This window comes from Pseudomonas sp. CFII68, assembly GCF_000416195.1.
Classification (GTDB): domain Bacteria; phylum Pseudomonadota; class Gammaproteobacteria; order Pseudomonadales; family Pseudomonadaceae; genus Aquipseudomonas; species Aquipseudomonas kilonensis.
Genome location: NZ_ATLN01000042.1, coordinates 1 through 48923, shown reverse-complemented (window position 1 = coordinate 48923; position 48923 = coordinate 1). Strand labels below are relative to the sequence as shown.

At 62.8% G+C, this 48923-nt stretch carries 34 protein-coding genes; 10 read left to right on the top strand and 24 right to left on the bottom strand.

Annotated elements, in window-relative coordinates:
* Positions 1 to 157 precede the first annotated feature (157 nt).
* The 10 genes from mqo to pedF all read right to left on the bottom strand — a co-directional run bounded on the left by mqo (position 158) and on the right by pedF (position 12190).
* Positions 158 to 1801, bottom strand: a complete 1644-nt coding sequence (gene mqo / locus CFII68_RS18890) for a malate dehydrogenase (quinone) (protein WP_018604063.1) — start codon at positions 1799 to 1801, stop codon at positions 158 to 160.
* Between the two features lie 553 nt (positions 1802 to 2354).
* A complete protein-coding gene (locus tag CFII68_RS18895; protein ID WP_018604062.1) occupies positions 2355 to 3725 on the bottom strand; it encodes a hybrid sensor histidine kinase/response regulator in 1371 nt (456 codons plus the stop codon).
* The gene (gene ercA / locus CFII68_RS18900) at positions 3709 to 4866 is read right to left on the bottom strand and encodes an alcohol dehydrogenase-like regulatory protein ErcA (protein ID WP_156886087.1); all 1158 of its coding nucleotides are present in this window, start codon (positions 4864 to 4866) and stop codon (positions 3709 to 3711) included. The genes CFII68_RS18895 and ercA overlap by 17 nt, the downstream gene beginning before the upstream one ends.
* A 132-nt stretch (positions 4867 to 4998) precedes the next feature.
* Entirely contained in the window at positions 4999 to 5070 is a 72-nt protein-coding gene (gene pqqA, locus CFII68_RS26570) for a pyrroloquinoline quinone precursor peptide PqqA (RefSeq protein ID WP_003243383.1), read from the bottom strand.
* Positions 5071 to 5348: 278 nt separating this feature from the next.
* Positions 5349 to 6869, bottom strand: a complete 1521-nt coding sequence (locus tag CFII68_RS18905; protein WP_018604060.1) for an aldehyde dehydrogenase family protein — start codon at positions 6867 to 6869, stop codon at positions 5349 to 5351.
* Positions 6870 to 7154: 285 nt separating this feature from the next.
* Positions 7155 to 8930: a PQQ-dependent methanol/ethanol family dehydrogenase gene (locus tag CFII68_RS18910; protein ID WP_018604059.1), complete on the bottom strand. Its 1776-nt coding sequence runs from the start codon at positions 8928 to 8930 to the stop codon at positions 7155 to 7157.
* A gap of 196 nt (positions 8931 to 9126) precedes the next feature.
* Positions 9127 to 10062 carry a quinoprotein relay system zinc metallohydrolase 1 gene (locus CFII68_RS18915; protein ID WP_018604058.1) on the bottom strand — a complete coding sequence of 312 codons (936 nt, stop codon included), beginning with the start codon at positions 10060 to 10062 and terminating at the stop codon, positions 9127 to 9129.
* A 16-nt stretch (positions 10063 to 10078) separates the two neighbouring features.
* Complete coding sequence (locus CFII68_RS18920; protein WP_018604057.1) at positions 10079 to 10837, bottom strand: quinoprotein dehydrogenase-associated SoxYZ-like carrier; 759 nt, start codon at positions 10835 to 10837, stop codon at positions 10079 to 10081.
* Between the two features lie 10 nt (positions 10838 to 10847).
* Positions 10848 to 11723 (bottom strand): ABC transporter substrate-binding protein, encoded by an 876-nt coding sequence (locus CFII68_RS18925; RefSeq protein WP_018604056.1) that lies wholly within the window; start codon positions 11721 to 11723, stop codon positions 10848 to 10850.
* A 5-nt stretch (positions 11724 to 11728) separates the two neighbouring features.
* Entirely contained in the window at positions 11729 to 12190 is a 462-nt protein-coding gene (gene pedF / locus CFII68_RS18930; RefSeq protein ID WP_018604055.1) for a cytochrome c-550 PedF, read from the bottom strand.
* A 255-nt stretch (positions 12191 to 12445) separates the two neighbouring features.
* Between pedF and exaA the strand changes: the two genes are divergently transcribed.
* Both exaA and CFII68_RS18940 read left to right on the top strand, forming a co-directional pair.
* Positions 12446 to 14311 carry a quinoprotein ethanol dehydrogenase gene (exaA, locus tag CFII68_RS18935; RefSeq protein WP_033062536.1) on the top strand — a complete coding sequence of 622 codons (1866 nt, stop codon included), beginning with the start codon at positions 12446 to 12448 and terminating at the stop codon, positions 14309 to 14311.
* A gap of 136 nt (positions 14312 to 14447) precedes the next feature.
* The gene (locus CFII68_RS18940; protein ID WP_018604053.1) at positions 14448 to 15092 is read left to right on the top strand and encodes a pentapeptide repeat-containing protein; all 645 of its coding nucleotides are present in this window, start codon (positions 14448 to 14450) and stop codon (positions 15090 to 15092) included.
* 175 nt (positions 15093 to 15267) lie between these two features.
* Here the strand turns inward: CFII68_RS18940 and CFII68_RS18945 are convergent, their stop codons facing one another.
* Both CFII68_RS18945 and CFII68_RS18950 read right to left on the bottom strand, forming a co-directional pair.
* Positions 15268 to 15906, bottom strand: a complete 639-nt coding sequence (locus CFII68_RS18945) for a response regulator transcription factor (RefSeq protein WP_018604052.1) — start codon at positions 15904 to 15906, stop codon at positions 15268 to 15270.
* Complete coding sequence (locus CFII68_RS18950; protein WP_018604051.1) at positions 15906 to 17159, bottom strand: ATP-binding protein; 1254 nt, start codon at positions 17157 to 17159, stop codon at positions 15906 to 15908. Before CFII68_RS18950 ends, CFII68_RS18945 begins: the two co-directional genes overlap by 1 nt.
* Before the next feature lie 410 nt (positions 17160 to 17569).
* Here CFII68_RS18950 and CFII68_RS18960 point away from each other — a divergent pair, with 410 nt between their 5' ends.
* The 6 genes from CFII68_RS18960 (at position 17570) to CFII68_RS18985 (ending at position 22802) form a co-directional block, all read left to right on the top strand.
* The gene (locus CFII68_RS18960; RefSeq protein WP_018604049.1) at positions 17570 to 18736 is read left to right on the top strand and encodes an ABC transporter substrate-binding protein; all 1167 of its coding nucleotides are present in this window, start codon (positions 17570 to 17572) and stop codon (positions 18734 to 18736) included.
* 26 nt (positions 18737 to 18762) lie between these two features.
* The gene (locus CFII68_RS18965; protein WP_018604048.1) at positions 18763 to 19770 is read left to right on the top strand and encodes a YVTN family beta-propeller repeat protein; all 1008 of its coding nucleotides are present in this window, start codon (positions 18763 to 18765) and stop codon (positions 19768 to 19770) included.
* On the top strand, positions 19767 to 20498 hold the full coding sequence (locus CFII68_RS18970; RefSeq protein ID WP_018604047.1) for an ABC transporter ATP-binding protein: 732 nt from the start codon (positions 19767 to 19769) through the stop codon (positions 20496 to 20498). The genes CFII68_RS18965 and CFII68_RS18970 overlap by 4 nt, the downstream gene beginning before the upstream one ends.
* A complete protein-coding gene (locus tag CFII68_RS18975) occupies positions 20495 to 21289 on the top strand; it encodes an ABC transporter permease (RefSeq protein ID WP_018604046.1) in 795 nt (264 codons plus the stop codon). The genes CFII68_RS18970 and CFII68_RS18975 overlap by 4 nt, the downstream gene beginning before the upstream one ends.
* 254 nt (positions 21290 to 21543) lie before the next feature.
* Positions 21544 to 22077, top strand: coding sequence for a PQQ-dependent catabolism-associated CXXCW motif protein (locus CFII68_RS18980; protein ID WP_018604045.1), 534 nt, complete (start codon positions 21544 to 21546; stop codon positions 22075 to 22077).
* Positions 22078 to 22136: 59 nt separating this feature from the next.
* Positions 22137 to 22802, top strand: coding sequence for a response regulator transcription factor (locus CFII68_RS18985; RefSeq protein WP_014338437.1), 666 nt, complete (start codon positions 22137 to 22139; stop codon positions 22800 to 22802).
* 151 nt (positions 22803 to 22953) lie between these two features.
* On the opposite strand, the gene nahK is transcribed toward CFII68_RS18985, so the two are convergent.
* The 9 genes from nahK to CFII68_RS19030 all read right to left on the bottom strand — a co-directional run bounded on the left by nahK (position 22954) and on the right by CFII68_RS19030 (position 36472).
* Positions 22954 to 25596, bottom strand: coding sequence for a hybrid sensor histidine kinase/response regulator NahK/ErcS' (nahK, locus tag CFII68_RS18990; RefSeq protein ID WP_256211711.1), 2643 nt, complete (start codon positions 25594 to 25596; stop codon positions 22954 to 22956).
* Complete coding sequence (gene nosP, locus CFII68_RS18995) at positions 25526 to 26689, bottom strand: nitric oxide-sensing protein NosP (protein ID WP_018604043.1); 1164 nt, start codon at positions 26687 to 26689, stop codon at positions 25526 to 25528. Before nosP ends, nahK begins: the two co-directional genes overlap by 71 nt.
* Before the next feature lie 241 nt (positions 26690 to 26930).
* Positions 26931 to 27458, bottom strand: coding sequence for a nitrous oxide reductase accessory protein NosL (locus CFII68_RS19000; RefSeq protein ID WP_018604042.1), 528 nt, complete (start codon positions 27456 to 27458; stop codon positions 26931 to 26933).
* Between the two features lie 30 nt (positions 27459 to 27488).
* Positions 27489 to 28319 carry an ABC transporter permease gene (locus CFII68_RS19005; RefSeq protein ID WP_018604041.1) on the bottom strand — a complete coding sequence of 277 codons (831 nt, stop codon included), beginning with the start codon at positions 28317 to 28319 and terminating at the stop codon, positions 27489 to 27491.
* On the bottom strand, positions 28316 to 29233 hold the full coding sequence (locus CFII68_RS19010; RefSeq protein ID WP_018604040.1) for an ABC transporter ATP-binding protein: 918 nt from the start codon (positions 29231 to 29233) through the stop codon (positions 28316 to 28318). Before CFII68_RS19010 ends, CFII68_RS19005 begins: the two co-directional genes overlap by 4 nt.
* Positions 29230 to 30543 carry a nitrous oxide reductase family maturation protein NosD gene (locus CFII68_RS19015; RefSeq protein WP_018604039.1) on the bottom strand — a complete coding sequence of 438 codons (1314 nt, stop codon included), beginning with the start codon at positions 30541 to 30543 and terminating at the stop codon, positions 29230 to 29232. The genes CFII68_RS19010 and CFII68_RS19015 overlap by 4 nt, the downstream gene beginning before the upstream one ends.
* A gap of 25 nt (positions 30544 to 30568) precedes the next feature.
* A complete protein-coding gene (nosZ, locus tag CFII68_RS19020) occupies positions 30569 to 32488 on the bottom strand; it encodes a TAT-dependent nitrous-oxide reductase (RefSeq protein WP_018604038.1) in 1920 nt (639 codons plus the stop codon).
* A gap of 53 nt (positions 32489 to 32541) precedes the next feature.
* Positions 32542 to 34692: a transcriptional regulator NosR gene (gene nosR, locus CFII68_RS19025; protein ID WP_018604037.1), complete on the bottom strand. Its 2151-nt coding sequence runs from the start codon at positions 34690 to 34692 to the stop codon at positions 32542 to 32544.
* A gap of 301 nt (positions 34693 to 34993) precedes the next feature.
* Positions 34994 to 36472, bottom strand: a complete 1479-nt coding sequence (locus CFII68_RS19030) for a hypothetical protein (protein ID WP_018604036.1) — start codon at positions 36470 to 36472, stop codon at positions 34994 to 34996.
* A 195-nt stretch (positions 36473 to 36667) separates the two neighbouring features.
* Here CFII68_RS19030 and CFII68_RS19035 point away from each other — a divergent pair, with 195 nt between their 5' ends.
* On the top strand, positions 36668 to 39346 hold the full coding sequence (locus CFII68_RS19035) for an excinuclease ABC subunit UvrA (RefSeq protein WP_018604035.1): 2679 nt from the start codon (positions 36668 to 36670) through the stop codon (positions 39344 to 39346).
* Positions 39347 to 39519: 173 nt separating this feature from the next.
* Here CFII68_RS19035 and hemN read toward each other — a convergent pair whose 3' ends face one another.
* The 3 genes from hemN to CFII68_RS19050 form a co-directional block, all read right to left on the bottom strand.
* A complete protein-coding gene (gene hemN, locus CFII68_RS19040; RefSeq protein ID WP_018604034.1) occupies positions 39520 to 40908 on the bottom strand; it encodes an oxygen-independent coproporphyrinogen III oxidase in 1389 nt (462 codons plus the stop codon).
* Positions 40905 to 42278 (bottom strand): coproporphyrinogen III oxidase, encoded by a 1374-nt coding sequence (locus CFII68_RS19045; RefSeq protein WP_018604033.1) that lies wholly within the window; start codon positions 42276 to 42278, stop codon positions 40905 to 40907. Before CFII68_RS19045 ends, hemN begins: the two co-directional genes overlap by 4 nt.
* A 95-nt stretch (positions 42279 to 42373) precedes the next feature.
* Positions 42374 to 42817 carry a CopD family copper resistance protein gene (locus CFII68_RS19050; protein ID WP_018604032.1) on the bottom strand — a complete coding sequence of 148 codons (444 nt, stop codon included), beginning with the start codon at positions 42815 to 42817 and terminating at the stop codon, positions 42374 to 42376.
* Positions 42818 to 43223: 406 nt separating this feature from the next.
* Between CFII68_RS19050 and CFII68_RS19055 the strand changes: the two genes are divergently transcribed.
* On the top strand, positions 43224 to 48836 hold the full coding sequence (locus tag CFII68_RS19055; RefSeq protein WP_018604031.1) for a putative Ig domain-containing protein: 5613 nt from the start codon (positions 43224 to 43226) through the stop codon (positions 48834 to 48836).
* Positions 48837 to 48923 lie beyond the last annotated feature (87 nt).

The following is a 48923-nucleotide window of genomic DNA, read 5'->3' as shown; positions in this document are numbered from 1 at the left end:
CAGCAACGGATATGTACCCAATCCAATCCAACCCACCCCAAACCAACACCAAAGAAAACGGCGCCTTCCCCTCCCTCGGAAAAAGCGCCGTATCCTTAAGTGAACAGCATTACGCTCAATGCGCAGCGTTCTTGTACTTCACCAGACAGTGTCCGGCTTACAGCGCCATGTCAGCCGCTGGGTTGGCCTCAGGGGCTGCGCCCGGCTTGGCCGGTGCCACGTTAGCGGCTGGCTTGCCGATTGCCGGTGGCGGGTCCAGTTGCAGGACCTCGCTGGTGTACGCCCATTCCTGGGCAACGCGCTCAGGGCTATCGTTGAGCTTGGTGCCGTAGCTTGGCACGATCTGGCGCAGCTTTTCCTGCCAGGCCGGGCTGGCGACCTTGTCCTTGAAGACCTTCTCAAGCACGGTCAGCATGATCGGTGCAGCGGTCGAAGCGCCTGGCGAGGCACCCAGCAGGCCGGCGATGCTGCCGTCCTGGGAGGCGACCACTTCGGTGCCGAGTTTCAGCACGCCGCCCTTCTCTTCGTCACGCTTGATGATCTGCACGCGCTGGCCAGCCTGCCACAGGCGCCAGTCTTCTTGCTTGGCCTCCGGGAAGTACTCTTTCAGGGCGTTGAAGCGATCTTCATCCGACAGCATCAGTTGACCGGCCAGGTACTCGACCAGTGGGTACTGTTCGATACCGACCTTGGTCATCGGCCACACGTTGTGGGTGGTGGTGCTGGTCAGCAGGTCGAAGTACGAACCGTTCTTCAGGAACTTGGTGGAGAAGGTTGCGAACGGGCCAAACAGGATCACGCGCTTGCCGTCGAGCACACGGGTGTCCAGGTGCGGAACCGACATCGGCGGTGCGCCCACCGAAGCCTTGCCGTAGGCCTTGGCCAGGTGCAGCTGGGCGACGGTCGGGTTTTCGGTGACCAGGAACGAACCACCCACCGGGAAACCTGCGTACTCACGCGCTTCCGGGATGTCGGACTTCTGCAGCAGGTGCAAGGCACCACCGCCAGCGCCGATGAACACGAACTTGGCGTCGGTCTCGGTTTCGGTACCGTCTTTGAGGTTCTTGTACGAAACGCGCCAGGTGCCGTCTTCGTTGCGGGTGATCTCTTCCACTTCGCTGGACAGCTTGAGGGAGAAGTTCGGCTTGGTTTGCAGGTAAGCCGCGAACTGGCGGGTGATTTCGCCGAAGTTCACGTCGGTACCCAGTGGACTCCAGGTGGCCGCGACTTTCTGGCTCGGGTCACGCCCTTGCATCATCAGCGGAACCCACTTGCTGATCTGCTCGCGATCTTCGGAATACTGCATGCCGGCGAACAACGGACTGGCCTGGAGGGCTTCGTAGCGCTTCTTCAGGAACGCGATGTTGTCATCACCCCATACGAAGCTCATGTGCGGCGTGGAGTTGATGAACGAACGCGGGTTCTTCAGCACACCGTTCTTGACCTGCCAGGACCAGAACTGACGGGAGATCTGGAAAGCTTCGTTGATTTCAACGGCCTTGACGATCTCGACCTTGCCGTTCTTGTCTTCCGGCGTGTAGTTCAGTTCGGCCAGCGCAGAGTGACCCGTACCGGCATTGTTCCAGCCGTTGGAGCTCTCTTCGGCAACACCGTCCAGGCGCTCGACCATTTCCATGGTCCAGCCCGGCTCCAGCTCATTGAGCCAGACGCCGAGTGTCGAGCTCATGATGCCCCCACCAATGAGCAAGACATCCACTTTTTTTGGCTCGGCGGCGTGCGTGGTCGCAAGACCCATCGCCATCGCCAGGCCCAGTAGCGCCGTGTGTGTTTTCTTCAACATGTGTGTATCCCTAGGATGAACGCCATTCCGCCCACCTGTCCTGGTCAAGGATAGACCACATCCGCGAGCGGCAACGCCAGCAGGATGGGTATCGAGACGGACTGGAGGATGGACCTACAGGGCCGAGCAATACGTCGGCCTCTCGTTTATGTCTCTCCGGCGCTGACTTCTTGTAGGTTTTGGCTTCAGCTGGGGTGAGGGCCGCTGCAAACGGTGTTCATCGGGCCTGGCGCGGCCGTGCCCGATTGTCGCAGCGAGGGGAGTTTACATAAGGAAATAAACAGATCGAAGCGTCTTTTTACATTCCGGGCAAAAACGCCGACCAAATGACGGCATTTTGCTGGCTCTCAGGACCTATTCGCGTAGGAGCTGAGTGGGAGCTGTGTGGGAGCTGTGTAGGAGCTGTGTAGGAGCTGTCGAGTGAAACGAGGCTGCGATCTTTTAATTCATTCGCTTAAGACTCAAGCGGCCAGGGCAAGATCGCAGCCTCGCTGCACTCGACAGCTCCTACACAGCTCCTACACAGCTCCTACAGAGTATCTACAGCACCAACCTATCCGAGCATCTGACTCAACACCGCCCGCAACTTGCCAGGCTTGACCGGCTTGTTGAGCAGCGGTGCATCCAGCTTGCGCAAGGCGCGGCGGCACTGGTCGCTGCGGTCGGCGGTGATGATCACGGCCGGGATCGTCTGGTGGAAATGCTCGCGCAGGTGCTTGACCACTTCACACCCCACAACCCCATGATCCAAGTGGAAATCCGCCAGGATCAACTCCGGCGCGCGCCCTTGCAGCACATCAAGGGCGCCCGCTTCGTCGGTGGCGGTCAAGACTTCGCAGCCCCACTGCCCCAACAGCGCCGCCATGCTTTGCAAGATGCTCAGTTCGTTGTCGATCACCAATAGACGGCGCCCCGGCAGCGGGTTGCCGGCGACCGCCTGTACCGGAACCTGGGACGCGGGCAAGGGTTTTTCGCTGGACAGCGGCACCTCGATACTGAACACCGAGCCCCGCCCCGGCCGAGAACGCACCTGGACCCGGTAGCCGAGGATGTGGGCGATGCGTTCGACAATCGCCAACCCCAGGCCCACGCCTTTGCGATCCGCCGCCCGCCCAACGTCGAGCTGGTTGAATTCCAGGAAAATCGACTCCAGGCAATCGGCCGCGATGCCCCGCCCTGTGTCCCAGACCTCGATGCTCAACTGCCCTCCCCGGCGCCGGGCCGCCAGGAGAATACCGCCCTGAGCGGTGTAGCGGCAGGCATTGCTCAGCAGGTTGCGCAGGATACGGCTGATCAATCGCAGGTCGGTCAGCACCGCTTCATCGCCAAAGCGCACCCGCAGCTCCAACCCCGCGGCGCCGGCCACCGATTGAAACTCGGAAACCAGCGGCCCCAACAACTCATCCAGTCGATACGGCGCCAGGTCGGGCTTGACGGCGGCCTGGTCCAGCCGGGAAATGTCCAGCAGGTCGGTGAGCAGGTCTTCTGCGCCTTCGAGCGCCTGATGAGTGCGTTCGACCAGCACATGCTCGGCCGTAGGCAATTGGCGTTCACGCAACGTGGCGATCAGCAGGCGGGCCGCGTTGAGTGGTTGCAGCAGGTCATGGCTGGCGGCGGCCAGGTATTTGTCCTTGCTGCGGTTGGCGGCCTGGGCGACGTCCCGGGCGTCGCGCAATTGCTGTTCGACCAGCTCGCGCTGGGCAATCTGCTGCTGCAGGTTGTGGTTGGCTTCCAACAGCGCATCGGTGCGCTCGGCCACCCGCTGTTCCAGTTGATCATTGAGCTGTTGCAGGTGTTGCCGGGCCTGCTCCAGCTCATCGAGGCGCGCCGCCAGTTCCGGATAGTGACTCTTGCGCGTCGAGTGATTGCCCAGCCCCAGCAGCCCTTCCAGGGCTTTTTTCTGCTCGTCAGAGGGCTTCGCCATAGACGACCTCGACATCCCGCTGGCTCGACTCCCGAGGGTTGGTGAGGATGCACGGGTCGTGCATCGCATGCTGCGACAGGAACGGAATGTCCGAGGTGCTCACGCCATGCAGGCCCAAGGTCTCGTGGAAACCGATGGTGCGCTTGAGGGCAATCAGGTGCTCCACCAGCCGAGTGCGGATCTGCCGGTGGTTGAGCCCCCGGCAGTCGATGCCCAGCGTCTCGGCAATCACCTTGAAACGCTCCGGCGCCGAGTTGTAGTTGAACGCCACCACGTGCTCCACCAGTACCGCGTTGCACAAGCCATGGGGCAAATCGAGGAAACCGCCCAGGCTGTGGGACATCGCGTGCACGGCCCCAAGGATTGCGTTGGAGAACGCCAGCCCGGCCTGCATGCTGCCCAGCATGATTTTCTCCCGCAGGGCGATGTCCGCCGGGTTGGCGATCATCTGCACCAGGTTGCCGTTGATCAGGCGCATCGCTTCCAGCGCATGGGGGTCGGTCAACGGGCCGTGGCCGGTGGACACGAACGCCTCGATGGCATGCACCAGGGCGTCGATGCCGGTACAGGCCGACAGGAACGGGTCCATGCTCAGGGTGGTTTCCGGGTCGATCAACGATACGTCCGGCACTGCCGCCTTGCTGACGATGGAAAACTTCATCCGCTCTTGCTGGTTGGAAATGATCACGAACTGCGACACGTCCGCCGACGTCCCCGCCGTGGTGGGAATCAGGATCAGCGGCGGGCTGGGTACGTGCAGGGTGTCGACGCCTTCGAACTCGAGGATATTGCGGCCGTGGGCAACGACAATGCCGATGCCTTTGCCGCAATCCATGGGGCTGCCACCGCCCACCGCGACGATGACATCGCAATGGTTTTCCCGGTAAAGGTCGGCGCCGAGCATCACTTCCTCGACCCGCGGATTGGGCGTGACCGCGCTGTAGACGCAATAGTCGATGCCTTGGGCCTGGAGACTGGCTTCGACGTCAGCCACCCAACCGGCGGCGATGACCCCGGGATCGGTGACGATCAGCACCTTGCGTGCACCGAAAGTCTTGGCGTAGTTGCCGACATTGTGCCGACAACCGGCACCGAACATGATTTCAGGGGAAACGAACTTGCGCAGCGGGCTGAGGCTCATCTTTTCAGGTACGTGGCTCATCGGTAAGCCTGTTGTTATTGTCTTGGGATACCTTGAGCCTAAAGCATCCCACCGTGATTGCAATCAGACCAATGGGTAGCCCGGCCTGAACGCGTCAGGCCGGGCCGGCACTCATCGGTTGGCGAAGTACATCGTCACTTCAAAGCCAATACGCAGGTCGGTGTACGCGGGTTTAGTCCACATGGGTCTTTCCTCTTCTTGTACCGGGCGATTCCGGCAAGGTCATTAATGCACGCCACGCCTGGGGCTCGAATGCTACTTTCGAAGCGGTGGGTGGGGTGCGTTGGTAGCAATTCAGGAGAGCGACAACCCCCATTGTGAGAGCAAGGCTTACTGTGGGAGCAAAGCTTGCTCGCGATGAGTCGCCTCGGCCTGGCCGGAGACCGAGTTGCCTGTATCGCGGGCAAGCCTTGCTCCCACAGCAAGCTCGCTCCCACAGGGTGTCGTGCTGTGTTATCGGGTTAGAAGAACCCCAGCGGATTGATGTCGTAGCTCACCAGCAGGTTCTTGGTCTGCTGATAGTGGTCGAGCATCATCTTGTGGGTTTCACGACCCACGCCAGACTTCTTGTAGCCACCAAACGCGGCGTGGGCCGGGTACAGGTGGTAGCAGTTGGTCCAGACGCGACCGGCCTTGATCGCCCGGCCCATGCGGTAGGCGCGGTTGATGTCGCGGGTCCAGAGGCCGGCGCCGAGGCCGAACTCGGTGTCGTTGGCGATCGCCAGGGCTTCGGCTTCGTCCTTGAAGGTGGTCACGCCCACTACCGGGCCGAAGATCTCTTCCTGGAACACGCGCATTTTGTTGTGGCCCTTGAGCAGGGTCGGCTGGATGTAATAACCACTCGACAAATCCCCCTCGAGTCGCTCGGCAGCACCGCCGGTGAGCAGCTCGGCGCCCTCTTGCTGGGCAATTTCAAGGTACGAGAGGATCTTGTCGAATTGCTGCTCGGACGCCTGGGCGCCGACCATGGTTTCGGTGTCCAGCGGGTTGCCACGCTTGATCTTGGCGATCTTCTTCATCACCTCGGCCATGAATGGCACGTAGATCGACTCTTGCACCAGGGCGCGAGATGGGCAGGTGCAGACCTCACCCTGGTTGAAGAACGCCAGCACCAGGCCTTCGGCGGCTTTTTCGATGAAGGCCGGCTCAGCCTGCATGATGTCTTCGAAGAAGATGTTCGGCGACTTGCCGCCCAGTTCCACGGTGGACGGGATGATGTTCTCGGCGGCGCATTTCATGATGTGCGAGCCCACCGGGGTGGAACCGGTGAAGGCGATCTTGGCGATGCGCTTGCTGGTGGCCAGGGCTTCACCGGCTTCGCGACCGAAACCATGGACGATATTCAGCACGCCGGGCGGCAGCAGGTCGGCGACCAGCTCGATGAAGACCATGATCGACAGCGGCGTCTGTTCAGCCGGCTTGAGCACGATGCAGTTACCCGCAGCCAGGGCCGGGGCGAGTTTCCAGGCGGCCATCAGCAGCGGGAAGTTCCACGGGATGATCTGCCCGACCACGCCCAGCGGCTCGTGGAAATGATAGGCCGTGGTCAGTTCGTTGATCTCGGCCGCCCCACCCTCTTGGGCGCGGATGCAGCCGGCGAAATAACGGAAATGGTCGGCAGCCAGCGGCACGTCGGCATTGAGGGTTTCGCGCACGGCCTTGCCGTTGTCCCAGGTTTCGCTGACCGCGAGGATTTCCAGGTTCTGCTCGATACGGTCGGCGATTTTCAACAGCACCAGGGAACGGTCCTGCACCGAAGTCTTGCCCCAGGCATCGGCTGCGGCATGGGCGGCATCCAGGGCCTTGTCGATGTCGGCGGCGCTGGAGCGTGGGAACTCGGCAATGACTTCGCCATTGACCGGGGAGGTGTTGGTGAAGTATTCGCCGTTGACTGGCGCGACGAATTCGCCGCCGATGAAGTTGCCATAACGCGGTTTGAAGGAAACGACGGCGCCTGGGGTTCCGGGTTGTGCGTAGATCATGATGGGGCCTCTGCCTGGTCGATGCCTGTCACGGGACAGGCGATAGGCCGATGGTAGAGAGCCCCGGCTGCCGGACGAATGCGTCGTTGGCAGGGGGGACTCTCGTTATTTGGTCGTAGATTTCAAGCATTGGGACGAGGATATTTGGCGAAACGTCTGTGGGAGCAAGGCTTGCCCGCGATGAAGGCGATGCGGTCTCCCTGGGAACCGAGGCGACTGCATCGCGAGCAAGCTTTGCTCCCACAGAGTCGTCGCCACAAGGGCGACGCCCGGCTCAATAGTTACTTAGCGTTTTGCCACCAGCTCTTTCGGCAACTTGAAGGTCCAGAGCATGCCACCCTGGTTGAAGTCCTTCACGCGCTTGGCCACCTCGCCACCCCACAGCGGCACCGCGCCGCCCCAGCCGGAAACCACGGAGACGTATTGCTCGCCGTCCATTTCCCAGGTGATGGGCGAGCCGAGCACGCCGGAGCCGGTCTGGAATTCCCAGACCTTTTCCCCGGTCTTGGCGTTGAATGCCTGCAGGAACCCTTCAGGCGTGCCGGTGAACACCAGGTTGCCCTTGGTGGTCAGGACCCCACCCCACAGCGGCGCGTAGTTCTTGTGGCGCCAGACTTCCTTGCCGGTCTTGGGGTCGATGGCCCGCAGCACGCCGATGTAGTCCTCGTTCAGCGGCTTGATGGTGAAGCCGGCCCCGAGGAACGCCGCGCCTTTCTTGTAGGCGATGCCTTCGTTCCAGATGTCCATGCCCCATTCGTTGGACGGCACGTAGAACAGGCCAGTGTCCTGGTTGTAGGCCATCGGCATCCAGTTTTTTGCACCGAGGAACGCCGGTGCAACGAACACCGAACTGCCCTTGGCTTCGCTGCCCGGCGCACCCGGACGGCTGGCCTCGTTGTAGATCGGCCGCCCATCCTTGTCCAGGCCAGTGGCCCAGGTGATCTTGTCGACAAACGGGAAGCCGCGGATGAACTTGCCGTTGGTGCGGTCGAGCACATAGAAGAAGCCGTTACGGTCAGCAGTCGCTGCCGCCTTGATGTCCTTGCCGCCTTCCTTGTAGTTGAACGAGATCAGTTCATTGACGCCGTCATAGTCCCAGCCGTCGTGAGGCGTGCTCTGGAAGTGCCACTTGATAGTCCCGTCGTCCGGGTTCAGGGCCAGGCGCGACGACGAATAGAGGTTGTCGCCAGGACGCAGGTGAGAGTTCCACGGGGCCGGGTTGCCGGTGCCGAACAGCAGCAGGTTGGTTTCCGGGTCGTAGTAGCCGCCCAGCCAAGGTGCGGCGCCGCCGGTTTTCCAGAGGTCGCCCGGCCAGGTCTTGCCGGCTTCGCCGCCGGAGATGCCATTCTCGACCGCCTTGCCGTCCTTGTAGACGTAGCCCATGTGGCCTTCCACGGTCGGGCGGGTCCACAGCAGTTCGCCATTTTTCGGGTCGTAGGCGCTGATCTGGCCCACCACGCCGAACTCGCCCCCGGCCACGCCGGTAATCAGCTTGCCGTTCACCACCATGGGCGCGGCGCTGATGGAATAACCTTCCTTGTGGTCGGCCACCTTCTTGCTCCACACCACCTTGCCGGTGTCCTTGTTCAAGGCCACCAGCTTGGCGTCGAGAGTGCCGAAGAACACCAGGTCGCCATACAAGGCCACGCCGCGGTTGATCACGTCGCAGCAAGGGCGGATGTCATCGGGCAGACGCGCATCGTATTGCCACAGCTTCTTGCCGGTGCGTGCATCCACTGCGAATACCCGCGAATAGGAACCGGTGAGGTACATCACCCCGTCCTTGATCATCGGCTGGGCTTGCTGGCCGCGCTGTTTTTCACCGCCAAAGGAGAACGCCCAGACCGGGCGCAGATCCTTGACGTTATTGACATTGAGGGTATCAAGCGGGCTGTAGCGCTGGCCCTGGACACCCAGGCCGTTGGTCACGATCTGTTGCGGGTTTTTCGGGTCCTGGAGAATTTCCTGATCGGTCACGGCTGCAAGGGCCGAACCGGACAGCAGCATGGCACTGAGCAGCAGGCTCACGGCGAAGGGTTGGCGACGTGCGGGATGACTCATGACGACTACCTCTGCGGTTATTGTTATACCCGGGAATTTTTCCCGGTCTGCCACAGATTCTTGGGCTCGGGGCCGTTGCCAACAATTGCCCGCTGTGTTGAGTTTTCTAGTTCCTTGGTACACATAGAGGTAAGCGGACACCTCCTGTGGCGAGGGAGCAAGCTCCCTCGCCACAGGAGATTGTGATACCCCGGGATTACTGTGGCTTGGCGTCCACCCGCTTCATCCCTGCCCGCTCGTAGCGCGGATAGAGATGACTGACGCTACGAATCAACTCATACCGACTCAAACTGATCCCGGCAAAGCGCTCGGGAATGGGGCTGCGGATCATCTCGGCCATGTCGTCGCCCCGCGCCGCGCCGTCGCGCAGCAGTTGGTCGAGCCAGCCCAGGTAGTCGCGCATCTGCGCAAAAGGCCGGGCGTCGGTCGCGACCGGGCCGTGGCCGGGCACGATCTGCTTCCAGGCCAAGGCCTGCAAGGTGTCCAAGTCCTGGAGCCAGACTTCCAGACCGGGGCTGTTCGGGGTGGTCAGGGCCCGTTCGTAAAACACCAGGTCGCCGGCGAACAGCACGCCAGTGGTCTCGTCGAGGACCGCCAGGTCGGCCCCGGTGTGCCCGGCCAGTGGCAGCAAGTGCAACGAATGATTGCCCACCGTCAGCGTCCCGGCCGCCAGCTCCCGGGTCGGCAACACCACCTCGGTGCCGCGCATCCAGTCGCCCACCAGCCGGTACATGTTTTCCGCCAGCGCATCACCCTGTTGCCGCAACAGGTCGGTGGTGCCCGCCAAGGCGCCGATGGGCACGTCGCTGAAGGCCTGGTTGCCCAAGACGTGGTCGGGGTGATGATGGGTCAACAAGACCTGGATGACCGGTTTATCGGTGGTCGCGGCAATGGCCTGGCGCAGCGCCTCGCCGTAGCGCTTCGACGGCCCAGTGTCGATCACCACCACGCCGGCATCGGTGACGATGAACGCCGTGTTGACGATGTTACCGCCGTTGGCCTTGGCAAAGTTCTCGGTGCTGCCTTCCAGCAGCCAGGTGCCTTCGGCGATCTGCCGGGGCTTGAGTGCATAGTCCGTCCCGGCCCACGTCGGCCAGCCCAGGCTCAGGAACATCAGCAACAACCAGCGCATGGCGCGCTCCTTGTGGTCAGGGAATCGCCGCCTCGAACGTATTGCCGCTGTTATCGCGCAGCAACAGGCGAGTCTGGCCGGGGCCTCGGATGTCGAAACCCAGGTTGGGGTTTTCGCTGACCGCCGGGAACAGTTCCAGGCGCGCCAGCACCTGGCCATCGGCGTCCAGCAGTTGCGCCTGGTTGAGGAAAAACTCCGGGATGCCGCTCACCAGGCCGTTATCCATCGGATGGGCCACCTGCAGGCGCAGGCGGCTCGAATCGCCCCGGGGATAGCGGGCGCCCAGCACCTCGCCCAAGTGTTCCTCCCAACCCGGCTGGGTGCGCACCACGCTGGGGGCGGTGCAGCCGCCACCCGCCGCGTCGATCAGGGTCGAACCGACGTGCCACAGGCCATCGCGGGTCTGCACGGCGGCGCGCAACGGCGTGGCTTGCTCGATGCGAATGCGGATCGACAGCCAGGGCAGCACTCGCTCCCCCGGTTGGAAGTCGACGATTTTCGGCAACGGGTTCAGTTCGGCCCAGGCCAGCACCCGCACGACGTCGCCGGTGAAGGCCCGGGCATCGATTTCCAGTGGCACCTGGCGTGCGTCTTCGGCAAAGGGTGGTGCCAGCAGCCGCACCCGGTCGTCAAACACGAACGGCGCATCCGCGAGCAATTGCTTGTGATAAAAGGCCCACATCACCGACGGCACCGGATCTTTTCCTGGCTCGACCGCCGCCCACGTGGTCATCGGCAGGCCACACCACAGCAGGCACCACATCGCCCATTTCATCCCGGCGCTCCTATTGATACATCTCCGGCACTTCGTAACGCAGGCCGTAATGGGCATAGACGGTCTTGACGCTGCCGTCGCGGATCAAGCCTTCCAGCGCCTCTTCCACCGCATAGGCCAGCTGACGATTGCTTTCATGCACCGCCATGCCGATTTCCCAACGTTGCTTGCCCATGTTCGGGTAGGCGTTTTCCGCCAGCGCCAGTTGCGGATCGGCCGCCTCGTGCACTTGCCAATCGACCTCACCGCGCATGGCCATGACGGCGTCCACCTCCCCGGCCTGCATGGCCTTGAAGGCCTGGCTGACACCGGGGTAATGGTGGGTCCTGGTCCGGAGCATGCCGTTGAACACCGACGTCAGGTAGAACGACGGCACGCTGTCGACTTCAACGCCAATGGGGTGCTGCTGGAACACCGCGACACTGCCCACCGAATCCAACCGGCGCCGGTCGTACGCCACCTGCCAGCACTCCTGCTGATAAGGTCCGAACATCACCACCTGGGCGTTTGCCAGTTCGCCGATGTCGTTGCGCTTTTGCGCATAGTCGTGGTCGTAAGGCACGCGCATCATCAGGTCGGCCAATTGCCGCTCGTGCAACGGACTGCTACGCCAGATGTAATCGCGCAGGTCGTCATCGAGTTTTTCGCCCGGCGGTGCCCACATCAATCGCAGGCGCACGCCAAGCGCTTTGGCCAGGGCCTGGGCCAATTCCACGTCCACGCCCCTGGGTTGGCCGTGGTCCTCGAAACTGTAGGGCGCGAAGTCCTTGTAGACCGCGACCTTCAACTCCCCGGCGGCGATCATCTGGTCGTAACTGCGCACCTGCGCCTGCACCGCCTGCCCCCACAGGAGCAGGCTGCACATTACCCACGCGAACAGGCGCATGGCCGTCACTCCTCGACGTGCACGCTGTCGAGATAGGTGCGCACCGCCCATAAGGCTTCCTGGCTCAGGTAGTCGGCCATTTTCGGCATGTAGACCCGACCGTCGCGCACCGCACCGTGACGTACGCGCTCGACAAACCACTCATCACCGACTTCGGCGGCGTCGAGCATGCGCAGGTCCGGGGCGATCCCGCCGGACTTGGCTTCCAGGCCATGGCAGGCCGCACAGTTCTGGTTGTAGGCCGAGGCACCGATTTCCACGGCTTTTTCACGCTCGGGGGAGTTGCGATACGGGTTCTGGGCAGCCCACCCATCAGCGTCCAACGGCAAGTTGGCGTCCTTGATCGGGGTCAGTCCCTTGGTTTCCACTGCCTGGGGCACTACGTTGCCATGGGCCCATGCGGAGCCTGCGCCGGTCAGCCCCATCAGCAGTGCGGTAGCGATGATGGCGTTGCGTTTTGTTGTCATTGTTATGCCCTCTCAGATTGCACGCAAGACCTCTTTGCGGAGGCCGTGCCGTCATCTTAGGAACCCTGCGGCACCAGCCGAATGCTGCTTTGGTGGCCGGGGTCTAGTTCCTTGGTAGCAGGCCATCCGACGCAGGTCGTAAAGACAGGCGGTTCGGGAAGTCTTCCCGGCAAGGGCGGGACTTTTTCCGTATCGGCCAGGCCTTGGCGCAACTCACCCTAGTCAGGCCAAAACCTTTCACTGGGAACTGCCACCATGAGAATAAAAACGCTACCCGCCCTCTCCTCCTTGACCGTTGCCTTGCTGCTCGCCAGCAGTCTGTCGCTGAGCCCCTTGGCCCGCGCCGCAGCACCAGGCGTCAGTTGGGAAGACATCGCCAACGACCACCTGACCACCCAGGACGTGCTGCAATACGGCATGGGCACCAACGCCCAGCGCTGGAGCCCGCTGGCCCAGGTCAACGACAAGAACGTGTTCAAGCTGACCCCGGCCTGGTCCTACTCATTCGGCGACGAGAAGCAGCGCGGCCAGGAGTCCCAGGCCATCGTCAGCGACGGTGTGGTGTACGTCACCGGCTCGTACTCGCGGGTCTTCGCCCTCGACGCCAAGACCGGCAAGCGCCTGTGGACCTACAACCACCGGCTGCCGGACAACATTCGCCCGTGCTGCGACGTGGTCAACCGCGGCGCGGCCATCTACGGCGACAAGATTTACTTCGGCACCCTGGACGCGCGAGTCGTCGCCCTGGATAAAAACACCGGCAAGGTGGTGTGGAACAAGAAGTTCGGCGACCACGCCGGCGGCTACACCATGACCGGCGCCCCGGTGCTGATCAAGGACAAGACCAGCGGCAAGGTCCTGTTGATCCATGGCAGTTCCGGCGACGAGTTCGGTGTGGTCGGGCAACTGTTCGCCCGCGACCCGGACACCGGCGAAGAAGTCTGGATGCGCCCGTTTGTCGAAGGCCACATGGGCCGCCTCAACGGCAAGGACAGCACCCCGACCGGCGATGTCAAGGCACCCTCCTGGCCTGACGACAAGACCACTGAAACCGGCAAGGTCGAAGCCTGGAGCCACGGCGGCGGCGCACCTTGGCAGAGCGCCAGTTTCGATCCCGAGACCAACACCATCATCGTCGGCGCGGGCAACCCCGGCCCGTGGAACACCTGGGCGCGCACGTCCAAGGACGGCAACCCTCACGATTACGACAGCCTCTACACCTCCGGCCAGGTCGGCGTCGACCCAAGCACTGGCGAAGTGAAATGGTTCTACCAACACACGCCCAACGACGCCTGGGACTTCTCCGGCAACAACGAGCTGGTGCTGTTCGACTACAAGGACAAGGACGGCAAGGTGGTCAAAGCCACCGCCCACGCCGACCGCAACGGTTTCTTCTACGTGGTGGACCGCAACAACGGCAAGCTGCAGAACGCCTTCCCCTTCGTCGACAACATCACCTGGGCCAGCCACATCGACCTCAAGACCGGTCGCCCGGTGGAAAACCCCGGCCAGCGGCCGGCCAAGCCATTGCCCGGTGAAACCAAGGGCAAACCGGTGGAAGTCTCGCCACCCTTCCTCGGCGGCAAGAACTGGAACCCCATGGCCTACAGCCAGGACACCGGCCTGTTCTACGTCCCCGGCAACCAGTGGAAAGAGGAATACTGGACCGAGGAAGTGAACTACAAGAAAGGCTCGGCCTACCTGGGCATGGGCTTTCGCATCAAGCGCATGTACGACGATCACGTCGGCAGCCTGCGGGCGATGAACCCCACCACCGGCAAGGTGGTCTGGGAGCACAAGGAGCCGCTGCCACTGTGGGCCGGTGTGCTGGCGACCAAGGGCAACCTGGTGTTCACCGGCACCGGCGACGGCTTCTTCAAGGCCTTCGACGCCAAGACCGGCAAGGAGCTGTGGAAATTCCAGACCGGCAGCGGCATCGTCTCCCCGCCCATCACGTGGGAGCAGGACGGCGAGCAATTCATCGGCGTGACCGTCGGCTACGGCGGCGCCGTGCCGTTGTGGGGCGGCGACATGGCCGAACTGACCAAGCCCGTGGCCCAGGGTGGTTCGTTCTGGGTGTTCAAGATTCCGAGTTGGGATAAGGCGACGGCGCAGAAATAGCCTGAACCTGACCCACCCCACAATCCCCTGTGGGAGCGGGCTTGCTCGCGAAAGCGGTGGTTCAGTTGATATTGATTTTGACTGTGCCAACGTCTTCGCGAGCAAGCGCGCTCCCACAATTGCCCGAGTTCATGCCATGAAACTATTGCCATTGCTGCTTCTGTTCATCGGCGCCGTTGCCCATGCCGACAACGCTGACACCCCTCTGACGATCAACGGCTGCCTCATCGCCGAATCCAGCCAATGCCCCGGCGCCAACCTGCGCGGTGCGAAACTGGCCAACCAGGACCTGCGCAAAATGAACCTCAGCGGGGCCGATCTGCGCGATGCTGATCTGCGGCACGCGCGGCTGGACCTGGCCAACCTTGAGAAAGCCCAGCTACAGGGCGCCAACCTGACCCGTGCCAGCCTGCAACAAAGCAACCTGCGCCTGGCAGACTTCAGCGGCGCCACGCTCAAGGCGATCCAGGGTTGGGGCCTGTTCGCCCAGGGCGCGCAATTCCAGCGTGCCGACCTGACGGCGGCCTACCTGCAATTTGCCCGCTTGTCCGGCGCCCGCTTGCACGAGGCCAACCTGCAGGCGGCAGACCTGGAAATGGCCTGGCTGAGCAAGGCCGACCTCAAGGGTGCCGACCTGCGCGACGCCAACCTGCAGGAAGCCAAGCTCGGCGAAAGCAACCTGGAACAGGCCAACCTGAGCGGTTCTCGCCAGCATTACGGGAATTTCCAGGATGCGAATATGCAAGGCTGTACCGGGTGCCCAACGTCCTGGGATCAGTGAAGGCCCTGGATCACACAAACCCCTGTGGCGAGGGGATTTATCCCCGCTGGGCTGCGAAGCGGCCCTAAAACCAGACAACTCGGTATGCGAAATAGATCTAGGGGGCCGCTTCGCGCCCCAGCGGGGATAAATCCCCTCGCCACAGTGGATCGTCATCGCCTGGGAATGAGAATTTTCACCCCGCCACCCGCACCACCCCCATATCGATCCCCAGGTGCACCAGCTCGGCATGGGAACTGACCTGCAACTTGCTCTTGAGCAGCGTCAGGTGGTTGGACACGGTCTTGGCGCTGATGCACAGCTGTTCGGCAATGGTACGGGCGGGTGTGCCCTTGGCGAGCATGACGAAGATCTCCAGCTCCCGTTGGGTCATGCATTGCAGGCGCGGGTCGACATCCTGGCGCGAGCTGGTGCAGGCCAGTTGCGTGGCCAGGGATTGCTCGATGTAGACATGCCCGGCCAGCACTCGCCGCACCGCGTCCACCAGCACCTGGGGTGCCGAATTCTTGGTCAGGTAGCCCGCAGCGCCAGCGTCCAAGGCCTGGCGCACCAAGGGCAATTCATCGTGCATGCTGAAGAACAACACCCGCAGTTGCGGCAGGCGCTGGCGTAGGCGGCGGGTGGTTTCCAAGCCACTGATACCGGGCAGGCCGAAGTCCATGATCACCAGATGCGGCACCTGCTCCTGCACCTGGCTCAACGCCTCCTCACCGGTGGCTGCTTCGCGGACCTGCAAGTCCGGCATCAACACCCGCAAAAGGCTGGCATAGCCCTGCCGAACCACCGCATGGTCGTCCACCAATAAAATGTTCATCACGCCTCCAGGGCAATATTCAAGGCCAGCGCCCAACCGGCGCCAGGCTGGCTGATGATGCGCAGCTCACCGCCCAGGCTGCGCGCCCGCTCAGACATCGAGTGCAAGCCAACACCGGCGCGCGATGGTTGCGTCGCTCCGCAACCGTTGTCGCGCACCAGCAACCGCAGGCGCCCGGCGCGATGTTGCAGGCGAATCCGCACCTGCGTGGCGCCGGCATGCCGGGCGACGTTGGTCAACGCTTCCTGCAACAAACGATACAAGTGACTCTTGTCCGGACCGGACAAGGGCGGCAGCGTTTTGTCGATCCACACCTGACAGGTGATGCCCTGGCTGGCCTGCCATTGCCCGGCCAACAGCCTGATGGCCTCGCACAACGGCAGGTGCTGCAACACCACTGGGTACAAGTCATGCACCAGTGCCCGGAAACCCAATTGCAAATGCTCGCAATGCTCTTCGAGCTGGCTGACGGTCTGCTCCAGCGCCGGCGGTTGATCCATCACCAACCGCAGCAGGCAGGCGCGGGCACGAATGCCGGCCACGTATTGGCCCAGATCGTCGTGCAGGGCCTGGGCCAGTTGGGTGCGCTCCTGTTCCTGCACGGCCAACAAGGCCTGGGTAAGCCGGGCGTTATCGGCCTGGGCCTCGACCAGGGCGGCGGTCATGCGATTGAAATGCCCCGCCAGATACTGCGCCTCCGGGACACCCTCAGTGCCCAGGCGCACCTGCAGGTTCCCGGCTGACACCTGACGCAATGCATCCAGCAACTCATCGAGCAAACGCATGCCCTGGCGTACCCCCCAGCGAATCACCAACAGGCTGAGCGACAGCGCCAAGGCGCAGACGTACAACAGTTGCACCAAGGAATCGAGAATCTCATCGATTTCATCGCGAGGGTCGACGGCAATCCAGGCCCGCCGACCGTCCGGCAAACCCACCACCTGAGCCGCAGGGCCGTCATCGAGTAACCGGCGGCCGAGCCAGGCCTTCATCCCGGCTTCATCCGCCGGGAACAGTTGTCCAGGGGCCAGCCAACGGACCCGCACATGCCGTAGGCTGCCGGTCAATCGCGGCTGGAGACTGGCCGGATCACGCTCGGCGGTTTCGCGCAGGTAACGCACCACCGACTCGGCCGATTGCAGCTCGCGTTTCACATCGGCCGTGGCCTGGTGCAATAACAGGACTGCACAGGCCAGGGTGACCAGGGCGAAAAAAGCACAAACCCAGAGGTTGATGCGCCAGAGGGCTGACATGTTTAGTGACCCATTTCCGGAACGAGCTCGCAGTTTGTATGCACGCCACAGATCCCTTGTGGGAGCGGGCTTGCTCGCGAAAGCGGTGGGTCAGCTTGCATAGGTATCGACAGTACTGCCGCCTTCGCGAGCAAGCCCGCTCCCACATGGGGTTGTGGGTGTTTGCTGGTTTTGTGCTTGCCAGGGAACCGATCAACGCCAACTAAACTCAGGATCAGCAGAAACGGCAGCAGCAGCGCTTTGAGAATCCGCATGGTCTGTCCCCTCCTGGTCAATGACGATGCCTTGCATGCTAAAACCCCAGCCGCCAAGGTGAGTTACTACCTTGGTACTGCACCGGCGGTACTTTCTGCATATTTCCCCATGCCCCTGGGCTTTCTATGCTGGCGCTACCTGCAATGGAGGATGTCATGCGCCGGCTCGTCAGTTACGCCCTGGTTTCTCTGCTGGCAGCGGCAACCGCTCACGCGGGCGATGCCACGCCGCTGCAAGTGCGCATCGGCTACCTGGGTTACCGTCCCGATCCGGGCCCGTTGCTGTCCAACGTCATTGCCGAACCGGCCGATGCCGGGTTGCGCGGCGCTGAACTGGCGATCGTCGACAGCAACAGCACCGGGCGTTTCCTCAAGCATGACTACCGCCTGGAAAGCGCCAGCGTCGACACGCCCGAGGCGCTGCTCCAGGCCGCCCGGGCCCAACACGACCAGGGCCTGCGGTTGTTCGTGGTCAACGCACCGGCCGCCAGCCTGCGCCAACTCAGCGCCGCCCTGCCCGACAGCCTGCTGTTCAACGCCGGCAGCCCCGACGACAGCCTGCGCACCACCGATTGCCTGGGCAACGTGCTGCACAGCCTGCCCGACCGCGCCATGCTCGCCGATGCCCTGGTGCAGTTCAGCGTCGTGCGCAAATGGCAGCGGGCGTTGCTGATCGTCGGCCAGACGCCCGAGGACCAGGCCTACGCCGCCGCATTACGCCGGGCCATGAAACGCTTCGGCATGAAGATCGTCGCCGAGAAGACCTGGCAGTTCGACAACGACCAGCGCCGCAGCGCCCAGGCCGACATGCCGCTGTTCACCCAGACCGCCGAGTACGACGTGGTGCTGGTGGCCGACGAGCGCGGTGATTTCGGTGAATACCTGCCCTACCAGACCTGGTACCCACGCCCGGTAGCCGGCACCCAAGGGCTGACCCCCACCGGCTGGCACAAGACCGTGGAAACCTACGGCGCAGCGCAACTGCAAAAACGCTTTGAAGCCCTGGCCGGACGCTGGATGAACGACCGCGATTTCGCCGCCTGGATCGCCGTGCGCAGCATCGCCAGCGCCGTGAGCAAATTGCGTCAGGACGACCCACTCGCCATTCGCCAACTGGCCCTCAGCGACCAGTTGCCCCTGGACGGTTTCAAGGGTCGCAAGCTCAGCTACCGGCTCTGGAACGGCCAGTTGCGCCAACCCATTGCGCTGGTCCAGCCACGGGCACTGGTCAGCACCTCGCCCCAGGACGGTTTTCTGCACCCTTCCAATGAAATGGACAGCCTGGGTTACGACCAGCCCGAAGTGAGCTGCCGTTACCCCTGATCGATAACAACAATAAGGAAACCGCCATGCGCCGCTCCCTGATTCACCCAGCCCGGCTCTGCCCGACCCGGTTATGCAAAGCCCTCGCCCTGGGCGCGGCATTGCTCGCCGCTGGCCCCTGCGCCGCCGCCAGCATCGCCTGGGTCTCCAACGAGAAGGACAACAGCCTGAGCCTGATCGACATGCAGCGCCTGGAAGTCATCGAGACCCTGCCGGTCGGCCAGCGCCCCCGGGGCCTGCTGCTGTCCCACGACAATCGCCTGCTGTACATCTGCGCCAGCGACTCGGACCGGGTCCAGGTGATGGACGTCGCCACCCGCAAGATCATCAAGGAACTGCCCTCCGGCAAGGACCCCGAGCAGTTCGCCCTGCACCCCAACGACCGCTGGCTGTATGTCTCCAACGAAGACGATGCCCTGGTCACGGTGATCGACACCCAAACGTCCGAAGTGCTGGGCCAGATCGGCGTCGGTGTCGAGCCCGAAGGCATGGCCGTCAGCCCTGACGGCAAGTGGGCGGTCAACACCAGTGAAACCACGAACATGCTGCACTGGATCGACACCAGCACCCAGACCCTGGCCGACAACACCCTGGTGGACCAACGGCCACGTTTCGTCGAGTTCAATCGCGACGGTACGCAGCTCTGGGCCTCGGCGGAGATCGGCGGCACGTTGACCGTGCTCGACGTGGCGACGCGCAAGATCCTCAAGACCCTGACGTTCCAGATCAAGGGCGTGCACCCGGACAAGGTCCAACCGGTGGGCATCAAGCTCAGCGCCGACGGCAAGCTGGCGTTCGTCGCCCTGGGCCCGGCCAACCATGTGGCGGTGATCGACGCCAAGACCTTCGAAGTACTGGATTACCTGCTGGTGGGCCGGCGGGTCTGGCAACTGGCGTTCACCCCGGACCAGAAACAGCTGCTGGCGACCAACGGCGTCAGCGGCGATGTCTCGGTGATTGACGTAGAGAGCCGCAAAGTCCTGAAGTCGGTGAAAGTCGGGCGCTACCCTTGGGGCGTGGTGGTCACGCCATGAACGCCCTGGAGGTCAGCGACCTGAGCTTTGCCTATGGCGCGCGCGAAGCCCTCAAGCAGATGAGTTTCAGCTTGCCGGCCGGACGTTTCGCCGCGCTGCTGGGACCCAACGGCGCTGGCAAGTCGACGCTGATCGCCCTGCTCACACGCCTCTACGACCTGCAACGCGGCGAGATCCGCATCGGTGGTCATTCCCTGCAGAAATCACCAAGACCGGCCTTGCGCCAGTTGGGCGTGGTGTTCCAACAGAGCACCCTGGACCTGGACCTGAGCATTGAACAGAACCTGCGCTATCACCTGGCGCTGCACGGATTTTCGCGGCGCCAGGGCAGCGCCCGCATCGACGCCGAACTGACCCGCCAGCACCTGACCGAGCGCCGCCATGAGCGAGTGCGCGACCTCAACGGTGGCCATCGCCGCCGGGTGGAAATCGCCCGCGCCCTGCTCCACGAACCGCGCCTGTTGCTGCTCGACGAACCCAGCGTCGGCCTTGATCCGGCCAGCCGACTCGCCCTGGGCCTGCACATCCGGCAACTGTGCAGCGAGCAAGGCATCAGCGTGCTCTGGACCACTCACCTGCTGGACGAAGTACAGCCCAGCGACGACCTGTTGATCGTGCACCAGGGCCGCCTGGTCGCCAGCGGCCAGGCCGACGCGGTGAGCCTGGAACACGGCGGCAGCCTCGGCTCGGCCTTCACCCACTTGACCGCCTCGGGAGCCCGGCCATGAACGCGTACTGGCATTGTTTCAGCGGCATCGTCATGCGCGAATGGCTGCGCTTCGTGTTGCAACGCACACGACTGCTCAGCGCTCTGGTACGCCCTCTGCTTTGGCTGCTGGTGTTCGCCGCCGGCTTTCGCGCGGCATTGGGCATCGCGATCATCGCGCCCTACGACACCTACATTCCCTACGAGGTGTACATCGTGCCGGGGCTGGCCTGCATGATCCTGTTGTTCAACGGCATGCAGGGCTCGCTGTCGATGGTCTACGACCGGGAAATGGGCAGCATGCGCGTGTTGCTCACCAGCCCCCTGCCCCGGGCGTTCCTGCTGGCGAGCAAGTTGTTGGCGACCTCGCTGATCTCGCTGTTGCAGGTCTATGCCTTTCTCGCCATCGCCTGGCTGTACGGCATCCAGCCACCGGCCATGGGCCTGCTGCTGGCCCTGCCGGCCCTGTTGCTGGTGGCCCTGATGCTCAGCGCCCTGGGCTTGCTGCTGTCCAATGCCATCCGGCAACTGGAGAACTTCGCCGGGGTGATGAATTTCGTGATTTTCCCGATGTTCTTTCTGTCTTCAGCGCTGTACCCACTGTGGAAAATGCAGGAAGCCAGCCCTTGGCTGTACTGGCTCTGCGCGGTCAGCCCGTTCACCCATGGCGTGGAGTTGGTGCGTTTTGCGCTGTACGAGCAGTTCAACCTGCTGGCGATGACGGTGTGCGTGGGGTTGACCCTGGTGTTTGCGCTGCTGGCGGTGTGGACGTTCAATCCGCAGCATGCGGCGTTGCGCAAGGCCGGCAGCTAACGCCTCATTGCACAGACAATCTGTGGGAGCAAAGCTTGCTCGCGATGGCGGCGGCTCATCCAGAATTGATGCCGACTGGCACACCATTATCGCGAGCAAGCTTTGCTCCCACAGGGTTCGGTGCATGTTCTCCATTTCGCGCGGGTCTTTAGCACTCAAATTACTACTTTAGTACCGGTTTTCCTGTCTATGGTCGCATTCACAAGACCTCGACCCTGGCATGTAATGGGCGCATAACAAAAAGGATAAATCCTATGCCCCGTTTACTGGCGATCCTCTTGCTGGGCCTGGCGCTGAATGTCGCGCAGGCCGATACCACGCTGTTTTCAGCGCAGGGTTATCGCATCGCCCAATACCGCAGCCCGACGCCCGCCACCGTCGACGGCGCCCAGACCCTCGACACCCAGGCCCTGCAACGTCTGCTTGGTCAAGCCCAGCCTCCGGTGCTGATCGACGTTTATCGTCGGCCGTGGCTCCAGGGACGTTTCATCGACAACGAACCCCATGCCAACCTCCCCGGCAGCCTATGGCTGGCCAATACCGGTGACGGCAATCTCGACCCGACCTGGCAGGACTACTTCAGCCGTCACCTGCACGCTGCCACCGGCGGCCGGCTGGATCTACCGCTGGTCTTTTATTGCCGCGCCGATTGCTGGCTGAGTTGGAACGCGGTAAAACGCGCCGCCGCCATGGGCTATAACCATGTGTACTGGTATCGCGATGGCCTCGATGCCTGGGAGGCGGCCAACCTGCCCCTGCAAGCGGCCCGGCCCGAACCCTTTCCCTGATCTTGCAAGAAGTGCGTGCAACTGCCCTGCCCCACACGACAATAACGAGGTGAATGGCCATGTATAAAATCCTGATAGCCGACGATCACCCACTGTTTCGCGAAGCCATCCACAACGTCATCAGCGACGGTTTTCCTGGCAGCGAGGTCATGGAGACCGCCGACCTGGACAGTGCCCTGGCCTTGACTGCCGAGCACGACGACCTGGACCTGATCCTGCTGGACCTGAACATGCCCGGCATGCACGGGCTCAATGGCCTGATCAACCTGCGCAACGAGGCACCGACCATCCCCGTGGTGATTGTCTCCGCCGAGCAGGACAAGCAGGTGGTGCTGCAAGCCATCACCTATGGTGCGGTGGGTTTCATCACCAAATCCTCGCCACGCTCGCAGATGACCGACGCCATCGAACAAATCCTCAACGGCAACGTGTACCTGCCGCCCGACATCATTCGCACGCAAAAAAGCCCGATGGGCCGGCGCCTGAACGAAAACCCGAGTTTCCCACCGGAACTGCTCCAGGCCTTGACCCGCAAGCAACTGCTGGTACTCGAACGCATGACCAAGGGCGAGTCGAACAAACAGATCGCCTACACCCTGGACATCGCCGAAACCACGGTCAAGGCCCACGTCTCGGCGATCCTGCGCAAACTCAACGTGCACAACCGGGTACAGGCGATCCTCAGTGCCGGGGATATTGATTTCGGGGCTTATTTGCGGCGTTGATCAACCGGCACAAATCCCTGTGGCGAGGGGATTTATCCCCGCTGGGCTGCGAAGCAGCCCCCTGGATCTATCTGGCATACCGAGTTGTCTGGTCTTAGGACCGCTTCGCGCCCCAGCGGGGATAAATCCCCTCGCCACAACAGCGTTCGACTTAATGGCTCTGGGATTGGCCTAGCAGATGACTCATCGCAATCTTCAGCTTCATCGGCCGCACCGGCTTGTGCATCAGGGTGTGCCCGCGTTCGCGGATCTGCTGCTTGAGCTCGTTGCTGTAGTTGGCGGTGATCATCATGGCCGGGATCGGTGAGGCCCGGCGGGCGTTGATCCGGGCCACCGCATCGACGCCGTTCTGATCGTTGTCCAGGTGATAATCGGCGATCAACAAGTCGGCCTCGGCATGGTAGTTGTCCACCTGGCGGGCCAGGTCCTGCTCCGACAACGCGGTCACTACCTGGCAACCCCAGCCCTCCAGCAACGTACGCATGCCAGCGCAGATCGCCGCATCGTTATCCAGCACCCAGACCCGCGCCCCACGCAGGCGTTCGAGCATCGGCTCGCTCATGTCCAGGCACGGCAACGGCTTGGGCGCGGTGGCGCTCAGCGGCACGTCGATAGAGAACATCGAGCCCTTGCCCGGCCAGGAGCGCACCTGGATCCGGTGCCCGAGGATCCCGGCGATTTTCTCGACAATCGCCAGGCCCAGGCCCAACCCACGGTCCTGGTTCGGCCGCTGCACGTCGCCGCGCTTGAACTCCTGGAATATTTCCTCCAGGCGGTTCTCGGCAATGCCGATGCCGCTGTCCCAGACCTGGATCGACACGCGCTGGCGGTGTCGCCGGCAGCCCAGCACCACCCGGCCGCTGGGGGTGTAGCGAATGGCGTTGCTCAGCAGGTTGCGCAGGATTCGCGCGAGCAATTGCATGTCGCTGCGCACCAGCACCGAACAGCCGACAAAGTGCAGCGCCAGCCCCTCGCTGCCGGCGATCTGGGCGTATTCGGCGGCCAGGTTGTCGAGCAGCTCACTGAGGGCGAACGGCGCGACATCGGCCTTGATCACCCCGGCGTCCAGCTTGGAGATGTCCACCAGGGTGCCCAGCAGGTTTTCCACGTCCTGCAGCGAATGGCTGACGTTGCGCACCAGTTGCGCGTTGGCAACCGGCTCGCGGCGCTCGAGCAAGGCACTGGTGAACAGCCGGGCGGCGTTGAGCGGTTGCAGCAGGTCATGGCTGACCGCTGCGAGAAACTTGGTCTTCGACAGGTTGGCCTGCTCGGCCTCGCGCTTGGCCTCCCGCAGGCGCAACTCCACCCGGCTGCGCTCGTCGATCTCGCGCAGCAACTGGTCGTTGAGAGTGGTCAGCTCGGCCGTGCGTTCCTGGACTCGCTGCTCCAGGTTCTGGTAGGCCTGGTGCAGCGCTTCGGCGGTGCGCCGGCGTTCGGTGATGTCGCGGATCAGCACGAAGATCCCAACCACTTCGCCGTTGGCCAAGCGGTTCGGCACATAGGAGCGCAGCATGTAGCGTTCCTGGTTGTTGATGTTGGTCTCGGCGAATTCGAAGGTGACGCTCTCACCCGCCAACGCCCGCGCCACGTAGGCTTCCAGGCGCTGGTAATGCTGCTCGCTATGGGCTTCGCGCAGGCTCTGGCCAAGCATCACGCCACGGGGCCAGCAGTACCACTGCTCGTAGACCTTGTTGGTGAATTCATAGACCAGGTCGGCGTTAAGGTAGGCGATCAGCGCTGGCACATGGTCGGTGATCAGGCGAATCCAGCGTTCGCTTTCGCTCAGCGCCTCGGCGTGCTGGTAGCGTTCGGTGATGTCGGTGAAGGTGTTGACGTAGCCACCCGTGGGCAATGGATGTGTACGGATCTCCAGGACCCGGCCATCCGACAGGCGCTGCTCGGATTCGTGAATCAGCCGGCCGTTGCTGTCGCGACTGGCTGGGGTCAGCAGTTGCAGTTCACTGTCGCCGATCACTTCATTGAACGGCCGGTGGGCCGCTACCGGTGCCAGGCCACTGAGTTCGAGGAAGCGTCGGTTCCACAGCTCCAGCACGCCTTGGGCGTTGACCATCGCCACGCCCTGGGACAGGTTGTCCACCGCCCGCTGCAACAGGTGGGATTTCTGCGCGATGGCCTGCTCGCGGCGCACGGTTTCGCTGAGTTTGACGTCGGTGATGTCGGTAAACAGGATGACCCGGCCGCCCTCCTGGGTCGGCCGCTCGCTGACTTGCAACCAGCGTCCGTTCTGCAAGCGATACAGCACGTGCTCATCGGCCTGGCCCCGGGGTTCTTCGCTGAACAGCCCGTTGGCGGTCATCAAGCGCTTGACCTCGGAAAGGCGCATGCCGGCGATAATGCGCACCCGGCTGTTGGCCCAGAAAGCCTTGAAGCGGCTGTTGAACAGGACAATGCGTTGCTGCTCGTCGAACAGCACAAACGCATCGGAGATGCTTTCGATGGCGTCAATCAGGTGCCGGTGGGCGGTTTCCGCCCGCAGCCGCGCCTCGCCCAGCAAGTGATTGCCGGCCTTGAGTTCAGCCATGGCCTGGTTCAGCGCATCGGTGCGCTCGCGCACCTGCTCGGCCAGCACCACCGAGTGCTGGAACGCCGCATATGGGTCGTTGCCCCGGGTGACGCCGGACTCCACCCGCTCGATCAGCGCCTCATTGATGCGCCGCAACTTGCGGTTTTCATGCTGCTGGGCAGCGAGCTGGGCCTGCAGCTCAGCGATGGCCGGGGACGCGATGTCGGGCAATGGCAACTCCGGTGAACGTCTGGTTGATGTGCATGCCATTGAACTGTTCTCCATAGGTGTTGAACCCCATCACCCGTTTTTCGCGCAGGAACTGGCCGATCTGCTCCAGGCCGCCGCGATCTTCCAGCTCCAGGCGCCTGAGGAAGCAATCGCAGCCGATGGTCAGCAACAGGTCACCGAGGCGTGCCTGCAAACCGTCAAACAGCGTTTGCAGGTTGTGCAGCAAGGGCCCGGGGGTCATGGCCGTGAGAACGATGCCGTTCTCCACCGCACAGTAGAAACTCAGGCTCAGGTCCGAATGCACCTGCTGAATGGCCCGCACGTAGTACTGGTCGTTGATGCGCACCGCCAGTGGATGGGCGGCGAAGACCCGGTAGTCGAGGGCGCTCACCGGCACGCCGATGTGCCGGGCGTACTCCTCGGCGGCGGGTTCGGCGTTGAGCTCGTAGACCCGTCGCGAGGCGCTGTCGGCGCCGGTCACCACCAGTTTCTCCTCCCGGGGCAGGATGTGATGGGTGGTGAAGACTTCGAATTCCAGCCAGGTGTTGATCAACACCACCACCGCCGCGCCACTGTGGAACTGGCCTTCGAAATACACGTGGGTGTGGGTCAGGTAGTTGTCATCGCCGGCCGACCCGCCGAAATGCGGGATATCCCCCAGCGCAGCGCTCAAGGCCGCCAGGACCATTTCCTCGCGGCTGGACAGGCCATCGAGCAGGGTCAAGGCGAAACTGTGGCCCTTGATCGGCGCCAAGGCGTTGCTGCGACAGCCGCTCGCCAGACGCTCGACCATTTGCTGGGCGTCGATCAGGCTGAAGTGCTCCATTTCGCCGATCAGTTCGGCGGCGATGGAAAAGTGCCGATGATCGAACCCCACCGCCGTCACACAGTTGCGACCATAACCTTGCGCGGTGATTTCACCGGCGCTGGTACAGCCCACCAGGCGAATCCCGCCGAAACTCTGGGACAGCGCCTGGCCCAGGGCCGGCAGGTCGTATTCGGCGGAACAGAAAAACAGCACGAAGCCCAGGTGCGGGTGCAACAACTGCCGCGCCAACGCCTGGGCCACCTGCTGGACGTCCGTCGCCTGGGACATGGCGCTCACCACACCTTCGCTCTGGGCCTGCTGCATCTTCGCCTCCGACGGGTGCGTGATAGGAGCCCTGAGTGTACGAAGCTGCGCCGGCTCCACGAATGCTACTTGGGTAGCGGGTGGCCGCTTCCATGGGATGAGATTGCTCCCTCTATGTGGGAGCAAGGCTTGCCCGCGATAGAGGCGATGCGGTCTGGCAGAATCGAGGCGCCTGTTTCGCGAGCAAGCTTTGCTCCCACAAGCGCCCCTGCCACAAGCGTGGTTTGCCGAACAGGCAATATCAGTGACTCATCGGCGCCATGGCACTCGCCTGCCCCAGCAGTTTCTGGTCGATGTCTTCCAGGCGCAGCACTCGGCCGCCGGTGTCGCTGGCGAGTTTTTGTGCCGCCTGGGGGTCGGAGAACGAGGCCAGGACAACGCCCATGGCGCCTTTAAGCCCGCTGCCAATGACGAAGTAGGCGGTCCGGGCGTCGATCAGGTGGGCGTCATCCGGTGTGTCCCAATGGCTGCGGCCCATGTCGTGGACATACAGCTTGACGTCGGCCCGATGGTTTTCCGGCTGCAACCACCAGCCCAGCATCTCCGCCGGCGAGCAGAACTTCTTCACGCCCCCTGCCCCGACCGCCGCGCCCTTGGGCCCGGGGAAGTCAGTGATGACCATCCCGCACACATGACACTCGTCACTGGGATGGAACGCCAGCGCCGCCTCGCTGGCCGCCGGTGGTTCGGCCTTGCCGCAGGCCGCCAGTGCCAGGCACATCAACACCCCGACCCAAAGGCGACCGGCCTTGAAATACACCCTGTTCATCGTTGCATGCTCCCTTATCAAGATTGAAATTCACGGGCACCGGCGATTGAACAGCCGATAGGCCAACCACAACGGAACCGCCATCCACAGGCCCAGGCACAGCCAGAGCAAAGGCGCCGACACCGGCAGGTCGCTGCCCAAGGTCAGCACCGCGGCGCCGCTGGACGCCGCATCGAACCCGGACAGGTTGATCAGCCGATACACGTCGGTAGGGTTGAACAGCAGCAGCCAGGGCAACAGTTCCGGGCTGAAGCGCCCTTCGCTCAGCACCAGCAACGCCAGCAAGGCCAGGTCGAACACCAGCACGAAGAAAAACCACACCCCCAGCGCCAATCCGGCCGCGGTGGATTTCTCTGCCGACAAGCTGCTCAGCACATACGCCAAGCCGAGGAACACCCAGCCCAGCAGCGTGCTGGACGCCATGAACCGACCGAAGGCCCAGAGCAGCAGGCTCAACTGGACATCGTCCACCCACAGGGCGATGGCCAGCATCGCGCAGCCAAAACCGATGAAGGTGGCCAGGGCCAGGATCAAGCCGTGCCCGACAAACTTGCCCAGCAACAATTGGCCGCGGCCCAACGGGTAGGTCAGCAACAGCAGCAAGGTGCCGCTCTCGTCCTCGCCGACAATCGCGTCATAGGCCAGCAGCAAGGCAATCAGCGGCATCAGGAAGGTCGCCAGGCTGGACAGGCTCGCCACCGTGGCCGGCACCGAGGTGAACCCCAGTTGACCGGACGCCGCCGCGCCGAGCCAGGCGATGCCGATCGCCAGCACCGCGAACAACAGGCTGATCGCCAACAACCAGCGATTGCGCAGGCCATCGCTGAATTCCTTGCGGGCCATGTTCCAGACCGGATTCATAGGCGGGTCTCCTCGGCCGCGGCACGGACCATGTAATGACGGTACAAATCCTCCAGCGACGGCGGCTTGATCTCGACATCCGAGGGGTCATCCTGGGCCAGTAACTGGCGCAGCAATTTAAGCTTGCTGCCATCCGGCGCGGACACCTGCACCCCTTCGGCGCCCCAGCCCTGGGTGGCGTGCCCTTCACTGCGCCAATGCTGGCGAAGCCAGTCGGCCCGCGACAGGCCCGAGGCGCGGATCAGCGTCGGCAGCCCGGCGTCCTCGCGCAGCCGGGCCAGGCTGCCCAGGGCCAACAGGCGCCCCCGGGTGAGAATCGCGGCGCGGTTGATGTGCGCCTCCACGCCAGGCAAGACGTGAGAACAGAGAATGATGCTGGTGCCCTGCCAACGCAGGCGGTCGAGCAACTGATAGAGGTCCTGGGTAGCGATAGGGTCGAGGCCCACGGTCGGCTCATCCAGCAATAACAGGCGCGGTTGGCCGAGCAGCGCCTGGGCCAGACCGAGACGCTGGCGCATGCCCTTGGAATACGTTTTCACGCGCCGTGTCGCGGCAGCCGCCAGCCCAACCTCTTCCAGCAAACGCTGCACCTGCTCCGGTGCAGCGCCTTTGAGCCGGGCAAAATGGCGCAAGGTCTCCAGCCCACTCAACTGCGGATAGAACATCACGTTCTCGGGCAGATAACCGAGCATCTGCCGCACCCTCGGGTCGCTGGGCGCGCGACCGAAGACACGCACCTCGCCCTCGCTGGCTTGCAGCAAACCGAGGATCAGCTTCATGGTGGTGGTCTTGCCCGCGCCGTTGTGCCCGAACAGCCCGAGCACCTCGCCCTGGGCCAGGTTCAAGTCCAACCCGCGCAGTACGGTGACATCGCCATAGCGCTGGCTGACCCCTTCGATCTCGACGACGTTCAAGACGCGTCCTCCTGGGCACTGTTGCGTGACGGGGGCTGGACAGGCGTTTCCATCAGCGGATGACTGTCCATCACCCCGGGGGATTTCATCACCGGGAAGGCTCGCTGCACCCAACGCAGCAGTTCGATTCCCGGGCTGTTCATCAACAAGCGCACCTGGGGATACAGCCACAGCAGGCGATCGACGTTGTCGTTGGGTTCATAGGCGACATCGCCCAGGCCGTCGCCGTTGCGATCCCAGCCCAGGTAGTCGCTCCAGTAATTGCCGCGGCCATCCACCGACCACTCCTGCAACCGCGTGGCAACGTATTTGACCTGGCGCTGGTTGTGGACGAAGGCATTGCCGGCGATGCGGTTATCCTCCGAGCCGGCCGTCAGGTGGATGCCCACGGCGCTGCGCTCGAAATGATTGCCTTCGATACGGTTGAACAGCGAGTTGTAGATGAACAGGGCCTTGCCCTCGGCGCCGCTGATCATGGTGTCGCCGGTAGACCCGTCGCGCACGTCGGTGACGAAGTTGTCGCGCAGGGTCGAATAGGTGATGTAGTTCATCAGGATCCCGTAGTTCTGATCCTGTTCGGAGCGATTGCCGATGACCGTCAGTTGGCGGCTTTGCATCAAGGCATAACCGGTGCGGGTACGCCGGGTGACGTTATCCAGCAGGCGATTATCGTTGGCGAACATGTAATGCACGCCGTAGCGCAGGTCCTCCAGGACATTGCCCTGGAGCAGGTTGCCGCTGGAGGTGTCGATGTAGATGCCGTCGCGGGTTTCGCGCACCTGGTTACCGATAACCCGGGCGCCGTGTACGGCATACAAATGGATGCCATTGCCACGGTCCTGGGAACGCAGACTGGGGTCGCCCTGGATGCGGTTGTCGATCAGGCTGACGTCCCGCGTGCCATCGACCCAGATACCGAAGCCCTGGCCCTGCATCCGGTTGCCACGCACCACCGCTCCTTGGGCGACCGGCTGGATGAACACGGCCGCGTTCATGGCCGTCAGGTCGTGGCCCCAGTCCAGGAAGGTACAGCCCTGGACCTGGACGTTCGGGGCGCGAATGATCACGCCATTGCCCTCGCCTTGACCTTGGAATACCGCATCCGGCGCACACGTGAGGGTCATGGGCTGGTCGATGCTGAACGAGCCCCGGTACTGGCCCGCAGGCAGGCGCCATTGCTGGTCGCCCTCGGCCTGCAAAGGCAAATCGGTGATCGGCTGCGGCGCACCGAGCGCGCCGCCCGACAGCAGGCAGAACACCAGGGCAATGACCGCTCGACGAACGTTTGGATGCTGCATATTCCCGGTCATTGCGCCTGTCTCCCTCGTGAATGACTCAGGCCTTTTCAACCAGCATGCGCCCGACCATTTCCATGTGCAGGGCGTGGCAGAACCAGCTGCAGTAGTACCAGTGCAAGCCGGCCTTGTCGGCGGTGAAGGTGATCGATGAGGTCTGTTGCGGGCTGATCTCCATGCTCGCGCCGTGGTTGGTCATGACAAAGCCGTGGGACACGTCTTCGATCTGGTCGATGTTGGTGATGGTCACCGTCACCTCGTTGCCTTGCTTGACAGTGAACTCCGTCAGGCCGTAGGCCGGCGCCATCGAGGTCATGTACACCCGCACCTTGTTGCCGTCGCGGATGACCTTGTTGTCGGTTTCCAGGTTGATGCCGTCCTTCTTCGCCAGCTCCACGGTGCCGGCGAAGAACGGATCGTTGCGGCTCCAGATTTTCTGGGTCTTGATCTGGTCACGCCGGGCGAGAATGCAGTCGTGCGGTTCGGCGAACGCCGGGCCGTCGTGCACCAGCTTCATTTCTTCACCGGAAATGTCGATCAACTGATCGTTCTCCGGGTGCAATGGGCCGGTGGGCAGGAAGCGGTCCTTGGAGAATTTGCACAACACCACAAGCCACTTGCCGTCCGCCTCGCTGGTTTCGGTGAGGGACGCATGGTTGTGGCCGGGCTGGTACTGGACGTCGAGCTTCTGCTTGATGTAGTTGACCTTCTCGCCCTTGTAGGCACGGATGGCCTCGTCCATGTTCCACTTCACCACCTGGCTGTCGATGAACAGGGTCGTATAGGCATTGCCGCGCCCGTCGAACGTGGTGTGCAGCGGCCCGAGCCCCAGTTCCGGCTCGGCGACGATCACTTCGCGGGGGTCCTTGAAGCGGTCCGCGAACAAATCGTCCAGGCGGTCGATGGCGATCATCGAGACCGTGGGCGACAGCTTGCCGTTGGCGATGAAGTATTTGCCGTCCGACGAGGTATTGAGCCCGTGGGGGTTCTTCGGCACGGGAATGTAGCGGGTGAATTCGGAGTCCTTGCCATCGGTCTTGCGGCCATCGACCACCGGCACCTTGGAGCCGTCCAGGTTGATGAACTTGCCGGCCTTGATCGCCGCCTCGATCCGCGGGATGTTGAACACCACCACCCAGTCGCGCTCGTTGCGCATCATGCCGCCCAGGTCGTAGGCTTTCTCGGAGTTGTAGCAGGTGCTGGCAGCGTATTTGCCGGTGTAGTCAGCGTCGGAGTTGTCCAGGTTGCCGTCGACGATCACCTGGAACGCCATTTCCATTTTCTCGGCATCGATGGCGTTGAACATCGTGAAGCTGTTTTTGTCCTGCAGGTCGAAGGTATGGCCGTCGTTGGGGTGCGGGATCACAAACTCAGCGTTGGCAAACACGTACTTGGTGTACGGCACCTTTTGCAGGCGCAGGCCGTGGATGGCTTGCACGTTGGGCACGGTGAGGATCTTGTCGCACTTCATGATGTCCAGGCGAATGCGCGCGACCCGAGAGTTGGCCTTGTCGTTGATGAACAGGTATTTGCCGTCGTACTTGCCGTCGGTCATGGAGATGTGCGGGTGGTGGCAATCGCCGTTCTGGTACTTGGCGCTGTCGCCCAGGATGCGCTTGCTTTCGTTGGTCAGGCCCCAACCGGTGGCCGAGTCGACGTTGAACACCGGGATGCGCATCAGCTCACGCATCGATGGCACACCCAGCACCCGCACCTCGCCCTGGTGACCGCCGCTCCAGAAACCGTAGTATTCGTCCAGCTCCCCAGGCCCGACGTGCACCTTGGACTTGGCCTCCTTGGCCGCCGCCGCCCAGGACTCACGGGTGAACGTCCCGGCCCCCAGCGCCGTCGCGCCGGCCAGTACCGCACCGGTTACCGCACCAGTGCCGAGAAAACTGCGCCGGCTGACACCCCTGGGTTCTTCCACCGCACCGGGGGTTTGGTCTTTTTTGTCGCTCATGCTGTGTGCTCCATGAAGAATGAAACGGTCAAGGGACAGGCCATTGAGGTGCCTCAAGGCGCCGGGCTCACCTGCACCACGGGAATCAGTTGCGGATCGGTCGCGGTCGCCTTGCCGCGCTTCTTGCGCTTGTTGATCAGCGGCGGGCATTTGTTTTCGTTGTGCCAGGTCATCTGGCAGTCGAGGCAGTAATGGCATTCGTTGGCATTGATCCGGCCATCGGGATGAATCGCCTGGATCTCGCATTCCTTGGCGCACAGTTGGCAGGGGTTGCCACACTCCTTGCGGCGCTTGAGCCAGTCGAACAGCCGCAGCCGGGTCGGCATCGCCAGGGCCGCGCCCAGCGGGCAGACGTAGCGGCAATAGACTTTGCGGGTAAAGATATTGATCACCAGCAGGCCCACGGCGTACGCCACGAACCACCACTGGCGGTCGAACCTGAGGGTGATGGCGGTCTTGAAGGGTTCGACTTCGGCCAGCCGTTCGCCGGTGGCCATCGACTCCAGCGAGACGCCGAACAGCACCAGCAAAATGATGTACTTGATCGCCCACAGCCGCTCATGCACGGCGAACGGCAACTCGTATTGGGGCACCTTGAGCTTGCGCGCCAGTTCGTTGATCAACTCCTGCAACGCGCCGAACGGACACAGCCAGCCGCAGAACACCCCGCGCCCCCACAGCAGGATGCTGGCGGCGGTGAACACCCAGAGAATGAAGATCAGCGGATCGGTGAGGAACAACTCCCAGCGAAAGCCTTCGAACAAGGCGTGGACGAAGGTCAGCACGTTGACCACCGACAACTGGGCCAAGGCGTAGCCGCCGAGAAAAACCACGGTGAAGACCAGGTAACCGCGGCGCAGCCAATGCAACAGCGTCGGCCGCCGGGCCAGTGAATCCTGGAAAAACAGGATCGCCGTCAGCACCAGCAACGCGGCCCCAAGCACACTGATTTCGACACTTTTCTGATACCAGAGCGTCAGCCACATCGGCCGGCTGGCTTCTTCGGCGGCCGCCAGTTGCTCGGCGGTGGGCAATGGCCGCTCCAGGTAGGGCTCCGGCAGCTGATAGGCCAGCTCGAAGCTGCTGAAGGTGCCGCTGACCGGTCCGGTCTGACGGCGCACCAGCAGCTCCAGGTTCCAGGGTGAGCCAGGGTCGAAACGGTGGGAGGCGCGGATGATGAAAATCGCCATTTCATCGAAGTCCGGCATGTCATCGAGGGCCACGTCATTCAGGCGCTGAAAATCCAAGTCGCGAAAGCTGATGGTGTCGCCGGACTGACGCAGCTGCACCCGGTCGAAGATGCCGCCACGCACGTATCCCGAGCCCTTGAAGGAATAACGACCGCTGCCCATCACCGCGATGGCCTGCTCGCCCGGCTTGAGCTCGGCCATCAGTGTGCGGTATTGCGCCTCGCCCAGCAGGTTGCGGCCGATGGTGGGTGGATTGAGGTGGGTGGCATAGAGGTCGATGAAGGTGTCATTCACCTGCTCGCCGCTGGCGGTCTCGACCTGTTCGGCTTCGGTGCCCTTGAAGGACGCATCGACCTGGCCGCGGGTCAGGAGCAGGCGCCGTACAGCGCCGTTGCCAGTCAGGGTCTTCCAGTCGGCGCGCTCGTAGATGTCCTCACGCACACGCGCCGGCGCCACGGCCAACCCCGCATCGCCCTTGACCAGGCCCAGGGACACCGCGACATCGTGGGCGGCACGCATGATGACCTCGTTGACCACCATCGCCGTCACGGTAGCCCCGGCGATGGCATCCACGGTCACGGCATTCGGGTCGCTGGAATGCCCCACCACCACCCGCTGATTGACCTTGATGCCGCTGTAGCGCGCACTGAACGCGTGGAGTTTTTCTTCGGCGATGCCGATCAGCAGAATCGGCTCGTGGTGTTCGAGCACGTAGGCATCGAGGATCACCCCCGCCGGATCGAGAATGACCTGGACGTTGATCGGCTTGCCGGAATAGGCGGGAATGTCCACCACATCCAGGCTCTGGAACACATAGCCCAGGACCTTGCCGGCAGCGGACAATTTGCGAACCTTGAAGGGCCCATCGGGCTCGGAGATCGCGTCGGTCTGGTTCAGGACGTGGTGGATGCGCTGTTGTTGGATGTCACCGTAGTCCTTGGCCTGGACAATTCCGGCGAAGATCAGCAGTAGAACGAACAGCCCGGGGAGCCAGGAGCGGGATGGGTACAACATCGCAGAGGAACGGGTCATGGACGCCAGGGCTTAAAGACAGGATCTTGGCGATCATGGTAGGGGCCGGCCCCTTCTTCGGCCCTTGATTGAAATCAACTTGGAAAAAACTTAAACCCGCCCCCCAAAAACTGTGGCGAGGGGATTTATCCCCGCTGGGGTGCGAAGCAGCCCCAAAGCCTGTCCCTGTGGTGTGTCAGGTTGATTCTGATCAGCTTCATTGGGGGTGCTTCGCACCCCAGCGGGGATAAATCCCCTCGCCACAAGTTGGTGTCAATTCAAATAACAGCGCGCGGTCCAATCCTCAGCGCAACCCATAGGCATAGATACGGCCGTCATTATTGTCGTACCAATTGCCGTTGGCCCAGAACACCCGGTCCTGCGTCGGTTGAAAGCCGAGAATGCCCAGGTAACCGTCGATGGCGAGGCGCTGCCAGGAGCGCCCCCAATCCTTGGAATAGAACACCCCATCGGCGGAGATGTTCGCGTCCGACCACCAGTAGAGCCAGCGCGGTGGATGGTGGTCGCTGGTCGTGTTGATCAGCAGGGTGTTCTGGCCCAGCCAGAGATTGTCGCCACGTACCTGGGTCTGCGATGCCAGGGGGGCGAACACACTGGGCAGCTCACCCATGGTCGTCCAGGTCAGGGCGGCGGTGTCCAGTTCGGCGACAACATCTTGCTCGCGGTCACCCTGGTCAATCAGCCCAATCACCCGCCCGGCGTCGTTCTGTACCAGCTTGCTCACAAACAGGTTGTCGTCACGCTGTACGTCGACCACCTGCCACCGCCCGGCCTTGGCTTGCAACCGGGCCCGTGTCGTGACGTTGATCGCGATATTGTCGCTGACGCCATCCGGATGGACGCCCCAGAAGCGTTGGGACACCCAGATAAAGGCCGTCTGTGCATCCAGTTGCAGGACATTGGTCTGGATTTCCCCATGTTCATCTGTATTCGTGCCCCAGTCAGTGATGTCAGGGCGTTTGCCGTGGGCGTATTTGGCGGGCACCAGCAGCGACTCGGGCGCCATTATCGGCGCGCTGTTCGCCCCCCGATCAGCCGAGTAGAAGACGCCGGTGGAAACGGCTGTCGGCTTCTCTTCTTCGCTGTCTTCATCCACCGCGTCCGGCGTGCCCACGGCCCAGACTTCATTCGAGCCGTGGAAATAAGGAGCCAGGCTCCAGGCCAACGATTCGGCCTGGGGAAACCAACCCTTGGTCAACCAGGTCCAGCGCTGGCCTTGATCATCACTGCGAAAGACCACGGTCTGATCGGGGTCCTGGGTATTCGCCGTTTCAGGCCGACGAAGGCCCGTGAGCAGGAACACACGGGTGCCGTCGGGGCTGGCTACCATACAGGCGCTGCCACTGACATGTGCCACGAGCTGAAATTGCCCTTGGGCGTCCAGGCGGGAAATGAACGTGGTTTCCTTGTCAGCGCGAGAAAACAAACCGGCAAAGGTTCCAGACTCTTCCGCTTCATTGGGCTGCTTCGGCTGGCCATAGACCAGCGCATCCAGGTCCAACACGTCAGCGGACGGTTCGAGCTCTCGGGCCTCCCTCTCCAGGCGTGCCACCAGCCAGGTTCCCTGTGGCGTCACCGTCACGCCCGTGCAATACGAGGACATCGCTCGCAACTCGGTGTCCTTCACTTCACCGACTTGTCGCTGGTCAGGACTGTCGCCGCCCAACTCCAGTTTGGCGCTGGCAATCATCCAGATGTACCAGAGCGCGGCACCGGCCAGCAGCGCGACAAACAGTGTGGAGAACAACTTCGATCGAGGCATGAGGCGTCCGTATCCATGGGAAAAATCTGCAGAGCTTTTCTCATCTCTTGCGCCCGGAGTAAATTTTTATCGCACGCGAACGGTTGAACCCGGTCGCATAATTGTCAGCGCTGTGATCCAGTCCACTCTGCCATCGCCATAATGCAGCGCCATAACGCCCTGAAGCGTTGCACCAACGTCCACAAGGAATGCCCGATGCCCCCACGCTCCGCCCCTGCTTCAACCGCCGACCTGCCGCAAGGCACCGGCTTCGTGCGGGTGCGTGGTGCCCGCGAACACAACCTCAAGAACGTCGACGTGGACATCCCTCGCGATGCCCTGGTGGTGTTTACCGGCGTGTCGGGGTCCGGCAAATCGTCGCTGGCCTTCTCCACGCTTTACGCCGAAGCCCAGCGTCGCTACTTCGAGTCCGTCGCACCCTATGCGCGGCGCCTGATCGACCAGGTCGGCGTGCCGGACGTGGACAGCATCGAGGGACTGCCGCCGGCAGTCGCCTTGCAGCAACAGCGCGGCACCCCCAGTGCACGCTCATCGGTGGGCAGCGTCACCACCCTGTCGAGCCTGATTCGCATGCTCTACTCCCGCGCCGGCAGCTACCCGGCCGACCAACCGATGCTCTACGCCGAAGACTTCTCGCCCAACACGCCACAGGGTGCCTGCCAGGAATGCCATGGCCTGGGCCGGGTCTATGAGGTGACCGAAGCGTCCATGGTGCCGGACCCGTCGCTGACCATCCGCGAGCGCGCCGTGGCCGCCTGGCCCATGGCTTGGCAGGGCCAGAACCTGCGGGACATCCTGGTGACCCTGGGCTATGACGTCGACATCCCCTGGCGCGACCTGCCGAAGAAGCAGCGGGACTGGATTCTCTTCACCGAACAAACCCCTACCGTTCCCGTATACGCCGGGCTCACCCCGGCCCAGACCCGCGCCGCCCTCAAACGCAAGCTCGAACCGAGTTACCAGGGCACGTTCAGCGGCGCCCGACGCTACCTGCTGCACACGTTCATGCACTCCCAAAGCGCGCAGATGCGCAAACGCGTGGCGCAATACATGCGCGCCAGCCCCTGCCCCGTGTGCGAAGGCAAGCGCCTCAAACGCCAGGCGTTGACCGTGACCTTTGCCGGCCTGGACATCGCCGAACTGTCGCACCTGCCGTTGCTTGAACTGGCCGAAGTGCTCAAGCGCGTCCTGGCACCCGACTACCTGGAACAGGCCGAAGAAACCGGGGACGTCCTCAGCCACCAGCAAACCCGAAAAGCCCGCGAGCAACGCGCCGCCAGGGGCGACAACCCGCACGCGGGTGGGCCCGACGCGCGCCACACCCCCAACCTCTCCCTGGAGAAACGCCTGGCCGCCCAACGCATCGCCGCCGAGCTGCTGGAGCGGATCGTCACCCTGATCGACCTGGGCCTCGGCTACCTTGCGCTGGAACGCAGCACGCCGACGCTTTCGTCCGGCGAACTGCAACGCCTGCGCCTGGCGACCCAGCTCAACTCCCAGTTGTTCGGCGTGATCTACGTGCTGGACGAACCCTCCGCCGGCCTGCACCCGGCCGACAGCGAAGCGCTGTTTGGCGCCCTGCAACGCCTCAAGGCAGCGGGCAACTCGGTGTTTGTGGTCGAACACGACCTCGATACCATGCGCCGCGCCGACTGGCTCATCGACGTCGGCCCGGACGCCGGCGAACAAGGCGGGAAAGTCCTCTACAGCGGGCCGCCGGCCGGCCTTGGCCAAGTGCCGGAATCACGTACCCGTGGCTACCTCTTTGGTGAAGAACACGTTGCGGCACGCAGCCCTCGGACACCCAGGGATTGGCTGCGCCTGGAAGGCATCACCCGCAACAACCTCGACAACCTGAGCGCGGCCTTCCCCTTGGGTTGCTTCACCGCCGTGACCGGCATCTCCGGCTCAGGCAAATCCAGCCTCGTCAGCCAGGCCCTGCTGGATCTGGTCGGCGCCCACCTGGGCCAGGCCAGCCCCAACGCCGAACCCGATGAGCAAGGCCTGGAAGACGAACCCGTGCAAACCAGCGGCGGGCGCGTTACCGCCGGGCTCGACGCGGTCAAGCGGCTGGTGCAGGTGGACCAGAAGCCCATCGGCCGCACCCCGCGCTCCAACCTCGCCACCTACACCGGGCTGTTCGACCATGTGCGCAAACTGTTCGCCGCGACGGCGCAGGCGCAAGCACTGGGATTCGATGCCGGACGGTTTTCCTTCAACGTCGCCAAGGGCCGTTGCGAGACCTGCGAAGGTGAAGGCTTTGTCAGCGTGGAATTGTTGTTCATGCCCAGCGTGTACGCGCCCTGCCCCACCTGCCACGGCGCGCGCTACAACCCGCAGACCCTGGCGGTGAGCTGGCAAGGCCTGGACATTTCCCAGGTGCTGCAACTGACCGTAAACCAGGCTCTTGAGGTGTTTGCCGAGCAAGCGGCGGCCAGGCGCTCATTGCAGGTGCTGCAGGATATCGGGTTGGGCTACTTGCGCCTGGGCCAACCGGCCACGGAACTGTCCGGCGGCGAAGCCCAGCGGATCAAGCTGGCGACAGAACTGCAGCGCAAAGCCCGGGGGGCGACGTTGTATGTGTTGGATGAGCCCACCAACGGGCTGCACCCCCAGGACGTGGATCGCTTGCTGGTACAGCTGAATCGCCTGGTGGAGGAAGGTCACACGGTGGTTGTGGTGGAACATGACATGCGCGTCGTGGCGCAGAGTGACTGGGTCATCGACATCGGCCCGGGCGCAGGCTCCCAAGGTGGTAACGTCGTGGCCTGCGGGGCTCCAGAGGAAGTCGCGGCCTGCCGGGAAAGCCGGACGGCGGAGTTTTTGAAAAGGGCTTTGCAGCCTGGGGAGTCGAAACGAAACCGCTCTCGATAGGGGAAACAAATCACTTGTGGCGAGGGGATTTATCCCCGCTGGGCTGCGAAGCAGCCCACAAAAAAAGCTGATTACATGAACCTGACACACCGCGACGTCAGGTTTCGGGGCCGCTGCGCAGCCCAGCGGGGATAAATCCCCTCGCCACAGGTATATCAGCTGATCGCCCCACCTCAGACCGTACGCGAATACTGAACCGTCTGGTCCGCCCCCAGGTATGCGTCGAAAGCCATGGCCACGTTGCGCATCATCAATTGCCCCTGGGGCAACAACACCAGCTCGTCGTCGCGAAGGTCCAGCAACCCGTCGCGCACCAGTTCCTGGAGCCGCTCCAGGGCATCGGCGAAGTACTCGGTAAATCGAATGCCGTGGGCCCTCTCGATCCAGCCGAAATCGATTCGCCCATGACACATCAGTTCGCTGATGACCTCGCGCCGCAGGCGATCGTCGTCGCTCAGCCGATAACCACGCTGCACCGCCAGCAAGCCTTGGTCCAGCCGGGCGTAATACTGGGAAAGCTCCTTGACGTTCTGGTTGTAGCTATCACCGACCTTGCCGATCGAGGATACCCCCAGGCCAATCAGGTCGCAGTCGGCGTGGGTGGAATAACCCTGGAAATTGCGCTGCAGACTGCCCTGGGCGCGGGCGCGTACCAGTTCGTCATCCGGCAAGGCGAAGTGGTCCATGCCAATGTAGACGTAGCCGGCTTCAGTCAGGCGATTGATGGTCAGCTCGAGCAACTCCAACTTGCGCTCTGGCGGCGGCATGTCTTCTGGCCGGATCATCCGTTGCGCCCGCACCCGTTGCGGCAGGTGGGCGTAGCTGTAGGCCGCGATCCGGTCCGGACGCAGGGCGATGATCTTGCTCAAGGTGACATCGAAACTGGCGATGGTCTGCAAAGGCAGGCCATAGATCAGATCGACGCTGACCGATTTGAAGCGCGCCAGGCGCGCGGCCTCCACCAGCTCGACGACCTGGGCTTCGCTTTGCACTCGATTGACGGCGATCTGCACCTGGGCATCGAAATCCTGGACGCCAAAGCTCAGGCGGTTGAACCCCAGCTGGCGCAAGCCTTGGATCTGTTGCGCATCGATGGTCCGCGGATCGACCTCGATGGAAAACTCATGGGCGTCGCTGTCGTCCATGTCGAACGACTGGTGCAGGCAGTCCATCAAGTCGGCCAGTTGCTCATGGGTCAGGTAAGTCGGCGTGCCCCCGCCCAGGTGCAGTTGAGTCAGTTTGCGCGAGCGGTCGAACAAGGCCGCCTGCAGGGCAATTTCGCGCTTGAGGTAGGTCAGGTATTCGACGGCACGATGGGTCTTGCGCGTGATGATCTTGTTGCACGCGCAGTAATAGCAGAGGCTCTGGCAGAACGGGATATGGATGTACACCGATAACGACTTGGGCAGCGGCGCCTGGTTACTGCGCTGGGCAGCCTGCTGGTATTCGTCCATGGCAAAGGCCTGGTGGAACTGCGGCGCCGTCGGATAGGAGGTGTAGCGCGGCCCCGGGCGGTCGTACTTCTCCACCAGGGCACGATTGAAACCGGATGCAGCATTCATGATGGGTTCAACTTTTCAAAAGGGTGTGGGCCTGCGTCATCCAGTCCTGGGTCGAACAGATTGCAGATCGCATCGACGTTCAAACGCCCGGCGGGCAGGATGCCGATAAACCGGCTCGACAGTTCGATCAATCCCTGGTCATGCAACACTTCCAGCGACGGCCAGACGGACGCGAAATGCTCGCGAAACACCAGGCCGAAGCGTGCCTCGATGGCCACGATATCCAGCTCCAGGTCACAGGACAGTTGCTCGGTCACGCTCGCCTTGACCTGATCCTGCGCTTCACAGCGCCAGCCGCGACACACCGGCAATTGCCCGGCGTCCAACTGCTGGTAATAGTGAAGCAGGTCGTCGGTGTTCTGTACGTACAGGTGCTCGATCTGCGTGATGGCTGACAAACCGAAGCCCACGTGATCACAGCAACCGTGACGGGTAAAACCCTGGCAATTGCGATGCAGGCGTCCGTGCTCCTGGGCCACCGCCAGGTCATCGTCGGCCCTGACGAACTGACCCAGGCCGATGTAGTGATAGCCGGCGCCAATCAGCTGTTCACAGCAGATTTGCCGCATGGCGTCCTTGTCGGCCGGGCTGCAAAACTCGCCGGCCATCCCGGCGTTTTTCGAGCGGTAACGATACGGCGCGCGGGCATAGTCGAAAACGTGCAACCGGTCCGGTTCCAGTTCGATCAGCGTCGCCAGTTTCAGGGCGAAACTGCTCGGTGTTTGCCAAGCGTGGCCGTAGCCCAGGTCAATGTTGATGGAGCGAAAACCAAACGTGCGCGACGCATCGATCAACGAATGGATCGGTGCCGGGTTCTGATAGCAATCGACCGACAGATCGCTGTCGACGCCAATGTCGGGCACACCGATGCTGACATGGGAGAAACCCTGGTCACGGATCAGGCCCATGGTCGACCAATCCGTGTGGTGCAGGTCCACCTCGATGCTGTGGTCGCCGCCGTCGTATTCACTGAAGTCGAAGCGCTTGCGCAGCTCACTCATCAACTTCTGCAGATGAGCGATCACCGGTGTGCCACCGGTCAGGCAAAACTGCTCGACGCGCCGCCCTGCGCCCAGGTGACAACCGACCAAGCCCATCTCATACGTCAGGCGTTGCAGGTAGCCCTCGATCTCGCCGCAGCGGCAGTCACTGGCCAGGGGCGAACACGACGCCAGCCGCAAACGCGAAGGCAAGTGCACCGCCACGGATAGGGGTCGGCGTTTCTGACGGCTGCTGCGCAACCCTCGAAGCAGGTCGAGCGAACCGACACCTGCGTGGAATCTGCGCGTACCGACCGGACAATCGAAATCAGCCACCACAGGGGCACGTCCCGAGGGGCGCTCACCGAGGGTATGGAACGGGTCGAACATGACAATCTCCGAGTGGCTGTGCGCGAGCAGTTTGCGGGGTAACCCGCCGGGCCACCTTGACCTGTATCAAGCGCCTTGGAACCACGCGCCAGCGCTTACCAGGTGACGTAGAACATGGCCTTGGCCAGCAGCACGATCGCGACCATGTGCAGGAACACGCTGGTATGGATGATGTGCACGTAGCGGGCGTTCATGCGCCCGCTCCTGAACAGCCACATGGCCCAGAGGAAATGCCCCAGCACACTGCCCGCCAACAGGATCTTGAGCCCCAGCAGCAAACCGAAGGATGACTGCAACGGTGACAAGAGCACCGGCCAATAGCGCAGCCAGACCATGCCAATGCCTGCGCCGAACAGCACCAGCAGTACCCACGGCATCAACTGCCGGGCGCGTTGGCTGATGCCTTGCTCCAGCAGCACCATGACCTTGGCGGGCAGTTGCTTGCGAATGCTCTCCAGGAACAGGACTTCGAAGAAAACCGTGCCGATGAACACCAGCGCGGCAAACAGGTGCAAGGTCAGAAACAGCGGATAACTCATGAGCTTCCTCGGTCGCCCTCTTCAACGGGGCGATGGTTTATTCGAGGTTATCGCGCCATCCCAAAAGTGGGGTTGATGCCAATCAAGGAAAGCGCCATCAGTCGCCATAGAACCTGTGGGAGCGGGCTTGCTCGCGAAAGCGGTGTGTCAGTCACGGCAATGGTGGCTGATTCGCCGCCTTCGCGAGCAAGCCCGCTCCCACAAGGGGCATCGCTCGGCCTTAAAAGCGTCAACAGAACGTTACTCCTGCGCAATCCCCACACAACCGCTGATCAGTTAGTCCAGCTTTTTGACACTTTCCCCGATATGCGGTCACAACTTTTGCGCTGCGTTGGGTCATAACACCGAGGTCGTCGATGGAATGTTGGCGTCTACCGAGGTTTAAGCCTGATACGGAGATAAGCTCATGATTTTCAACGTACAAAATTTTGGCGCCAAAGGAGATGGCATCACCGACGACACGGCAGCCATCCAGAGTGCGATTGATGCGGCGGCCGCGGCCGGCGGTGGGCAGGTGTACATGCCGACCGGTACGTACATCGTTTCGGGGGGAGAGGAACCTTCCGATGGCTGCCTGATGCTCAAGAGCAACGTCTACCTGTACGGCGACGGCATGGGCGACACCACGGTCAAGCTGGCCGACGGCTCCGACACCAAGATCACCGGGATCATCCGCTCGGCCTACGGCGAAGAAACCCACGACTTCGGCGTCAGCAACCTCACCATCGACGGCAACCGCGACAGCACCACCGGCAAGGTCGACGGCTGGTTCAACGGCTACATTCCCGGCGAAGAAGGCTACGACTCCAACGTCACCCTCGACAGCGTCGAGATCAAGGATTGCTCCGGGTACGGTTTCGACCCTCACGAGCAAACCGTCAACATGGTCATCAAGAACAGCGTGTCCCACGGCAACGGCCTGGACGGCTTCGTCGCCGACTTCCTCAGCGACAGCACCTTCGAAAACAACATCGCCTACAACAACGACCGCCACGGTTTCAACGTCGTCACCAGCACCCACGATTTCACCATGACCAATAACGTTGCCTACGACAACGGCGGCAATGGCATCGTGATCCAGCGCGGCAGCGAGGACATCCCCTCCCCCAGCAACATCACCATCACCGGTGGCGAGGTGTATGGCAACGGCGCCGAAGGCGTGCTGGTCAAGCTCTCCAGCGAAGTGACCGTCACCGGCGTCGACATCCACGACAACGCCAGCGCCGGGATCCGCATCTACGGCAGCAACCACGTCGAGGTCATCGACAACACCCTCAACAACAATTCCCTGGGCAGTGCCGTACCGGAAATCATCATCCAGTCCTACGACGACACCCTGGGCGTGTCCGGCAAGTACTTCAACGGCAGCGACAACCTCATCCAGGGCAACATCATCAGCGGGAGCGACCTGTCGACCTACGGTGTCGCAGAGCGCAACGAAGACGGCACCGACCGCAACGCCATCATCGCCAACACCATCAGCCACACGAGCAAGGGCGCCACACTGGTGTATGGCGACGGCAGCTACGTCAGCGCCACGGTGCCGATGACCACCGTGCAAGGTACGGCGGGCAACGACACCCTGCTCGGCAGCGCCGCCGCCGAGATTTTCTACGGTGGCGCCGGCAACGACACCATCAACGGTGCGGCCGGTGGCGACATCCTGGTGGGTGGCGCAGGCCTCGACAAACTCACCGGCGGCACTGGCGCCGATACGTTCCGGTTCGTCGCCCAGTCGGACAGTTACCGCAACGCGACCACCAGTTTCGATGACACCATCACCGACTTCGACGTCACCCAGGACAAGATCGACCTCGCCGGTCTCGGTTTCACCGGCCTGGGCAATGGCCGTGGCGGCACCCTGCAAGTCAGCTACAACGCCACCAGCGACCGCACCTACATCAAGGACTTCGACGCCGATGCCAGCGGCAATCGCTTCGAGCTGATCCTCTCGGGCAACCTGGCCAGTACCTTGACCGCCAGTAACTTCATCTTCAATCGCGTGATCACCGGCACCAGTGGCAGCGACTCACTGCTGGGCAGCGATGCGGCCGACACCCTGCTCGGCCTGGAAGGCAATGACAGCCTCAGTGGCGGCGCCGGCGACGACAAGCTCGACGGCGGAGCTGGGATGGACACCCTCACCGGTGGCACCGGGGCGGACACCTTCGTGTTTTCCAGCCGCCTGGACAGCTACCGCAACTACAACACTGGCGGCGCCAACCTGGGCGACCTGATCACCGACTTCGACATCAGCGCCGACAAGATCGACCTGTCGGCCATGGGCTTCACCGGCCTGGGGGACGGCAAGAACAACACCGTGTACCTGGTGCTCAACAGTGCCGGTACCAAGACCTACATCAAATCCCTGGAGGCCGACGCCAATGGCAACCGCTTCGAAGTGGCGCTGGACGGTAATTACCTCAACACCCTGACCAGCGCCAACTTCGTCTTCGCCACCACCTCGCCGACCAACCAGGCACCGGTACTGGCGACGCCGCTAGTGGATCAGAACGCCACCGAAAACACCCCGTTCAGCTACGTGGTGCCGGCCACCAGCTTCACCGACCCGGATAACGACAGCCTGAGCTACACCGCCAGGCTCGCCAATGGTAGCGCCCTGCCCAGCTGGCTGGTCTTCGATGCCGCCACCCGCACCTTCAGCGGAACGCCACCCGACACCGCGTCGGGCACCTACGCCATCCAGGTCACCGCGAGCGACGGCAGTAACGCCACCGTCAGCGACAGCTTTACCCTCGCCGTGCAGGACGTCCCCACCGCCATTGTGATCAATGGCACGCCGAACAACGACACGCTGACCGGCACCGCGGCCAATGAGCAACTGTTCGGTGGCGCGGGCAACGACACCCTCAACGGCGGCGCCGGCAACGACGTCCTGGTCGGCGGCACCGGGGTGGACAAGCTCACCGGCGGTACGGGGGCCGATGTGTTCCGCTACACCTCGAAACTCGACAGCTACCGCACCAGCTCCACCAGCGCCAGTGACCAGATCCTCGACTTCGACGTGGCCGCCGACAAGATCGATGTCTCGGCGCTTGGCTATACCGGCTTGGGCAACGGACTCAACGGTACCCTGCAGGTCACTTACAGCTCGTCGACCAACCGCACCTACCTCAAGGACTTGACGGTCGATGCCAACGGCAATCGGTTTGAAGTCTCGATGGCAGGCAACTTCGTCAGCAGCCTGACGGCCAGTCACTTTGTCTTCGCCGACCAAGGCACCCCCACCAATGTGGCGCCGGTCGTGGCCACTCCGCTGCTGGACCAGAACGCCAGTGAAAGCACGCCGTTCAGCTACACCGTGGCGAGCAACAGCTTCACCGACGCCAACCAGGATGTGCTGACCTACACCGCGACCCTCGCCAACGGCAACGCCCTGCCCGCGTGGCTGAGTTTCAATGCCACCAGCCTGACCTTCAGCGGCACGCCAACCAGCACTGCGGCGGGTAACTACGACGTACTCGTCAAGGCCACCGATCCTTCTGGCGCCTCAGTCAGTGACAACTTCGCCCTGGTGGTGGCCGATGCGCCCGCCAATACCATCACCGGCACCAACAACGCCGAAACCCTCAACGGCACGACCGGCGCGGACCTGATCCTTGGCCTGGGCGGCAACGACACGATCAAGGCCGGCACCGGTGCGGACATCGTCGTCGGCGGTGCCGGACGCGATTCGCTGTACGGCGGCGACGGTGCCGACACCTTCCGCTACAGCAACCTCTCCGACAGCTACCGCGACTACGACACCGGGGGCGTCACGGCCACCGACACGATTTATGACTTTACCGTCGGCGTCGACAAAATCGATGTCTCCGGGTTGGGTTTTCTCGGTCTCGGCGACGGCACCAACAGCACCTTGTACATGACCCTCAACGCGGCCGGCGACAAGACCTACGTCAAGTCCGCCGAAGCCGACGCCGATGGCAATCGCTTCGAGATCGCCCTCAACGGCAACTACCTCAACACCCTCACCGCCAGCGACTTCGTCTTCGGCGAGCGCGCCCAGCAGGACATTCTCTACCTGCCGACCCTAGGCCAATCCAACGCACGCCTGTTGCGCATGTCCGAGGACGACGACCAATCCGGCACCTCGATGCTGGTCAACGACCTCAACCGCTACACCACCTACGACGTGCGCAGCCAGTTCAACGATGCCGATGGCAACGGCATCGACATCGCGGTGGGCGGCAGCACGGTCAACGGCCTCTCCACACTCAGCGCCGAGGAGCTCCAGCTGTGCTGGTGGCTGACCGACACCAACCAACCCGGGCAGGCGCTGTTGCGGGCGGTGACATTGCTGCGCGACCAGCGCACCGAACTGCAGTCGATCGATAACGTCACCATGGGCATCATCTGGGGCCAGGGCGAGGAAGCCGCCCAGGAAATCGCCCGGGCCACAGACAAGGCCGCGGCTGCGGCGGCGTACAAGGCCGCGACCTTGAAAGTGTTCGATTACCTGCATGCCCAATTTGGCAATTTCAACGTGTACCTGATGGAAACCGGTCATTACTCGGAGGACGCGGCCCGGGCCCGGGGTTATTCGGAAGAGAAGATCGCGTCCATTGTCGAGGGCGTCGGTTATGTCCGCGCCGCCCAGGAAGCCATGGCCGCCGAGCGCGCCGACGTCAAGCTGGCGGTGGACTACACCGACCTGCCGTTGCGCTACGAAGTCGATCCACTGGTGTATCCCGATGACGTCTGGCACCTGCACGAGGAGTCGGCGGAGATCGTCGGCCAACGCCTGGCGGACTACATTGCCGATGACCTGGGCTTCCAGGGCAACCCCGACGACAACAACAGCGTGCAGGACATCTTCAACAAAGGCCAGAACCAGGGCGGGATGATCGCCGGCACCGACCAGGACGACACCCTGGTGGGCAGCTCGGGCAATGACACGCTGGATGGCGATCTGGGCGCCGACACCCTCACCGGTGGCGATGGCAACGACATCTACGTGGTCGACAATGCTTTCGACAGCGTGGTGGAAACCAACACCTCGACCGCGCAGATCGACACGGTGCAAGCCTCTGTCAGTTGGACGCTGGGGGCCAATCTGGAAAACCTGGTGCTCACCGGTGTGTCGGACATCGACGGCACCGGCAACGAACGGCGCAACTTCATCACCGGCAATACCGCCAACAACGTACTCAACGGCGCCGCCGGGGCAGACAGCATGAGCGGTGCCGACGGGGACGACACTTACTTTGTCGACAATGCCGACGACAGCGTGATCGAGACCAGCACCAACGCGGTGACGGGCGGGATCGACAGCGTGCACAGCAGTCTGGCGGCCTACACCTTGGGCAATAACGTCGAGAACTTGTATGTCGACAGCACCGGCGCTGCCAATGGCACCGGCAATGCGTTGAACAACACGCTGTTCGCCGGTGCCGGCGACAATGTCCTGGATGGACGCGATGGCATGGATACGGCGAGCTATGAACGGGCACTGTCCGGCGTGACCGTCAACCTCTCGACGTCTGCGCAGCAGAACACCGTGGGGTCCGGGCTCGACACCTTGAAGTTCATCGAGAACCTGGAAGGAAGCGCCTCCGCCGACACGCTGTCGGGGAACAGCGCGGCGAACGTCCTCGACGGAGGGGCCGGCAACGATACGCTGGTGGGTGGTTCGGGCGATGACCGGCTGATCGGCGGCGCGGGCACCGACAACCTCAGCGGTGGCACGGGTGCGGACACCTACGCATTTGGTGCGCTGTCGGACATGGGCGTCGGGGCTTTGCGCGATGTGATCAGCGGCTTCAAGAGCGCGGAGTTCGACAAGTTGGACCTCACCGGCCTGGACGCCAACCCGCTGACCGCCACAATCGATGCCTTCACGTTCATCGGCAACAGCGCCTTCGACCCCAACAACGCCACCGGCCAACTGCGCTTCGTCGATGGCATCCTCTCCGGCAGTACCAACGCCGACGCCACCCCCGAGTTCGAATTCGAACTGGTCGGCGTCAAGGAGCTGCACGCCAGCGACTTCACAGCCTGATTGCCCCCCTGAGCAGGCTTGCCCGCAATAGCGGCGGCACATTCAGCATGGATGCTGACTGACCCACCGCTATCGCGAGCAAGCTTT

Bases quoted from the DNA above. Each gene is read 5' to 3' on its own strand.
- CFII68_RS18960 (WP_018604049.1), top strand. From the start codon at position 17,570: ATGCGCCGGCTCGTCAGTTACGCCCTGGTTTCTCTGCTGGCAGCGGCA.
- nahK (WP_256211711.1), bottom strand. From the start codon at position 25,596: ATGGCATGCACATCAACCAGACGTTCACCGGAGTTGCCATTGCCCGAC.
- CFII68_RS18940 (WP_018604053.1), top strand. From the start codon at position 14,448: ATGAAACTATTGCCATTGCTGCTTCTGTTCATCGGCGCCGTTGCCCAT.
- ercA (WP_156886087.1), bottom strand. From the start codon at position 4,866: ATGAGCCTCAGCCCGCTGCGCAAGTTCGTTTCCCCTGAAATCATGTTC.
- CFII68_RS18985 (WP_014338437.1), top strand. From the start codon at position 22,137: ATGTATAAAATCCTGATAGCCGACGATCACCCACTGTTTCGCGAAGCC.
- nosR (WP_018604037.1), bottom strand. From the start codon at position 34,692: ATGTTGTACCCATCCCGCTCCTGGCTCCCCGGGCTGTTCGTTCTACTG.
- CFII68_RS19035 (WP_018604035.1), top strand. From the start codon at position 36,668: ATGCCCCCACGCTCCGCCCCTGCTTCAACCGCCGACCTGCCGCAAGGC.
- CFII68_RS19015 (WP_018604039.1), bottom strand. From the start codon at position 30,543: ATGACCGGGAATATGCAGCATCCAAACGTTCGTCGAGCGGTCATTGCC.
- CFII68_RS18980 (WP_018604045.1), top strand. From the start codon at position 21,544: ATGCCCCGTTTACTGGCGATCCTCTTGCTGGGCCTGGCGCTGAATGTC.
- CFII68_RS18905 (WP_018604060.1), bottom strand. From the start codon at position 6,869: ATGATCTACGCACAACCCGGAACCCCAGGCGCCGTCGTTTCCTTCAAA.
- CFII68_RS18945 (WP_018604052.1), bottom strand. From the start codon at position 15,906: ATGAACATTTTATTGGTGGACGACCATGCGGTGGTTCGGCAGGGCTAT.
- CFII68_RS18915 (WP_018604058.1), bottom strand. From the start codon at position 10,062: ATGCGCTGGTTGTTGCTGATGTTCCTGAGCCTGGGCTGGCCGACGTGG.
- CFII68_RS18920 (WP_018604057.1), bottom strand. From the start codon at position 10,837: ATGAAATGGGCGATGTGGTGCCTGCTGTGGTGTGGCCTGCCGATGACC.
- CFII68_RS18970 (WP_018604047.1), top strand. From the start codon at position 19,767: ATGAACGCCCTGGAGGTCAGCGACCTGAGCTTTGCCTATGGCGCGCGC.
- CFII68_RS19030 (WP_018604036.1), bottom strand. From the start codon at position 36,472: ATGCCTCGATCGAAGTTGTTCTCCACACTGTTTGTCGCGCTGCTGGCC.
- mqo (WP_018604063.1), bottom strand. From the start codon at position 1,801: ATGTTGAAGAAAACACACACGGCGCTACTGGGCCTGGCGATGGCGATG.
- CFII68_RS18910 (WP_018604059.1), bottom strand. From the start codon at position 8,930: ATGAGTCATCCCGCACGTCGCCAACCCTTCGCCGTGAGCCTGCTGCTC.
- CFII68_RS18895 (WP_018604062.1), bottom strand. From the start codon at position 3,725: ATGGCGAAGCCCTCTGACGAGCAGAAAAAAGCCCTGGAAGGGCTGCTG.
- CFII68_RS18975 (WP_018604046.1), top strand. From the start codon at position 20,495: ATGAACGCGTACTGGCATTGTTTCAGCGGCATCGTCATGCGCGAATGG.
- CFII68_RS19000 (WP_018604042.1), bottom strand. From the start codon at position 27,458: ATGAACAGGGTGTATTTCAAGGCCGGTCGCCTTTGGGTCGGGGTGTTG.
- hemN (WP_018604034.1), bottom strand. From the start codon at position 40,908: ATGAATGCTGCATCCGGTTTCAATCGTGCCCTGGTGGAGAAGTACGAC.
- exaA (WP_033062536.1), top strand. From the start codon at position 12,446: ATGAGAATAAAAACGCTACCCGCCCTCTCCTCCTTGACCGTTGCCTTG.
- CFII68_RS18925 (WP_018604056.1), bottom strand. From the start codon at position 11,723: ATGCGCCTGTTCGCGTGGGTAATGTGCAGCCTGCTCCTGTGGGGGCAG.
- CFII68_RS18965 (WP_018604048.1), top strand. From the start codon at position 18,763: ATGCGCCGCTCCCTGATTCACCCAGCCCGGCTCTGCCCGACCCGGTTA.
- CFII68_RS18950 (WP_018604051.1), bottom strand. From the start codon at position 17,159: ATGTCAGCCCTCTGGCGCATCAACCTCTGGGTTTGTGCTTTTTTCGCC.
- CFII68_RS19005 (WP_018604041.1), bottom strand. From the start codon at position 28,319: ATGAATCCGGTCTGGAACATGGCCCGCAAGGAATTCAGCGATGGCCTG.
- CFII68_RS19050 (WP_018604032.1), bottom strand. From the start codon at position 42,817: ATGAGTTATCCGCTGTTTCTGACCTTGCACCTGTTTGCCGCGCTGGTG.
- nosZ (WP_018604038.1), bottom strand. From the start codon at position 32,488: ATGAGCGACAAAAAAGACCAAACCCCCGGTGCGGTGGAAGAACCCAGG.
- nosP (WP_018604043.1), bottom strand. From the start codon at position 26,689: ATGCAGCAGGCCCAGAGCGAAGGTGTGGTGAGCGCCATGTCCCAGGCG.
- pedF (WP_018604055.1), bottom strand. From the start codon at position 12,190: ATGACAACAAAACGCAACGCCATCATCGCTACCGCACTGCTGATGGGG.
- CFII68_RS19045 (WP_018604033.1), bottom strand. From the start codon at position 42,278: ATGTTCGACCCGTTCCATACCCTCGGTGAGCGCCCCTCGGGACGTGCC.
- CFII68_RS19055 (WP_018604031.1), top strand. From the start codon at position 43,224: ATGATTTTCAACGTACAAAATTTTGGCGCCAAAGGAGATGGCATCACC.